Source organism: Bacillus hominis (genome assembly GCF_018332515.1).
GTDB classification, from domain to species: Bacteria; Bacillota; Bacilli; order Bacillales; family Bacillaceae_G; genus Bacillus_A; species Bacillus_A hominis.
Window position 1 is genome coordinate 1 of record NZ_BOQD01000034.1, and the last position, 53,916, is coordinate 53,916.

The following is a 53,916-nucleotide window of genomic DNA, read 5'->3' on the forward strand; positions in this document are numbered from 1 at the left end:
ATGTTAACGTTAATATTAACGTAATGTAATTTATACATTATCTTTATGTAGATTTAATAATAACAAAATAAAAACATATCATTTTGTTTTTGTCAATTTAACATGATGCTAATAAATTCTTTAATAACAAGCCTTTCCCTGCATGATTACATAAAAAAAGACAAACGCAATGCTTGTCGTCTGTCCTTGTATCTCTATTAATCTTGCGTTACAATAAATGTAGAAAACAATCGAATAAATGGACAAAGGGCCTATTCTCTCCCCGACCAAAGTTTGAGAATAAACCCTCCAATAAGTTACACAAGGTGTGTACCCTGTTGTTAATTAATTTATGTCTCTATGATATCAAATTTAAACAATAAGGTAAATACTTTTATACTCTTGTGTGACTTCCTTTTATTCTCTAAGGAGGTCTATTTGTGTTAGCTGTACGGCAATCACAGGAAACATTTATTGATGAGTGGCATGAATGCTATTTATCAGAGTATAAAAAAAGTGGATATATAGCCGTTTTAGATTTGAGCGGTAGCGAGAAAAAGCAATTATGGATAGGTACGAATGATGTTAAAACTCTTTCGAATATGTCTAATCCTTCAAATAAGGACTTTTATCTATCTCTGAATAGTTTCACATTCGGAAGTAGGAAAGCGACGGATTTAAAGCAAATAAGAAACATTGGCGTGGATTTAGATTTTTACAAGTTGGATATTTCAAAAGAGTACGTGATTCGAAATTTACAAGATTGTATCGCTGAAGGGTTGTTACCATGTCCAAACCTTGTAATGTACGGAAGAGGAATGCAGCTGATTTACACTGTACAAGGTGGAGCGGCTCCGCAAATGGCATTTTTATCACAGTACATAACAAATCATTTCATAAAGATGTTAATGCCGTTAGGAGCCGACGGATCATGCAGTGACCTTTCAAGGGTTTTACGCATGCCATATACGACTCATAGCAAAACAGGCAAGCAAATAGAACTAGAAATTTGGACAAGACGTGAGCATGATTTACAGGAATTATATGATTATGTACCGCCTTTAGAAAAGAAAAGACCAAGACGATCAAAACCAAGTAAAAAAGGTTCACTTTCAACATTACCTTCTCAAAAAGGTGTAATGAATCTTTATAGTTTAAATACAAAAAGGAAATCAGATTTAGAGAAGATTGTAATGCTCAGAAACGGCGAAATAGAGCACAGGCACGACATGACATACATTTATGCCTTCACTACAGCTTTAATCGTTAAAAACCAAGCAGCGACGCTTGAAATGACGTTTCAATTAAATGATAAGTTCAAAGAACCGCAAAAACGAAAAGAAATAGAACGGACAGCAAAAGATGCGTACAAAGACGCGATTGCATTTTTTGATGCGTTTGCATCTAACAACTTCAATAAACAAGGACTACCATACGGTTTAATAAAACCAATGAAAACAGAGACGATTTTTAAGAAGTTAGATATTAAATTGACGGAAAAAGAGCTTGAAATTATGGATACCTTGATTGATTCTGAAGAGATTAAGCGTAGAGATAAATTAAGAAAACGAAAAGCGCGTGGATCAGTAAGTCAAGATGAATATTCAAAGAAATTGTTTGATGATAAAAACACAAAGTTAGAAACTATAAAAAAAATAATAAGAAAAGATCCAACGGCATCTATCAGAAAGATAGCAGAAGCAACAGGGTTATCTAAATCAGTAGTTGCAAGATTAAAAAAAGAAATATAATGTCCCACTCCTGTCTCTTTAAAGCATAGTTATATGGGCTTGCTAGTAGGTGTCCCATCCCTGTCCTTTTAAAGCAATAGTTATTTGCATTGTTTAACTATTTAATTACGAACCTCCTATTTAGGGGGTTTTTATTATGTTAGGGGACTGTTAGAATATGTTCTATTTCTGAATTTGGTTTTATCAATTAGATATAGTACGTGAAATTTATTTAGATAAGTTTATTTTTACGTCAACAAAAACTGATATGAGGGTGTTATCCTATTATTAGATTAATTAATAGAAGAGGGGATTGAATATGTTATTGGATTTTGAAATTATGGATTTAGGTTTTACTGAAGAGGATATTGCAGAGATTTCTAATCACTTTGAATGTAATCTTACTATAGTGGATTGGGAAGATATAATGTTATTTGAAAACGATGAGGCTATTTTTAAACATCTCTTTATTGAAGATCAAACTAATGAAGCGATTATTGAGACCTTATTAGAGATGGGTGAAGTTTCGGCAGAAGATTTAGCTGATGGTCAAACTGTAATGGATTATATGATAGATAATGGTGATGAAATTATTTTTAAGTTGCCTAATGGTAGATGGGCTATATTCACTTATGAATTGTTACGCAAAGAGGCATTACAACAAATGGATTAATTATAGAATGGGAAAAGGGGCGCTTTATGCGTCTTTTTTATAAAGAAAAGACACCCTAAGGTGCCTTACTCCGACTTGAACCATCTTAAATAAGGCATATAATTTCAAAAAACTGTTTGTACTTTCCTTATCAAGATTCTATTCCTCATGTGTTTTTATACAATCGTTAAAAACGATTTCTTTTATCATCTAAAAACCCTTCAAGCAACCAAAAAATTCCTTTTAACACGAACAGACCAATAAAGAATAAGCTTACAAAAAAGTTTACATAAGGAATTATTACAAATGCCCACTCACGTTGCCTCATGCCTTTGTCGTAGGAGTCCTTCCCCCACATTACATCTTTATTATTTACTCCCCAGTAGACAATACATGCAGGTATAATATAACCCCAAAAAAAGTTTGAAGATACTAATCCATACAATACCCCTACCATTGCACCCATTGTGTTCTCCCCTTCTTAACGATGCGTTTAATAAATAGTATATTTTAATTAAACACATCCTATTTTATTTATGTCAGAGAGTGAAATAAAAGCACTCTTTCGAGTGCCTTTTTGCTATTCCACTTTTAATGTAATTTCTTTCCCTGCTAGACCACCGCGAGCCTTTAATGCCAATCCTTGTACATCTTTAGGTACATCAAATACTATTTTCCCTGTTTGTGATAGTCCAGGATTTAATTTTTCTAACAAGAATTTAGAGTTACCGCCATTCGCAACGTTTAACTTAATTTGAGCAGCAGAGCTAGTTGAAAACTCACGACCTTGATTATCGACTAATTTAAAGCTATTACTACTTAATGTAATTGCATCTTTTTGATTGTTTGTAAGTGTTAATTCAACAATTTTAAAGACCCCTTGAGCTTTTTCGTTTACATATTCTGTTCCAACTGACTCTAAAGTTTCAACAGATCCAACAGTAATTTTAACGTTTGAGGATTCCCCTTCTTTAGAAAGTTCTTTTGGTTCCTCTTTTTTAGCTTCTTTTTCTTTCTTTGGAGCATCTCTTTTCGTTTCTTGTTTTGATTCAGTAGATGCTTTCTCCTTTGGATCATTACTACCATCAACAACCGCAGCAATAAAGATGATAACGACAATCGCTATTACCCCTAAACACCCAAACTTAAAGAATTTACCCATTATGTATTTCCTCCTATGATCAAATGTAAGATTTCTCAACCAATCATAACAAATCCGGTTATAAATATATTGTCATATTATGTCGAATGAAAATAAAAAAAGAGAGCCGGGGCCCTCGCTGGTAAGAATGGTCAAATAATGTCAAATTTTACCTCTAGATATTGGAAAAACTTTCTTTTATGATGTAATCAACAGATATACAACACCAAATTACGACTCGAAATATAAGGCGCTGTAACGCTTCATATTTCACTTTTGACCGCTTTAAGTAGTTTAGTATAGTAAACACGATTGAAACTTATTATGTAGTGAACTGGAAGGTGTGATGAACTACATAAAATACTTCTTAATCAAATAAGTGTATTCAACTAACAGATTTAAAGCCTTCTTTTGTGGTTCGGTGTCTAAATTGGATATCTGATCCAAAATCACTTCAAATTGTGGTGGCATACGATATGTTCTACCTACCAGGTTATCCAAAGAAATATTATAAAGATCGCTAATTTTTATGAGCGTTGAAAGATCTGGTTCAGCACGATTGCCTTCCCAATTTGTATATGTTGAACGAGCAACATTCAAATAGACGGCTACGTCATTTTGAGACAAACCTTGTTTCTTTCGAAAATAAATTAATCGTTCTCCAAGCAATGTAATGCACCGCCCTGTCTAATATTGGACAATTATAATCGAATGCAGGCATTAAATGGTATATATTTGGATAAAACGATTAGTTTATAAACAAAAAACAAACAAAATGTTGGATTTCAAAACGTATAAAAAACGTATAGAACAAATGTTTGTTTAGTGGTAAAATATGCATATGGGTATTTTTATGTAAGATTTTTTTCATAAGGGAAACGTTGATATATAGCGTTTTCCTAACTTTCTCAATAAAAATCAGATAATCATAGGACTGAATATTGGGAAAGTTGTGTTATTATGGTAATAACTAAATCGGACGCAAAAAAGACTCATAACTGTGTAAGTGTTTTTGCGAGAACCCTTACACCGTCCTCCCTAAAGCAGGTAGGGAAAACACTTGTCATAAGTCTTATACATACATATTATAGCATACAACACAGATGCAATGACACGTTTTCCTTAAAATGTTAAAAACTACTAGGGGTAACGTGTCTTTTTTGTTCCACAAGGGGGACAAATACTGTGCAAAGTGTTTTGGCTAAAATTAATGATGATTTATATTCTCAAAAAATAAGTAACAGACAATTATCTGTAATACTTGATGTAAGTCATACTAAAACAAATGAAATGTTATCAAATAAAAGAGAATTTGATTTCGTTGATTTCGTAAGGGTTTTACAAATACTTTACCCTAATGATGTGAACTTAAGAAGGAGTTATATCCAGTTGTTTTCTCGGAATATGTCTCCAAAAAACATCAGGCTAGGTATGGAGTTTTTAAACTTATATGGAGAACTTACATTACAGAAAGGCTTAGTGGAGAGGGCGTTAACATCATCTAATCGAGTTAATAAACAGTTAGCAGAGGTATATGATTTACTACATCAACGAAGTGGAGAAGAGATTACTAAAAAAGATTTCCATAAACGAATTGAAGGAAAAAGAAAAGAAAAGAAAATCACAAGTAATGAACTTCGAATTGTTTCTGATTTCGCATTGATTTACTCATTTTTAGATTATAAAAATTACCAAATGGTTTTGGAGTACACTCAAGAGTTAACAGGGTGCATTGAAAATATAAAGAATAGTTCTTTAGCTCATTCTTTCTCGATACGAGCAAAAGAAATGAAAGCATCTAGTAACCATCGGACAAATAACTTAGAGTTAGCAAGATCACTGTGCAAAGAAATCATAAATGATAAAGATAACCTGTATATCGGAACGACAGCGAATGCATATTGTATCCTTGCTGAATCTTATTCGTTAACTGATTTCGAAACATCTAAATCGTTTTTGCAACGTGGGTTGTCGTTGCTTCGTAACCCTACAAATAAAAAGTTAGTTATCAGGAAGAGAGTCTTAGAAAATACATTAGATTTCCTTAGACTTCACTGGGGAAAAGAATTGGATCTAGTCCAGACTTATCATGATGCTGAATTAGCCTTTTTGTACATTAAAACAAATCGAAAGAGTGAAGCAATTGCGATTCTAGAAAAAATCGAACGTGAAAACGGATGTCTTTCGGCATTCCAAGAATATTATAAAGGTCTTGCTACTGGAGACAAAAAATACTTCGAAAAGTCCATAGAAAAATTTGAAAAAACAGGTGATTTTTTCTATATTTCTCTACCGAAACAATCCTTAAAATGATATAATCGAGGTATAAATAAAGGTGGTGAAATGATTGAAGTCAAAGATCATTAAATCGATTTTAGCAATGGTTGCTGTAGCGTGTTTTTCTTTCGCTATTGTACAAACAACAGATGCACAACAAGTCGAAGAAGCTAAAGCACCTGAAGTATATATGCGAGTTGATCCTGGTGGAGCCGGTGGTTAATTAAATAGATATAAAGAATGACACTATCATTGCGATAGTGTCATTCGTGCTTTTAGAGGGTGGAACGCTTTTTGACAAATTTGCAAAACCGTTCCGTATGTGAAAGATTCACAAACTAATATGAAGTTATTGGAGGATGTTGAGGATGGAGAAAGTACAAGTTGAAAGTGTAGAAATAGAAATCAATACGGCGTTAAGCGATATTGTGAGTGCAGCGCACACAGGGGACTCAATATCATATGAAATGTTATTAAAAATAAAAGAAGCGATTGGTAGCATCTAAAGCTATCAATCGCCCGATATTTTAACAAGGTTTCTTATTATTTCTAAAAGTTCTTTTTGTTTTTCGGGGTTTTTTGTTCTTATTTGAGACATAAGGTCTTCTAATTCATCTTTTGCTGTAATATTAGGGTCTTTCTCATCCGATTCACCTAATACATAAGATACAGAAACGTTTGATATTCTGGCAATTTCCAAGCTCATCTTTTTAGATGGGCATTTTTCACTTTCTTCATTTTCCCACATTGATACTGCTGATCTACTTTGCATACCTAATGCTTCAGCAAATTCTCTTTGGCTAAGTTTAAGTATATCTGTCCTTATTTCCTTAACTCGTCTACTAATTAGTTTATAATCCATTGTTTTTAATCACCTTAATATTTATTAGTAATTCTAATCTTACTAATGATATGAAATCTTCCCTTATTATTAAATTTAACAAAAATGTTCTCAAAATGACAACACTTTTTAGTGAAATAACAGAGATCATAAAAATTTTTATATTTTTTAAAATTAGGGGTTCTCAAAATGAGACTCCCTATGTTATACTCAAAACAACGAAACGAACAAAGGGTGATACCGAATGAAATTGAACACTGAAAAAATAAGAGAGCTTAGACTTTCTAAAGGTTTCACGCAGGTTGAAGTAGCTAAAACAATAGGTTATACGAGCAGGAATTCGTATTCACAAGTTGAAACGGGAAAACGTGAACCTAACTTACATAGATTATCTCTATTAGCGAATCTGTATGAAGTAACAATCGATGAGTTGATAAAATAGTATATTTTTTTGACTCATAGGTCTCAAAATGAGACGTCTCAAAAGAAAAACAAATAAGGAGGAACGGAAATGAATCAATTACAAGTTCTGCAACATCCAGTAAGTGAGTTTGTCTTTACAGAAGGGAACAAAGTAGTAACCGACAGTTTAACAATTTCTCAAATGTTTGGTAAGCGTCACGATCATGTGATGAGGGACATCGAAATTCAAATTGAAAAACTACTTGAAGCAGGCGAACAACAATGGGGTATCACCAACTTTGGGGAGACCCAATATCAACAGCCGCAAAATAAACAATGGTATGACAAATACAACTTAACAGAGGATGCATTCGCAATTGTCGCAATGAGCTACATAACACCTGAAGCGATGAAGATGAAAATTAAGTTTCTAAATGAATTCAAACGAATGAAAGAACACATCCAAAAAATACAGCAACAACCTATTTCAATAGAAGATGCAGTGATTCACAGTATGACGGAGTTAAAACAACTTAAAACGAGACAAGATCATACAGATGAGGAACTGAGCAAAGTGAAACATCTTGTAGATAATGAGGTTTGGCTAACAGAACAAAACAAAGAAGCTGTACAACGAAAAGTAAAACGTCGTGTATTTGAACTAAAAGAAGAAGGTTACGACAATGCATCATACCAAGCCGTGTACGGAGCATTGAAGAAACACTTTGGAGTTGCTAAATACGATAAGATCCCACGTAAATATTATCAGAACGCTATGAAATTTGTGTCTGGATGGTATCCGCCAGAAAGACCGATGGAAGGAGCGATGTAAATAATGTAAAGCTCACTATCCCTGATAATTGTCGCGTTAGCTATATGTTTATCAACATACTTAGTGCACCGAGTAGATGTTGCAGCAAAGAAAGCAGGATGGCTTGAAGATGACAAATAAAGAGCAGCGAGATGAATACGAACAAAAGAAACTCTCGTGGATCATAAAGGATTTAAGGGCTAGAGGAATACATAACAGCGCAGATAAGGTTGAGGAAGCACATAAGAAGTATATCACTCTAGCTAAATAGGACAAGCCTTCGCTTGTCGGAATATTCAGGAATCTAACGGTATTCCCCACCTAGCAAATGGGTTCCTGGATATTCCGATGCTCGAAAGCATCAAGAAAGGAGAATTAAGATGTCACCGTGTTTCGAACCAACATATTGCAATGATTTAGAAGGAAACAAGTACTTATGCAGATTTGAACATTATGAAGTGGAAAGTCGTTTTGAAGGTGAACCGCCTGAATGGAAGGTTGACATCATCGAATTTATGCCAATTATCCCTATCTATAAATGTTGGGGAAAAGGAATTAAAACAAAATAAAAAGAGCCGACTACGCCTAATAATCGACTCTTTTTGAAGAAATGACGCAATATATTGAAACTCTATTATAACACGGTCGTTTCTTCTAAGTAAATAAGGAGGAATGTGGAAATGATTGAAAATCCAATCACTTACGGAAATAGCCATGATTCATCAGCGAGAGACTTCATTGAACTTTGTTGCGGATGTGAGGGTGAGATCTACTACGGAGAAAGTTGCTTGGACTTCGGTGGTGATTACCTACACGCAGAAACAGAGTGCATTACTCAATATGTAAAATCTCATTCTACAGAGAAAGTAGCAGGTGAATAAGATGGAAGCGAATGTACTTATAACAACTGAAGATATGGTCCATGAACAATGGCTAGAAGCAAGAAAAGCAGGTATCGGTGGTTCTGATGCAGCAGCTATTGCAGGTTTAAATAAATGGAGTTCTCCAATTGGAGTTTATTACGACAAAACAAGTGAAATTGTTAAAGACCAATTACCAAGTGAAGCAGCATACTTCGGTAACGTTTTAGAAGAAATTGTAGCAGAAGAATTCAGTAAACGAACGGATTTGAAAGTTAGAACATGCAACGCAATCTTACAACATCCTGATTATCCTTGGATGCTTGCAAACGTGGACAGGCTTGTTGTTGGTGAAAAGATAGGACTTGAGTGTAAAACAGCATCTGAATACTTAAAGAAAGAATGGGAAGGCGAAGAAATTCCAGCATCTTATCTTCTACAGTGCCAACACTATATGGCTGTTACAGGCTATAAAGCGTGGTGGATTGCGGTACTAATTGGTGGTAACAAGTTCATCTATAAAAAGATTGATCGTGATGAGGACATCATCCAGTACTTAATCGATATAGAAAGAGACTTTTGGTTGAATCACGTTGAGAAAAGAATTCCTCCTATGTTTGATGGGTCCGATGCATCATCTACATTACTTAAAGAAATGTATCCAGATTCGGTTGAAGATAGCGAAATTGAGCTAGGTAATGAGGTTGAACTATTAATAGAAGCTCGTGACCAAGTGGATAAAGAAATTAAAGTATTAGAAGAACAAAAAACCGAGTATGAAAACAAAATTAAAGAAAAACTTGGTTCAAATGAAGTCGGGAAAACAGAGAACTACAAGGTTTCTTGGAAAACACAAATTGCTAACCGTATTGATAGTAAACGATTAAAAGAAGAACAACCGGAATTGTACAAGCAGTACTCAAAAGAATCTAAAAGTAGAAAGTTCACAGTTAAATAGGAGGAAATGAAAAATGGCAAACAATGAATCTATTAAAAATCAATTAGCAAACCGTACTGAAAATAAACCTGCAAGCCCTGAGCAAACAGTTGAAGCTTATATGAAGAAAATGGGCCCAAGAATGGCAGAAGTATTACCGAAACACATGGATATGGACCGTATGAGCCGTATAGCTCTTACAACGATACGAACTAACCCAACGCTATTAGAATGCACTGTACCTTCTCTTATGGGGGCTGTGATGCAAGCGGTGCAGCTTGGATTAGAACCAGGATTACTAGGGCATTGCTACTTACTCCCTTTCAATAAAAATGCAGGAACAAAGCAGAATCCTGAGTGGATAAAAGAAGTTCAATTCATTATTGGATACAAAGGAATGATTGACCTCGCAAGACGTTCAGGTCACATACAAAGCATTTACGCTCATGCAGTGTATGAACACGACGAGTTCGAATACGAATTAGGGTTACATCCTAAATTGACACATAAACCTTCATTTGGAGATCGTGGAGCATTCATCGGAGCTTACGCAGTCGCTCATTTTAAAGACGGTGGATACCAAATGGAGTTCATGCCAACGAGCGAGATTGAAAAGCGCCGTGGACGTTCTAAATCAAAAGATTTCGGGCCTTGGAAAAGCGATTATGAAGAAATGGCAAAGAAAACAGTCGTAAGAGCGATGTTTAAATACTTACCAATTAGCATCGAAGTTCAAACACAGGCACAACATGATGAAGTGGTTCGAAAGGATATTACAGCAGAACCGGAATTCATTGAAGTAGAAGAAACTAGTGAGGATTCAGCAAATAATGGACAATCAGAAATCGTGTTTGAACAATGATCAATACCCAAAGCAAGGTACTCCTTCCGGCTTGGTGCTGGAAGGATGCCAAATCAACAGACGAAGTGAAACAAAACGTACTGAAATATATAAATCCAAAACGCTACCCAGGTTATAGGGTCCTGAAAGTATCGAAAGGATTTGCTATCTGTGAAAGGGAGAATGCATGATGTTCCAAGTACCTGTGAGACGTGGATCAATGAAAGAAATGTTAATAGCAGTTCGTGATTTAGAAAAACGAGGTTATGACTATATAACACCAATCAAGAAAGTGTATAGAGCAGAAAAGACTTTCCATCATGAAGGTAAATTTAGAGGAAGAGACAAGGTTCGATTCACAGGAATGGAAGACTTAGTGAGTTATGAATGTTGGATGAAGAAGGTGAATTAAATGGCTAAATACAGACACGTACAGACTTCATTCTGGTCAGATGCAAGAGTTTCAGAAGAGATGACACCAGAGGATAAATACTTTTATCTCTATCTAATGACGAACGAGCACACAAATCAAATTGGAGTTTATCAGATAACTAGAAAACAAATGGCTTTTGAATTAGGTTACTCGATTGAAAGTGCAAAAGCTTTATTAGATCGCTTCATTAATCATCATGACTTGGTGGTTTATAACGAAGAAACAAGAGAACTTTGCATACTTAATTGGGGCAAATACAACCTTAACAAAGGTGGTAAGCCAATTGAGGATTGTATCAAAAAAGAGCTTAAAAGTATTAAAGATTTATCGTTAGTAAGACTGGTGTTAGAACGAACGGAAAACATCTCGTTAGTACAAAAAGTCAGTGTTTATGCGGGTCTTGACGATACGTCCCACGATACGTCCACGATACGGGGACAAAAAGAAAAAGAAAAAGAAAAAGAAAAAGAAAAAGAAAAAGAAAAAGAAAAAGAAAAAAAGACCTCCCGTCACAAGTTTGAAACTTGCGACACCAATGGGGCTAAGTATTTGTTTGAAAAAATTAAAGGTAACAATCCTAAGCAAAAAGAACCAAACTTCGATAATTGGGCAAATGAATTTAGATTAATGCGAGAACGTGATAACAGAGAACCACAAGAGATTAAAGATGTTATTGATTGGTGCCAAGCGGATCCATTTTGGCAAGGGAACATCTTATCTGCTAAAAAGCTACGTGAAAAGTTCGATCAGCTAACAATCCAAATGAATTCTAAAAAAGGAGCGAAAAGCAATGCAGAGAGCAGCGGCAGCAATACCAACCGATATAGCCAAAAAGGTGAATATGACTATGGATTCTGATGTTTGTGATACGCATGGCATGAATAAGATGAAGTTCGGTGGACAAGTTGTTTGCCCTCGTTGCTTCCTTGAAAACGAAAGTAAGAAGCTTCAGCAACAAGAACAAGCGAAATACGATGCGGATAAAGCGAACGAGAAGAAATTCATGTTCCACCAGCAAAGCATGATTGCCGATAGCAATATTAAGAAAGCAAATTTTGATAACTACCAACCTACTAGCGAGGAAGGAGCGAAGAACCTTGAACTTGCAAAGGCCATCGCAACGGATTATCTCAACGAAAAGGTGTTTAACACGATTATGGCCGGAAATTGCGGAGCAGGGAAAACACATCTTGCTTATGCTATCGCAGATCAACTTGCAGGAGCAGGAAAGTCAGTTGTATTCGTTACAGTCGGCGAATTACTACGGAAGATTAAAAGTACGTTCAGTAAAGATTCCTCCTTAACTGAGGATGCGATCATTCGAAGCTTAGTGAGAGCGGAAATATTAATAGTCGATGATTTAGGAGCAGAGTTAGGTGCGTTAGATGCCAATACAAAAGCGACAAACTTCATTAATAGGGTGTTATTCGATGTTTTCGATGGAAGGCAAGGTAAATCTACTATCTTCACAACAAACCTTACAGGAGAGCGTTTAGAGGGCGCATATGACGAACGGATTGTATCACGTATCTTCAATAACTTTAAAGCGCTGGTTTTCAAAGATACAAAGGATTATAGAAGAAAGGCATTGCCATTTTAAAAGGGGGAATTAAGAAATGAACAAGGACATTCAATTTTTAAAAGAATTGCAGCAGGAATTTAAAACGCAGGAAATCGACTGCCAAGCATCACCACGCTTTTGGGTTATTAAGGATTATCGAATTGTTCCAGGAAACGAGAAATATGACAGTGGGTATGAGGAGCGTTTCTTTAATGATGGCGATCACGTTGCGTTTCCTAAGTTTAGTAATTTTAAAGAATTCTTGGAGGATTATTACGAGGAAGAAATTGAGGAAGATGAAGAATTATTGGCACTTATCAATGATGAGAACGAGAGGTTCGATGAGTTATGGGAGTATGTAGAAAACAATTTAAATGATGACGGTTACTTTGATACAGCTTTTGTGAAAGAAGAAGAGTTCATTGTTCCTGACACGATGTTTTTAACAAAAGAAGAAGCTAAAAGCCACCTTAAAACAAATAATTATCATTACACTTCAAAAGCTCACACATACGCTATGACAGCATGGAGAGCGCCGAAAGTGAAACGATTACTAAATATATTAGAAACATTTGATTGGGATGCAATTAGTACAAAATAACCATTTTAAAAGGGGGAATAACAATGTGTGCATGTAACGGAACGGGAGTAATTCAGAACGACATTGGAACAGGGATGTATCAAATTGGGCCATGTATTTGCGAAGCGGCAAACATTACGCCAGAAGAAGTGGATAGAAAACGTCATGCCGTTATGGCGAGACTAAGAGCGATTCATCAATTACAACTGGAGGGGAAATGGGATGCCAAGACTTGGAACGGATTTGGAAAAGGAGAATTACACAATCGCAGCACAGCAAAGGAAATACATGAAGAATTCGCGTCGTAACATGTATATCGCTTTAGAAGAACTGGACCTGGTGTTTGATGAAAGCGAAGTGATTCGATTGCAAGAAATGTGGAAAGAGAACAAAAACATTATCGAAATTGCAAAAGAACTGGGAAGACACCAATTAGAAATCGCAGCATTAATAATGGATCAAGCGGATAAGAACGAAATTAAATCCCGTCCAATGGGGTTAGGAGCATGAAACAACTAACACTGGATGATGTTGTGGGGAGTTTCGATTATGCAGCAACAAGCACATCAGAGCGATTCTTAGCGAAGACACCCGTCATAACGACATACGCTGTGGAATTCTATGACAAGGAAGAAAAGCAACGTATTGATTGGTTCGATGTTAAGACGGAAAGCGAAGCGTGGAGCGCAGCAGTGAAAGAACATGGTAAAGGTATTCAGAAGATTGGGATAACTCGTTCTGACCGTACGAGAGATGAAATCATGGCATTGGATTAGGAGGAAAAAGAGAATGGCTTTAGATCGTTGGTTAACCGATGAGGAACGAGCAAGGGCAGCAGCTAACGGAATAGCTAAAAAAACATTATACTATCGGCTCTATAGAACGGATAAATGGGAACTGGAAGAAGCCTTAACAGCGCCACCTGGAACGGTTAGACATAATTATGAAGGAAAGAATCATAAGTGGCTTAAATTAGCCAGAGAGAACGGTATAAATACAAATACTTTTAATGACAGATTAAGACGTAAATGGGGACATTATAAAGCAGCTACAAAACCGGTGAGAAAAAAGAAGGTGTCAGGAAATGAAAAGCAATGAAAAACCAACCAATGAACAATACGAGATAGCAGAACGTAATGGTATCAGTAGGGTTAATGTAAATCAGCGAATTCGGTCAGGAAAGAAAACGATTAAAGAAGCAATCACTAAACCTATTCATGGTGAATTTAAAAGAAAATATCAAAAGTATATAGAGTTAGCTCAACTGAACGGAATTAGTTATTCAGCGTTCTATGCAAGGATAAAACTCAGTAAAAGGCATGTGTGGACGCCTTACGAAGCTGCAACTATCCCAACTAAAAAATATAGTGTTAGAGATAAAGACGGACAACCAAACCCAACTATAAAAGACTATGAAAAAGCTGAACAAATAGGAATTAGCAAGAAAAACGTAGATCAGAGGATAGATTGTGGATGGAGTGTTGAACGCGCAATAACAACTCCAGTCGGAACAAGTTGGGAAGGTCAGGAAAAGAATACAAAGTTACTGAAATTAGCAGAGAAAAATGGGATTAGCGAATCAACCTTCTATAGAAGGAAACGTAACGGCATGACGCCATACCACGCAGCTACCGCACCAAAAGGATTCGAAGAGTACATTCCTTTAGCGGAAGCAAACGGTATTAGTAATAAAGCATTTTATCAACGGGTTAAAAGGAAGATGGATCCGTATGAAGCAGCAACAAAACCACCGCGTAAATATAAGAAGAAGCAAATCAGCTAGGAGGAAAGATGGATAGGAAACAAATCTACATCGATGTGTTACTACATAAAGGGATTTATAAAGAAGAAAATACAGGACGTCAGCTTTATGAGATGTCGGAGCAGGAGTTATTCGAATTGATAAAAGGGGATGGAGAGAATGAGAGAGATAAAGTTTAGAGCATGGGACAACGTGAAGGATGAAATGTATTACGTCGGTGAAGAAGGAAATATAAGTTTTGGACTAGAGTCTAACGGTATTGTTGCATATGACTTAACAGAAGAGGAAGAAGAATTTAAGATTTTACATCATCTTAAATACATGCAATACACAGATTTAAAAGACAAAAACGGTAATGAGATTTATGAAGGTGATGTTGTTGATACGGTCTACGATGGAAAGTTATTTACTGGAGTAGTCATTTATGACGAATCTGAATTGGATTTTAAAGCAACAAATGGTGAAGAAAACTACGGTAGTAATTTTCAGTATCTTCCATGTTGCGATGAGGTAGAAGTAATCGGAAATATCTACGAAAACAAAGAATTATTAAAAGGAGATGAAAAATAATGAAATATACACAGCATGGCACGTTTGAAGTAACTCAATTATTAGCAGAAGCGAAGCAAAGAACATTTGTAATCCCTTATGATCATGGATGGATTATCACTTTCTCTGAAGTCAAAGGTAAATACGTTGGTGAGCATGAAGGAATAAAGCTTTTAGTTCATTTTGATAAATATTTATGTATGTATTGTGCTTCGGAATTAAGTTCAGGAATATGTGTTGCAAGGTCATTTAAAGAGAAATATGTGGTCCGGAAAGCCAAAAGAAGAATGGCCATTAAAAGAGGAGATTTCGAAAAGTATATCACTGCCCTTATAGAAGAATGTGGAGTTTTAAATGATGAAGAAGGAGCGAAACGATGAACGTAACAAGCTGTAATTACACGTATTGGGAAGAAGCAATTAAAGAGTTTTATAGAAAACAAGAAGTGGAAAGAGGTAAAAAGAATGGAAACTAAGATCATTATGTTTACGGGTAATACATGTTCAAAATGTATGAGAGCAAAGGCGATGCTTAATAATACGCCGCCAGGAATTGAATTTGAGTTAATTGAAAGAAATGTGGATGAAAATGAAAGTGATATGGAATTTCTTACGAAAAAATTGAAATCTAATTCATTACCTACTTTTCTTATCAACCCGGAAGAGGGTTCGACGGATTATAAACCATTGATTGGTTTTGATGAAAACATCGGCAAGATTATGAAAGCAATAGGACTATGAAGGGGTGTTTGGATGAAGGCTGAACATATCGAACTGTATGAACAAGCGCTGAATCACGAACAAGGACAAGCTAGTAAATGGTTTTGCGAGGTTAATAATTTAGAAGCGCAATTGCAAATAGCGAAGTCACATTACAAGCACCACACGGAAGAAAGAGATAGATTACAAAACTTAGTTGTGAGATGGAAGGGGCAAGGAAATGTTAAACATTCAGAAGATATTTGAAGCGCAAGATAAGTTAGATCGTAAAGTTGTTGAGGTTCACGGATTACAAGGGCAAAACCTAACTGGAGACGTGACACAGGCGTTATATACGGAGTTAGGTGAGTTAAGTAATGAGATTGGGTTCTTCAAGTATTGGAAAAAGAACAAAAAGGATGACAAGGCGCGTCAGTACGATGAATGGGCGGATTGCATGCACTTTATGGCGAGTTTGGGTAATAAGTACGGGCATGTAGAAATAATTTCAAGTGATTTTGCAAAAGAAGTATTGGTCGATGATGTAAAATACATGATTTCTGAAGATGTTAGTTATCATAATCTATTCAAAAAAATATACAAAGCGGAATTAAATAAAATATCAGATTATGGAATCTCGTTATCTTGCTTGTTAGTAATTGGAATGAAATTAGGAATGACCTATGAAGATATGGAAAAGTCGTATTTCGATAAGAATCAGGTTAACTATGATCGGTTAGCAAGCGGATATTAATATCAAATTTGAATTTTGTAGAAAAGGAGAATGAACATGGAAGGTCAATGTGAACATTGCGAATGCGAATTTGAAGTGAATTTTACTGATTATCTATTGAGTGATGAACCGTATTTAAGTTTTTGTCCTAATTGTGGTCAAAAGGTAGATTAAACATTTTATAACAAAAGCGTTATTTTGGAGGTATTTTAATGATTGGTCAATACGCTAAATATTGTCGCATGGAAGCCATCATTACAAAGGTCTTTGATGATTGTATGGAAATTTATTTCAAAAGACCGAATCCGTATTCACTATTCACGAGCGGAGAATGGGTTAGGGAGATTGTAGATGGTTCTGAATTTGAAAAATCACTTAAACCAATATTTGTAGACGGTAAACCTGTAATGGTGAAGAAAACAATATTCGGCAACATAAAATATTTAAATTTCCGTCATTAAACAAAAACGCTATTTTAGCAGAAAGCGAGGTGGTGATATGAGTCTTACTTTTATAGATTGGTTCGCTGGTGTTGGTATGACACGTATCGGGATGGAACAGGCAGGGCATAAATGTGTTGGCTATTGCGAATTTAATGGCCCAGCAAGAAAAACATATGCAACTATGCATAGCACGGAAGGGGAATGGGCAGAAAATGATATCAGATATGCAAAAGGAATTGATATTCCGAGAGCTGATATTTGGTGTGCAGGGTTCCCTTGTACCGATATATCAAAGAATGGAAAGCAAAAAGGACTTGCAGGAGAACGATCCGGATTATTTACAGAAGTTATCCGGCTCATCAAAGAAGTACCTGAACATAAGAAACCTGCCTACCTGCTCTTTGAAAACGTTGATAACACATTATCAGTCAATAAAGGATGGGACTTTGCCCGTATTCTCACTGAAATGGATGGAGTCGGGTATGATGCGGAATGGGATGTTATCACCTCAACAGAGGTTGGGATCCCTCAAAGGAGGAAAAGAATATTCATTGCAGGATATCTTAGAGGTTCAGGTGTCCGACGAATATTTAGTTGATACAGAAAAGAACAGCTGCATTTTAGAAGTAACGAAAGATTATGTAAAAGTAAGACAGGCCACTAAACAAGGATATGACATCGGTGTAGTCGGTGACGCTATTAATATAGCAGTACCAACATCTAAGACACGCAGAGGTCGCATAGGGCATGGTGTAGCGCAAACATTACTTAGATCCAGGGAACAAACTACTTTACGTGACGGGAAGTTATACTGGCTCACAGAAAGAGAATCGTGGCGATTACAAGGGATTCCTGACGAATACTTTGATCGTGCTAAAGAAGTAACATCGCCAAATCAATTGTATGCACAGGCTGGCAACGGATTGACGGTTAATATAGCGAAGTTTATTGGTTTAAGGATGGGATATGAAGAAGAATAAAAGAGCAGCTAGCAAAAGCTAACTGCTCAGGTTAAGAAATGGGTTGTCTACAGTATTGACGGAATATTGAGTTTTATTCAGGGGAGGAAGAAGAAAAATGGCTAAAATCAAAATAATAGAAGGTCAGGAAATATTCGTTACTAATTTAGGTGGTTGGTACTCAAAACCTAAGGCTAATTTAGAAAAGTGGATTGTTGTTAAAGCAAATGGCACAAGCTTTTATGCTAATCCAGAAGGTGTAGAAGATAGATCACCATATAAATTCAGTCAAAAAGATTTTCTTCATAGAAGCGGTTTTGCTGATGATTATAAAGCGTATCTTACAGAAAACGAATATTGGGAAATGATTGAACGTGGTAAAGAAAGAGTCCAATTAAGAAAAGAATTAAAAGACACGGTCGATAAGATGTCACTGATAGAACTACGTAAATTAAAAGAAGTACTATTTTCAACAAAATAATCCTTTGATAGAAAGTGAGGTTACTAGTTGATTAAGAAAAGAAAACAGCAGAAACGAAAGAAAGCAACGAAACCGAAGATTAGAAGTAAAGAAGTTATATATGATGATATAAAATTCGATAGCAAAACAGAATGCGACTATTATAAGTACCTAAAAACAAGGGGTGACGTCTTGCAAATAGATGTTCATCCCGAATACGAACTAATCCCAACATTCACGATTAAAAGCAGTATAACAAAGAGTGGGAAGTCGAAAAAGGCAGCTATGAGGTTTACACCAGACTTTAAAGTAACGTACTCAGATGGGCGTGTAGAGGTTGTAGATGTTAAAGGCCATAAGAAGGCAATCAATGAAGGGTTCCCGTTACGTAAGAAGTTATGGGAGTACTTAAATAAACAGGAGTTAATCGTTGTGATATGGGACAAGAAGTTAGGTGAATGGACAAGATCATAAAGGGAGCTGAGTAGATGATTCCAAGATACAAAGGTACAAGAGAATTCATGCTGTATATGAAAGAGCTGGGTTTTGGGAGTAATCAGTATGTTTGGATATTCGATGTATTTAAGTATCGTGAGTTAATACAACATTTAGAAGAAGGATGGGCTATTCATGATGAGGATAAGAGGATGTCAGCTTTACAGAGAACAACAGCTTAATGGATAACGGAACCATGCAGAGTAGATTGGTGGGGGCTACTTTACTAAGCATGTTTCCCTTATTCAGTAGACAATCATTAAAATTTCACGTACCTAATGTGATGTTAAAAAGACAAATTCAGAAATAGGGGGATTACAGATGGAGCAATTAGCATTCTTTCCAGAGCTAGATAAAAAGACAGAAAAGAAGGTACAAAAGGAAGTTGTAAAAATTTTAAAGGATTACAGAGCTTTAAAGGTTTGTCTTGAAAATAAAGCTGAACAAAAACGAGAAGGTGTTAGCCCATTCCCCGAAATTCGAGATACGAAGCATATTAATGAAATCAAGTTTAGACAGGTAGAGAGGGTGTTGGATTATGGTTTGGATGAAGATGAAGCTAATATCATTAAGCTGAAGTATTTAAGCAATAAGAAGTTGACAGACGATTATATTTACAATGAATTATTAATTAAAAAAGATCCTTACTACGTGAAGAAAAAGAATGCTGTTAGATTGATTGCTACGGCATTAGGGATGATTTAATTTTCAAGAGAAGGAGAGTAAGAGTATGAACTATATGTATGTTATTTATACACTAGATACCTTTGCAAGAAAAAGTAATATAGCTATCGCTAAAACAGAAGATGATGCAAATAAAGCAATTATGGGTTTGAGAGCAAACGGTATGAATGTTGGATATGACAAAGTAGAAATTTGGGAAACTATAACACTAATACAAAACTGAAAAACACCGAGAAAATCCCGACAAAATAGGGGATAAAAAGGGGGAATTTTGTTAATGAAATCAACGGTATTCTTAATGTACAAGCTCTTTGAAAACCGCATAACGAAGAGGATTAGTACACCTTAACGTATACTGCGGAAGGGCAGGCATGGGCGGTAAGAATCTCGCCGTAAGGGTGGTAAGATTCCCTTAAACTAGCTAAAACATATTCCAGTGTGGCGGGTGTGAGATAACTCGCATTCGTCATGCTGTTTTACTTCTTATTGAGTGTATAAGCGTTCCGCCTTTCGTTTGTAGGCTCATAGGTAGTAAAACCACACCTGTCATGTGGATTTCTTGTTTTCTTTGTTATAGGATCTTTTTACAAATTGGATGATGGTCAGTTAGATTGGATGAACTTCATGTCATAAAAGAAGTGACAATTGATTTATTAGGAGTTGCTCACGACAATAACTAATGTAAGTCAAGGTTCTTCTTCTAAACGATTAAACGAGCAGAGAGCTTCCGCTCTTTGTTTGAGCCAATACAGCTGAACATTCCCCTCAGTCTTGTGTGTTGGTTCAAACAAGGCGCCGGAAGAAAGATATGCGTCTTGGATATAATCACATTGTGTAAAAGAAATTGGTGAAAATGACATTAAGTAGCCGACTCCACGGAGTATAAACGAGAAGATTCTTAGTCTTCTCCCAGTCACCGAACACAGGGCGTGTAGCCATACTAGTTGATACGGTGGTTTGGAGAATGTTAAGAATAATCTTGACATCAATCTAAGAGATACTTATTGCCATTTGTTATCTCTCTTCCCCTTTAGGAGCTGTCACCTTGCGGTGATGGCTTTTTGTTTTGTAGGATTTTCTTCTTTTCTGTCGAATAGATAGATTGGGAAAGGAGGAGATAAAATGGAGCCAATTTATGTATTAAAAACTTTCATGTACCCGGTTAAGAGCAGTAATGGAATTGAATACTGGGAAATAAAACTTTCTGATGTTAATAGTATTTATTATGGCGGCGCACGTTGTATGAATGACGATGGACTATTTATTGAATTTAAAGAATTAGGTTCAAGAGATGAAGCGCAAGCAATAAATTATATGGTTAGCATGATTAAAGAAAACTTATAATTTAAAACCACAAGCATCCATAACGGGTGCTTTTTTCTTTGTTATATAGAAATTACACATTAAACATTTATGCGGTGGCGGAATAGGTAGACGAACACATGTAACGATGTGGAGTGCGGTGTTATCACTCTGACAATGAACCTTGTTAACGGGTTTAATAAACTGACACTATAATCATTGTCATGCAAGGCGCAAATCCTTGCCCGCATATTAAACAAAATGGACATTTGGTTAGGAGGATAAGGATGGAATTAACATTAGAAGGATTAGAACAATGTTTTAATGAAGCAGCAAGTGAAGAGGCTAACTATGTAGCTGTACAGATTGAAATGGATGGCTTCCCTAGTGATGAGGTAATTATTAATGATAAACATAATATCGTTTCTAAATTAGAGTATTACAAGAAAACTTACAATGAAGATTTAGAGCATAGATACGCTGCAGGTATTCGTATTGTAGGTTATGCATATGGATACTCGTTCTCTGGAGTTCAACGTGAATTAGGACTAGTGATTGAATAGTGATTAAACCAATAGCAATTAGGAGGATGAATGATGGAAGAGAGAACAATTAAGTTTGAAATTGTAATTGAAGGTGAGTGTACACCAGAAGAACAATCTAAAGTTAGAAAAATGTACGATTTCATTGAGCAATATGCTAAAGATCACGGATATAAAGCTACAAAAACGGCAGGAGTTAAGGAATTAATGGAAAACGATAAAAAGAATACTGTTGCTGTAAAAGTAGACGTTGATACAAAAGAAGCTAATGAAAATATTGCAGAGTTAACTGCTGCTGCTAATGAATGTGTGGCCGCATTGGAGAAGTTGGAGAGACTTACTAATAAGTTTTCTGGTTTCCCTCAAACTAAGATTTCAGTTCATGCTGATACAATTGCACAACGTATTAATAGTGCCGAATCAAATCTCAGGATTTAAATCATGACTAAAATAATAGCAATTATCGTAGGCGCTGCCGTGATCTGGTGGGCGTCTTGTTTGTTGTTAAGGAAAGATAAGGGGTAATAAGAACATGACTAGAGAAGAAATGATTCAATTCGTCATTGATGGTGGAAAAGAGTTTGGAGAAGATTACACTCTTAAAGGATTAGAGAATATGCCTGATGAGGAATTGAAGAAACAAGTTGAATGGGTGGACTATCTGTTGGGTAAGTAATTCTAACAAAACAAACGAACACAACGAACGAAAATAGAGGAGGGAAAACAAGTGAGATATACAACTGTTATCGAAGAAGGTTTAAGTTTTGGTGATGCGATAAATGCATTAAAGAAAGGCAAGAAAGTAACTCGTGCTATTTGGGGTGGTTATTGGTTTTTATCAAATAAACCATATCTTAATGAAACAAAGGACGAAGGATACAAGACATCATTTTATTTAGGTCCAACTATTTTTGCGGTTTTAAAAGATATGGGCGGTGTTGCTCCTGCTCAAGCGTACCAATCTGATATGTTAGCGGACGACTGGATGGTGGTTGAATAATGAATAATAGAGAACAACTTGAAAAAGTCTTTAAAGAAGCATTTGAGAATGAAGCAGAATATGTATTTGTTGAAATATTCATGGAAGGTTTTCCATCAACGGAATTAATTGTAAATCCCACTACAAATATTATTCCTAAGATGGAGTATTATTTAAAAACATACAATGAAAATCTTAATCATAAATTTTCAAAAGGTATCCGTATTTTAAACTTCGGCGCAACGAATGACTTAGGTCTATTGGAATATCATTATCACGTGAAAGGGGATAAATAAGATGGGGAAAGAGACGTTTATTAAATTATCAGAATTAGAATCAATTAAAGAGAAACTTGGTGTGCAGTTAATTAAACAACGAGATGAAGATGGAGAAATTGGTATTGAAGAAGCTGTCACAGCAGGACAGATTGCATTAGTAAACAATTTAATGGTTAAAGCGCAAAAGAAAGAACAAAAGGTAAAAAATACAATCGCTAAGGAAGAAATTGATAGTATTTTAGAACGAACACAGTTCACAGTAGAAGAGTTTCATGGTAAATGCACTGTGGTAGTTGCTAAATTACCGAATGGATTCATTTTAACGGAGTCTAGCGCGTGTGTTGATCCTGCCAATTATGACGTGAATATCGGTATCGAAATCTGCAAAGACCGAATTACGAATAAGATTTGGGAATTAGAGGGATATCTCTTGCAATGTGAAGTTTCATTCAAAAATAGAGGAGGGGAATCATGAGTCAACACGATGTTTTATTTAGTATTACTGAAGATGGTCGCGACGGCATCAATTTTCAAGTACATGGAAGTAAAGTTAAAAACATTCTAAATCAGAAGGAAGAAGTTCTTGATGTGATGGAACGACTAAGAAAAGCTTTAGTAAATGAAACGTATCCGTTTAACAGACCGAAAACCGAACGAAAATATAGATAGTTAACAAGGTGAAGTTTATGCAGGAAATAACGGTGATTAGGTGCTGAAAACCCGCTAAACTACGCTATGTATAAAATCATGCATAAAGAACTGGAATTATATGTTACGGGAAGTAAGTGGTATCAACGATTTCCCATAATATCGGTTTTTAAGAACTGCCTATAACAATAATTATGTAAACTAGAAAGAAAACATTGTGTATGAAATATTAATTTCCCTGTATAAATTAGTTTTCGGTATAAATTTTAAAAAATATGATTCATTTAGCGATTAGCGAAGAGGTGAGTGAGAGATGAAAGAAGCGTATTGGAAAATCAGTGGAGTGAAATACAAAGTAGTTAAAGTAAAAGGATTAGCAAAAGAACATGGCGTCATTGGACAAATATTATATGACGAGTTAATTATTAAAATTGATGCAGATTTACCAGTTGATCGCCAGGAAGAAACATTCATTCATGAAATGCTGCATGGTGTATTCTTTGAAGCAGGATATACAGAACAAGATGAAGATATGATTAATCGTGTTGGTAAAGTACTTTATCAAGTGCTGAAAGATAACGGGGTAGCGTTTGGGACTATTAGTTATGAATAACCAACAATTTCAAAATCAAATAGAAGTGGCCAAAAGAGACTTAGAAATGACGGATGAACAATTAGCACGTCATCTGAAAGTCTCTTTTTCTTATTACACGAAAATCGTGAAAGGTAAGGTGATTTTACCCGTGATAAAACGTAGAGCATTCCTTACGCGTATTGATGGGTTATATAAGAGGTGTGGGATGAAATAGCAATACGTACCTACACCAACTATTTAAGAGGGGGTGTGGTGGTGTGACGTGAGCAGAAGAAGCGTGGAGCGAGATAAAGCGTTTGAAATTTATAAGGAACATAATGGGAACATAACCAATCGTAAAATAGCTGAACTGCTTTCAACATCCGAAAAAACTGTATCTGAAAAAACAGTTGGTGGATGGAAAACGAAAGATAGTTGGGTGAAGCAGTTGGACGGAGTACTCCGAGGAAACGAGCGGAGTACTCCAGTAGAAAAAGCGGAGTACTCCAGTAAGAAGGGTAAGCGTGGCGCTCCAAGGGGTAATGCAAACGCAGCAGGTAATCGAGGGAATACGAACCCTAAATGGGGTAACAAGAACGCAGTTGGTCACGGTGCGCCGGAAAGAAATGATAATGCAGTAACTCATGGGTTTTTCCGCAAACATTTTCCAGAGGAAGTTATGGAACTTATGGAAGAGATTGCAGCAAAGGAACCATTAGATATGCTATGGGAAAATATATCAATCCAGTATGTTGCCATTATCAGGGCGCAAAGGGTAATGTTCGTTGAATCGAAAGAAGAAATGATTAAAGAACTTAAAAAGACCAGATCTGAAGTGTTTCAAGATGACAACAATGCTATTACAACAATACCGACTGAAGAGGAATATGAGTTTCAATTCGCATGGGACCGTCATGCTACATTTATGAATGCACAGTCCAGGGCAATGAGTACCTTATCTTCCTTAATCAAACAGTTTGACGATTTAGCAAATAAGGATGATAAACGTCGTTTAGAACTTGAACAGATGAGGTTGGATATTGATAAGAAGAAAGCAGAAATAACGGCTTTAACTGGTGATGAAGATGATGATAATGCAGAAGCAATTCAAGATTTCTTACAAGCGACTGCTCCTGATCCAGAAAAAATTAAAGCGGTGTTTGGTGATGTAGATGGCGAGGATTAAGAAACGAAAGACCAAATCCTTTAAGTTTCAACCTTTTTCAGATAAGCAATTACAGCTGTTATGGTGGTGGAGAGACCATTCTCCCTATAAGGACCATGATATTGTAATTGCTGATGGAGCGATACGATCCGGTAAAACAATATCCATGATATGTAGTTTCCTGCAATGGTCACAAGAAAAGTTTAAAGGTGAGTCGTTTATTATTGCTGGTAAATCAATCGGCTCATTAAAGCGTAACGTTATCAATCCGATGATTCAGATTCTTGCAGCATGGGGATGGCGATATGATTACAATCGTTCAGAAAACTATCTGCAAATCGGATGGAATACGTACTACTTATTCGGAGCTAATAAGGAGAACTCACAGGATACACTGCAAGGGTTAACCGCTGCTGGCTCATTAGCAGATGAAGCTGCTCTATTCCCCAAATCATTTATAGATCAAATGATTGGGCGTTGTTCTGTTGATGGAGCAAAGGTATTTATGAACTGTAACCCGGGTTCACCATATCACTTTGTGAAAACAGAACTTATCGATAAGAAAAAAGAGAAGTTAGTTTGTCACTTGAAATTCACAATGGATGATAACTTATCTCTTTCTGAGAAAGTAAAAGACCGCTTCAAGCGTATGTTTAGTGGCGTATTCTATCAGCGCTATATCTTGGGATTATGGGTAATGGCAGAGGGCTTAATATACAGCATGTTTAATAAAGATGAGCATGTTGTACCATCGCATCCAAGAAAATATGAGCAGTATTATATCGCCTGTGACTATGGTACACAGAACCCTATGGCATTTGGTTTATGGGGCTTATGCGGTGGTATCTGGTATAAGGTGAAGGAGTATCATCATGATGCACGTAAAAAGAATGTGCAGAAAACAGATGATCAATATTACGATGATTTAGTTGAATTTGCAAATGGTCTAACCAAACGTATTATCGTGGACCCTTCTGCAAGTTCATTTATTATTTTACTGAAGCAAAAAGGTTGGAAAGTGAAGAAAGCAAAGAACGATGTATTAGATGGAATACGAAATGTAGCAACTTCATTAACAACCGAATTGATTAAATTCTGTGACTGTTGTAAAGAGACATTGCGTGAATTCTCCTCTTATGTATGGGATGAGAAAGCGATGGAACGCGGTGAAGATAAACCAATTAAGCAAAATGACCACCAAATGGATAGCGACCGTTATTTTGTGAATACAATCCTATTCGGTAATGTAAAAGCGAAAGCAGTGCCATCTCTATATTAAAGTGAGGTGAAATGATGAAAAGGTCAACTATTAGAATGACAGTTAACAATCCGACCAGTGATGTGATTAAGGAAATAATTAAACTACATTCTGCTTCAAAAAATGCGACTTTAAGTCTATACAATCGTTATGACCAAGAGGGGTTGGAGATACAAAAGCGCTCTATGCCGGACCCGAAGAAACCAAATAATAAACTACCTCATGATTATCGAGGTTACATTATCAATCAATCAGTTGGTTATTTGTTTGGTAAACCAATTTCATATCAAATTGATAAGATGAAATACGATGAGCAAAAGCATGAGACTTTTAGTAGACATCTTGCTAACTTTAATACTCTTAATGTTATGGATGATTTAGACAGTGAGTTAGGGAAATTAACTAGTATTTGTGGTTATGCTGCAAGGCTGCTATATGTTGATAAAAGTGGAACTGAGCGGGTTATGAATCTGAACCCTTGGGAAGTTGTATTTATCCAAGATAAGAATGAAATTAGTCATGCTATCCGTTACTATAAGATTCCTATCATAGTCGGTAACGAACAAAAGGAACGCACGAAAGTAGAGTGGTATGACTCTAATGATATCTACTTTTTCGTTGAGAATGAGGATGGTAAATTTGTTCCAGATCAGGAAGATAATGAAGAGGTAAAATCTCACATGTTTAATTATGTTCCGGTTATCCTTTTTCAAAACAACAATGAAGAAAAAGGTGATTTCGAAAAAGTGGAAGCTTTAATTGATGCATATGATAAAAATCGTAGTGATTCAGTAAATGAAGTAGAGACATTTGCTAATGCATATATGAAATTTAAAGGTACAAGCGTTGATAAGGATGTAATTGATAATGCGAAGCAAACGGGTGCGTTTGAAGTCCCTGAAGATGGTGACGTAGATTTTATTACCAAAAATATCAATGATACCTTTGTGGAAAATACACGCAAAAACTTGAACGAGGATATACACAAGTTCTCTGCATCTGTTGATATGGCAGATGAGAAGTTTTCTGGATCTGCACAAACTGGAGAAAGTCGTAAATGGAAACTTATTGAACTTGAGAATAAAGCCGGAACAAAGGCGAGGAAGTTTGGTAAGGGTCTGCGTGAACAATTTAAAGTTCTTTGTAGTGCATGGACAAAGAAAGAGATCCATATCAATTATTTAGATGTTTTTTGGGAGTTTAAAAGAAATCTTCCGATTGACCTCTTATATGTTGCCGATTTCGCATCTAAATTAAAAGGTATTCATAGTGACAGAACAGTTTTGGAGCAAATACCTTACATTGATGATGTCGATTATGAGTTGCAACTGATGGAAGAAGAAAAAGAGGGGTTAATTGATTTAGATAATTTACCAAAAGAAGATGAAGACGAGGACATTGAGTAGGTGATTTGATATGAATCTGTTCGAAATCTTCAAGTTGATTAATCGGCGTATCGGTCAATTAATTAAAAAAGCAGAACGGGCAATTGCTCGTCAATATGCTAAAACATTAGTTGAGATTAGAAAACTGATGGCAGAGCAATATGAAAAGTATGAGCAAAACGGAGAATTAACACTTCAAGAAATGCTCAAATATGATCGGCTGAATAAGCTGAACAAACGGATTAACTGGATTATGGGAGTTAATCATAAAGAAGTCAGTAAACACATGACTAAAGTGTTAGGAGAAGTATATAAAGATGGATACCACCTAACAGCATGGGGTGTAGAAACAACTACACTTACCAAACTAGGATATGCATCCGTGAGACCAGAATCACTTACTGCAATGCTACAGAATCCAGTAGCAGGATTGACACTGAAAGCTCGTTTAGAAAAGAACCGGGCTGATATCATTCATAAGATCCAGCAGGAAGTCACACAAGGCTTACAGGAGAATGAGACATATGCTATTATGGCAAAACGCTTAAAAGATTCATTAGAGGGCGATGTTGTCAAAGCTACTCGTATTGTTCGAACAGAGGGACATCGCGCTGTCGAGAGTGCGAAATTTGATGCGGTAAAACAAGCGGATAAGCAGGGAATCATAATGATGAAACAATGGAACACTTTAGAGGATGAACGAGTCAGACCTGCTAAAGGCAGAAAAGGGATTGCGAATCATCGTATGCTGAATAATAAAAAAATTCCTGTTCATGAAATGTTCAATGACGGATTAAGTGAAGGTCCTGCGCCATCATTACTACCTGCTGCATCCAGTTCAATTAATTGCAGATGTTTCTTAACTTATTCAGTAGAACGTATTGAAAAACCACAACATGATGAACTAGAAAAAATAGCGTTTGATGATTGGAAAAGAGAGCGATTAAATTCCTGAATATGGTATAATTGAAGTGCAGGATAGATATAGATTAGCTACCTATATTGAAAGACGAAATCCCGATTTCGTTTCCTGTTTTATTCATCGGGAAAACCATTCGGGAGGTTTTTTCATGTTTAGAGTCTGTTTGGGGTGTAAGAAAGAATTACCAGCAACGAGAGAATATTATCATTACACAAACAAAACGAAGGATAACTGTGCTTCAAGATGCAAAGTGTGTTTAGGCAGTAAAAGTTATGGTGTAAAAGAACCTAATAAGGTTTTTCGAACAAAAGAGGGGTATAAAATTTGTACGCAGTGCAGAATGGAATTACCGTATTGCGATTTTTTTGTTTGCAATGATAATAAAGATGGTTATTACTCGAAATGCAAAGGATGTTACTCCGAATATAAAAAAGAAATACGAAGAAGACCTGAACAAAAAGAAAAAAGCCGTTTATACAATACAGAATACAGAAAAAGGTATTACGCTACTGAACATGGTAAACGGATAAATGCTATAAATTGTCAACGTAGAAAACATCGTAAAAAGCAAGCAATTGATAATTATGATATAAGGATTTGGGAAGAAACGCTTGAATATTTTAATCATAAGTGTTCTTATTGTGATTCTTCTGAAGAATTATATCAGGAACACGTAATACCGCTTAGTAAAGGTGGTAGTTACACAAAACAAAATATCATTCCTGCTTGTTTATTTTGTAATAGTAGTAAGCATAACAATGAGTTAGAAAAGTGGTATCCTAATCAAACGTTTTTTAATCAAAAACGACTTGAAAAAATTTATAAATGGATTGGATACAATTTTAAAAATAAAACGCAACAGTTAAGCATCCTATAACGGGTGCTTTTTATTTTGTCCTAAGTACGACTTTAAACTGCTAAAAACATTGAACTTCAATAGGGGCTAAATAAGCAACTATGAAGGGCAAGGAGGATACTACGATATGAAATTATCATTATATAGAAGAATGCATCAGCCAGTTTTAAGATTAGGGAACATGCAGTATTTCAGTGACCCTAATCCAGATCCAACCCCTACGCCTACGCCAACACCAGAACCGAATCCAGAACCATTGCAAATCACACTTGAAGCAGTTCAATCGTTTGTAAATGATGATGATAGTGGGAAGAAGTGGTTACAATCGCTCACTGATACACGAGTAACGGATGCTATTAAAACATATGAAAACAAAACGCTTCCGAAAAAGATTGAAGATGAAATTGCAAAACGATTTCCTGCTGAAACGGAAGACCAAAAGCAATTACGTAGTCTTAAACAACAATTTGAGCGACTGGAAGCAGAAAAACATAAAGAGACTCTTAAAAACAAAGCGTTATCTATCGCTACCGAAAAGGAGTTACCTACTAAGTTAGTTGACTACTTTATTGGGAGTGATGAAGAGACGACAATTCAAGGTCTTGGCGTATTAGAGGAAGTATTTTCGTTAGCGGTACAACAAGCAGTTGAAGAAAAATTCAAGCAAGGTGGACGTGACCCAAAACCACCAGCTGATCCAGGGAAAACCTTAACAAAAGAAATTATTGAAAAAATGACTCCTGATGAAATTAATGAAAATTGGGAGCAAGTTGAAAAATTCTTAAAAGGACAATAGGAGGCGGTAAGCTATGGCAATTAATAATTTTATCCCAACAATTTGGAGTGCTCGTTTACTTCAAAATTTACAAAAGACATTAGTATTTGGACAACCAGGAATTATTAACCGAGATTATGAAGGTGAGATTAAAGCTGCTGGAGATACAGTTAAAATCAATAACATCGGTAAAGTGACAGTTGGTAACTACACGAAGAATGGCAATATGAGTGATCCAGAAACATTAACGGATGCTACTCGTAATCTTGTTATCGATCAATCTAAATTTTTCAACTTCCAAATTGATGATGTTGATAAAATCCAGCAAAATCCTAAGTTAATGGATGAAGCAATGAAAGAAGCTGCTTATGCATTGCGAAATCAAGCAGATCAGTTTATTGCATCTCATTATGTAGAAGCGGCGCATGTGATTGGTAATGATGCGACACCTGTTGTTCCGACAAAAAACGATGCGTATGAATACCTTGTAGATCTATCAGTGAAATTAGATGAAGCAGATGTGCCAGAGCAAGGTCGATGGGTTGTTCTACCACCTTGGTATGAAGGTATGATGCTAAAGGATGACCGTTTTGTAAAAGCAGGGAACTTACCTTCTGATCAGCGTTTGTTAAATGGTGTAATCGGACAAGCTGCTGGTTTCCTTGTATTAAAATCTAACAATGCACCAAAAACAGGAACAGGCGCAACTGAAAATTCGAAAATTATTGCTGGTCATAATATTGCTTGGTCTTATGCGGAGCAAGCAACTCAAGTTGAAGGATACCGTCCAGAGAAACGATTTGCTGATGCGGTGAAAGGTCTCCATCTATACGGCGCGAAGGTAACACGTCCAGAAGCATTAGCAGTATTGAGTGCAAAACGCGCATAAAAAACAACCATAAGAGGGCTTATATAGCTCTCTTATTCTCTTTTATAGGAGTTGATATGATGTGGATTAAAAATAACAAGACTGGTCATGTTTGGTATGTATCAGAAGAACACGGAAGTCGATTGTTGAGATATGAAGACTTCGTATCTATTGATGAGCCACAAAAACAACAAATCGACTTAAATGAGCTTACTGTTACAGAATTGAAAGAATTAGCGAAAGAGAAAGGTCTCAAAGGGTATAGTAGCTTAAATCGTGAGGAGTTAATTGAACTTTTAAACGGTGAGTAATGAAAAGGGGGCGAGCTTGTGGCATTAACAGATGAACAATACAGAGCTGGAGCAATTGCTCATATAAACGGTTTTTGTTCGCCACAATTTACAGATGGATCTTTACCTCCTGATGTTGAAATTGCTGTAGATATGATTATGAAATCGATGAAAGAAAGCCAAAACGTTGCGAGCCAATCCTTAGGTGATATGAGTAAGAGCTTTTTCGAGGGTGCAACATATCGGTCTGCTCTGAACTTTTTAAAACCGTATCGGAAAGTAAGGTTCCGATAATGGGTGTCACTATTCGCAGTACGAGTAATACCAATCGTATTAAGAGGGCATTAGAAAAGCTAGGGCGTAAGAAAATTACAGTAGGTATTCACGGCGAAGATAACTATCAATATCCGAATGATGCCGACTTAGTTACTATTGCAGCGGTACATGAATTTGGTACCACTATATTACCGAAAAAGGGTGAATGGCTAACGATTCCGCTTATCCCTGAAGCAAAGAACAAACGTGCTTCTGACTTCCCGGGGCTAGTGGCACTTGGGATTCAAGATGGAAGTAATGGTGTTTTAGCGCTAGTCAATAATGGTGATATAAAGCCAGTGTTTGCTCTTATGAGGTCGGTAACGATTCCAGAACGTTCATTTATTCGTACAGGCTTTGACAGTAACGTTGATAAGATTGGCAATAAAATCGAATCGTTCTTAGATGACGTAATTAACCTACGTCTTGATCCGGATGTGTTTGTAGATATGATTGGCATGGAGTTTGCTGGTATGATACAGCGCCATGCTAGGACTGTAAAAAGTCCACCTAATGCTGCATCTACAAGAAATGTAAAAGGTTCTTCTAATCCTCTGCATGATACTGGTCGCATGATTGGGGCTATCCGACACGAGGTGGAGTAATGAGTGGAAAAGCATTTCAATTTGCTGATTTCGTTGAAGAATTCCAAGTATCGTTTATTGTCCATGTAGAAGCGACTGAGGGACATTATGACGATGAAGGAAAGTGGATACCAGGTGCAAAGGTGCAACCACAACACATGATAGGTATTATTCTTCCTCTTACAACGGATGAGTTACAAAAGGAAGCGAATGGTACCTATACGAGAAAAGACCGCAAGATTTATACGTTAGAACCGTTAAAAATAGGTCAGAAAATCGAATACAAAAAGCAAATGTATACGATAGATACAAATAAAGATTATGAAGATTATGCAGATGTATATATGTACTATGCAAAGGGGGTAGACGGATGAATGCAAAAGAATTAAGAGCCATCCTTATCCCTGCTATAAAAAAACATTGTGCTGCTCCTATCATTATGGCTGATCAAATGGGTGAAAGACCAAAAGTAGCACATGCAACATATAAATTTACAACTGCACATGGAAAAGCAGTAGGACAAGCGGAAGAAACTGGTGTTGTTATCAATGGCGAATATAAGTTACAGAGATTAAGTGATTACAAAGTTACTATCTCATTTACTTCTTATGCTATGGATGATGATGATTCTGTTGTATTAGCGCAGAAGATATATGACTGGTTCTCTTTTGCTGGATTAGATGTACTGCAAAGTATCGGTGTAGCAGTTGCAGATCAGACCGATATTATCAATCGTGATGCATTCGTAATTGAGGATTATGAGCGCAGAAACGGTTTTGATGTCATTTTAAGAGTACCTCATCAGCAACTAAAAGACATTGAGTGGATTGATAGTGCTGTGATAACAGAAGGAGGAATTTCTCATGGGTAATCGTTACGTTAGTGTAACTATCACGAGACAAACAAAAGCTGTGAGCCAAAAAGGATTTGGTTTACCGCTTATTTTATCTACAGACAAGAAGCTGGATTACAAAGAATATACGGATATTGATGGAATTGGCACTGATTATGGTACTAATTCTGAAACTTATAAAATGGCATCGGCTATTTTGGGACAAGCGCCACGTCCGGAAAAGCTAGCTGTGCTAGGTGTTACTTATACGGAAACAGGGAAGCCGACTGATTTAAGTGCAGCTCTAAATGAATTAGTTAAGAAATATAACGATTTCTTTTATCTACATTGTACGAATCAATCCGATCCAGTTGTTACGGAGCTTTCTAAATGGATTAATACACAAGAAAAGTTCTATTTTGCATCGACAGTAAACAAAGTACTGGCGAAAACATTAAACTCGCAAAATACTGTCATTCTTGTGCATCCTGCTCCAGAAAAATATCCAGCAGCAGCTTGGGTTGGTGTATGTGCGCCACAACAAGTAGGTTCGTACACATGGACATTTAAAACATTAAATGGAATTGCTCCTGCTGATTATGATGTAACAGCAATTGGAGAGATCGAAACGAACAATGCATCAACTTATATCACTGAGGGTGGCGTGAACATTACTTCAAAGGGTGTTACTACGTCTGGTGAATACATCGATATTCTGCAAGGTCAATATTTCTTAAAAGCTCGAATGACAGAAAACGTATTCGGGTTATTAGTGCGTACTCCAAAAATCCCTTATACGGACGCTGGTATTGCACTTGTTATTGCAGAGGTTGAGAAAACACTAAAAACAGGTGTGAATCAGGGAATTATCGCGACGGATAATGATGGGAATCCACTTTACAGTATTACTGCTCCTACTCGTGCAGAAGTAAGCACAAACGATAAAGCGCAGAGAATCCTTCCGGATGTGAAATGGGAAGCAACAATTGCTGGTGCAATTGAGAACGTAAAAATCAATGGTGTATTAAAACTTTAATCATTTTAAGGAGGTTCATACAATATGGTAGATTCTTATGATCCAAAGAAAGTAAGTGTCATCGTTGACGGTCAGTTTATGGTGGGTTTTATGGATGGTACTTTTGTAAACTGTGAAAAAAATGAAGATAACGTGATTCCTCATGTTGGGGCACATGGTGATGTGACATTTGCTGAAAGTGCTGATAATACAGCAACAATCACAATCACGCTAAAACACACATCTTCTTCATTGGCGCACTTACGTAAATTATCAAAAGAGAAACGTAACTTCCCAGTCCAAGTTATCGATGTAAACGATAGTAAATTTAAAGCTGGTGGTAATGAGTGCCGTATCCTCAAAACACCGACTCAAGAATTTGGAGCAGAAGTAAGTGGTGTTGAAGTAGCGGTTTATGTAGCTGATTATTCAGCAGTTTAATAGATAAATAAAAATAGAGAGGGGCCAATAACATGGCAGCAAAACAAAAGAAACACACTAGTAAAGTTGAGAAGAAAGAATATGTATTCCAAAAGGTAGCACCGTCTACCTGGTTAGATATTATGGATGAAGTTGATGAAAATAAAGGGAGTAAACGTAGATCTCTTTATGCAGCGGTATTAGAGAATATTGTTGTACAACCTAAAGTGACACTGGATGACTTTGATGATTCAGCTGAATTAGACGACGTGGTACTATCAGCTATGCGATTTCAACAAGGAAAATAAGGAATTACGAGCGCTTGGACGCATTGAAAGTGTTGATAAGCGCTTTATTCAAAGAGCAGCAAAATTTTGGTGGGCGCATGTAATTGCTGCCCACTATAACATTAGTCCTCAGGAAGTAAAAACATGGGATGCAGAGGATGTTATGGAATCTTTAGCTGCGATTGGCATAACGGAAAAGAATATGAAAAATAAAATGCCAAAAACCCCAAAATAAAGGGGGCGAATAGATGCCTGATTTACGGAATTTAACGGTTGGTATTGATTTTGATACTGTAAACACTTCTGTATTAGATCAAATTGAGCGAGATGTAGAAGATATAGAAGATGCCCTTCAGGAAATGGGTGGAGAAATCGATGAAGTAATGGCGGAATTCTCCTTGATGGCAACTACTGGTAGTGAAGCTTTCGATGAAATATCTTCAGAAGCGCACAGTGCAGCAAGTGCAATTGATGAAATAGGTGATGAAGCGCAAGGAGCTGCTTCTGGTTTAGCAGCAATGGCAGCAGTAGGAGATGGAATGCTTGATGGAGTTGAGAGTCAGGCAGACCAGGCCGCACAGGCATTAGATGAAGTCGGTGATCAAGCGGGGGAAGCTTCAACAGAGATGGTCGGAATGGGCGCGACGGGTAGTGTTGCGATGGAAGAATTAGAGAGAGCGGCCCGAGCTGCAGCAAGAGAAGTGGATAATGTTGGTGATGAAGCCCAAACGTCAGCTTTAAAAATAGGACTCATCGTAACTGCAATTGGAGCATTAACCGCAGTTGGTACGGCTGCGGCTGCTCCACTTGTAGCAGGAATAATGGGATTAGCTGCATCATTTGCAGCAGCAGGAATTGGAGCTGCTGCATATGGAGCAGTTGCGGTTAGTGTTTTAGGTCAAGTATTCGAGTCAGCGACGCAAGTTGATCAAATACAAGAAAAGATTGATAACGCCGATAGTGCAAAAGAGCGAATTGCAGCGCAAAAAGAATTAGCTGCACTGTATGACGGGATGAGTGAGTCACAAAAGGGCGCATTACAACAATTACAGGAATTTAAGTCATTTTGGGGCGACTTTACAAAGCAATTTGAAAATCCTATTTTCGATGCTTTTAACCAGGGCTTAAAGTTAGCGCAGTCCATGTTAACAGGTTTAGCGCCAACAATCGCAAATGTGAGCGCGGTTGTAACGCAACTACTGGAAGAAATGAATGGTTTTGTTTCCGGTGGTGGTCTGAATAGCTTTTTCGAATGGTTAAGCACAACAGCATCAAGCAGTCTTTATAACTGGGCGCACATCGCGGGTAATGTATTCCAAGGATTCTTTGGAATGCTACAGGCGTTTACACCACTAGGTAAAGAAATGGAGAATGGATTAGTTGGGATTACTGAAAAATTCGCGCAGTGGGGTCAATCGTTAAGTAGTAATGATTCGTTTAAAAGTTTTATAGAATATGTGAAAACGAACGGTCCTGTATTGTGGGATGTATTAGGGAATGTTGCAAGTGTCATAGGTGATATAATCACAGCAGCAGCGCCACTAGGTACAATTGTATTACAGGCTTTCAGTGATCTTACAGGGAAATTAAGCGAGATTACACCGGGACTTACTGACATCGTTACAGCTATGATTGATGCAGGAACATCTATTAAAGATAACTGGGAACCAATTTCAGCTATTTTAATAGGGGCAGCAGCAGCCGTCGGAGCGTTCAAAATCATGACAATGGGCCTTACTATTATTCAAGGTATTAACGCCTTAATGATAGCGTGGAGAGCCGGCACAGTAGCGCAGACGTTGGCAATGTGGGGATTAAATGGTGCCTTACTAGCAAACCCGTTAACATGGATAGCTATTGCTATTGGTGCAGTTATTGCGATAGGTATTCTTTTATACCAAAACTGGGACACTATTAAAGCAAAAGCTACTGAATTGTGGGGAACTATTACAGAAGCGTGGGGATCGTTGGTTGACTGGACAAAGCAAACGTGGAATGACATGGGTGCAGCGATTTCAGAGGCGTGGGACGCAGCGGTTGAATGGGTAATGACAGGCGTACAATCGATGGTTGAGGGCGTTACGCAATGGTGGAATCAATTAGTTACGGATGCGACAATGATCTGGACTATTTTAACTACCATTGTCCAAGCTTTATGGTCGAATTTTGTTTCATGGGTAGTCCAAACGGCGATGGATATTTGGACAGGTCTTGTGAATATTTGGAATATGTTAGTTACGACAGCGGTCGAATTTTGGAATCTGTACGTTACAACGATAACGACAATTTTCACAACACTGGTGTCTATTGCAGTTTCGATAGCTACATCTATTTGGACGGGCATAACTACCGTGTTCACGTTTTTATGGACAACAGCAGTCACAATTTGGACGGCGATAGTTACGGCCATCACTACGATTTTTTCCGCAATTTGGAATATTGTAGTCACGATTGCGATGAATATTTGGATGGCTATTTCGACAGCTTTTAACAATATTCTCACAACAGCTATCACGATTTGGACAGCAGTGTCCACGGCTATACAGACATTTTTTACAATGGCGTGGAATTTTGTCGTTCAAATAGCTACTCAAATTTGGAATACGATAGTTACTTACTTTAATCAAGTTCTATCCACAGCACAGCAAATTTGGAATGCCGTCACTTCAGCTATACAATCAGCCTTCCGATCAGCGGTTGACATTGTTGTACGAATAGCGACATCTATTTACGACACGATTTTAAATCAATTTAACCAGGTCAAATCAACCACGGAAAATATTTGGAATTCTGTAAAAACCGCTATCGGTGACGCGATGAATTCAGCCAAAACAGCCGTATCGGATTTCTTTAGTCCGTTATTCAACTTCATAGACCGAGCAAAGGGCGCATGGGATGGCTTTGTTGGTAAAATAACGAACTTTAAGATGCCAAAAATTGATTTCCCTTCGCTGCCTTCTTGGATGGGTGGCGGTGGAGCAGACGGAAGTCATGCTACAGGTCTTGCGCAAGTGCCGTTTGATGGATACAAAGCGATACTTCATAAAGATGAAGCGGTATTAACTGCACGTCAATCTAATGCATTACGAGATGCAGGGATTTTAGGAACAACTGGATCAAGGCCTACACTGAATCTTGAAAAAGAGGGACCATCACAAGGAAGTGGTGGCGGTGGTGGTGGAAGTTCATCCGGTACATTTGCACCGCAAGTCACAATTCATATTAACGGTGGCGCAGATAATGCAGATACAATTGCACAAAAAGCAGCGGCAGCAGCGAGAAAAGAAATAGAGAAGTTTTGGAGTGAGATGAATCTAGCAACATAGTAGGTAGGTGGTTTTATGCCCAAAGCAAAGCTAGGTGACATTATTTTGGATACCGTTTATGACGAGAATCCAAAGTATGGTGTAAAAGTAACGGAGCATCCGATTGAAGACGGGGAATCTATTGCAGATCATGTAGAAAGAGAAACCGATAAGATGGACATCAGTGGTATTTTAACTGGTCCAGATGCTTCTGCACGTCTTATGAAGTTAATCCGATATCAAAAACAAGGGAAGCTCCTTAATTATATATATCGTAATGCCTGGTATAACGTAGTAATAGAAAGTTTTAATACGTCTCATGGCGTTGAAGTAAAAGGCGGTTTAAAATTCAGCATGACCTTAGTGTCGGTGCGAATTGCTAAACCGTCTGTTTTAGCTGAAGCAATGCAAACAAAAACAGTATCTTCAGCAGGAAGAAAACAACCTACAGGGTAGGTGATATAGTGCATATTGAAATTGTAAAAGAAGAGATTCCATATCGTTTTGAGATGGAGTTAGTAAAAGAATTGTTTACATTCGAGGTTCATTACAATAAACGATTTGATTTCTTTACAATCGGAATTGAAAAAGATGGCCAAGTTATTGTAGCAGGAGAAAAAGTTGTTTTGGATTTACCTTTGTTTTATGCATTGAATGATAAGCGACTTCCGAAAGTAACAATCACTCCTAAAGATAATAGCGGTAGTGAAACACGAGTCACCTTTGAAAACTTAGGTAAGACGGTGCTATTGGAGTTAGGAGGATTAGTATGAGTATGTTATGGGGGCGCAAATATGAAGCGATTATTGGTAATACCGTCTTTAAAAATGAAGACTTTACTATAAATTTTGATGTGCCATTTGATGATGGATCTGATCCGAATATATCTGAAATTGAAATATATAATTTAAAAGACTCAACAATTAATAGCATACAAGATAGGCAACCCGTCATTATAAATGCGGGGTACCAATCGGATGTAGGGGCTGTTTTAGTTGGATTTGTAAGGAATCCGCGTACAGAATGGAGTGGCGTGGATAAGATTACAAAGGTAAATGTAATTGATGTAAATGATAAATGGATGGAGCAATGGGTGGATAAAGCCTATGCAGAAAACATAACAGGAAAACAAGTATTAGGTGACCTAATCGGCATGAGTGGTTTGCAGGTTGGGTCATTTGTTTTGCCCACAAACGTTGTATACAAGAGCGCTAAGACCGTTAAAACAATGCTAGGTCAGGCGATTGTTGAAGTAGCAAGGGATTGCGGAGCAAAGGTACATGTGAATCGTGGGAGCATCTTTATTCGAGATAAATTTGATGGAGATAGGATTGGATTTATCTTGGACAAAGAACACGGATTAATTGGTACACCTTCACCAGTGGAAAGTAATTATGAAGTCGGTATTGATGATAACAAAAAGAAGATTGTAATGAAGGGGTTTAAGGTAGTATCACTACTCCACCACCGAATTACAACGGATAGCATCCTACAAATTAAATCAAAAACGGCTAATGGTATTTTTCGAGTGGAAAAAGGTAGACATAAAGCGAATGGAAACACGTACTTCACTGAAATGGAAGTGTATCCAGTATGAAAGAAGCAAATGATTTTTTTCGAAGGTTTAAAGAGAAAACGGTCGGTGGCCTAAATACATGTGCCATTGGAGAAATAGTCAGTTATGATCCTATCAAATCAAAAGCCGATGTAAATCTGCTTCCTGGTGATACTCTTATTAAGTCAGTACCAGTTGGAATACAACAAACAGCAGATTTCTTTATTAGAATTCCGTATAAACGCGGAGATACTGTGCTAGTGGTCTTTGTGCAAAGAGAAATAGATAACATTATGTATCAATCTAATAACCCTGCAAGCCAACGTATGCTCGCGGTGGATGATGCAGTTGTAGTGTGTGGAATAAATCTTTTTACAAATAATTTACCTGCTGCTGATACAGATAAGTTGCTTATCGGTGAAAAGTTAGGTGGAGCAACTATTTCTATCGGCGGTGGAAAAATAAGCATGACAGGTATTGTAGAAGTAAATGGATCACAAATCGGATAAGGAGGGATGTATATGAAAAACCTATATATCAATCCTGCTACAAATGACATTGAGTTGGATGGACAGAATTCTTTCAAAATGGTTGAAGATGATGATGAACTAGTGCAAGCCGTATCTGTGACTTTTAAAACTGCAAAGGGCTCATGGTTCTTAAATCCTAAGGGTCATGGTTTTGATCGTACAACTGTTCAAGCAAAACAGTATGATGAAACACTTGTCACAAACGCGCTATTTGAAGCGGCTTTGCAAGATGAACGAGTAGAGAATATACAAGATATTACATTTGATTATGATAAAGCGGATCGTAAGCTTTCTGTCGATTTTAAATTCACGAAAAAAGGAACAGGAGAAACGTTAGAGGGGAGGGTGTAATGCATGTTAACAGCAGAGGGATTCAAACGGAAAAGATATGCTGATTTTATCAAAGATATGGAAGAACAAGCTCGTAACCTATGGGGAAATGATATTAATTTATCAGAACGAGGCCCATTAGGGATGTTCATTCAGGATATCGCCTTTGCTAGAGCTGAAGAAGTTGAATTAGCAGAATCAATTTATTATAGTTCATTTTACTTTACTGCTGAAGGAATCAGTTTAGATCACGTTGCGAAGAATCGCGGAATGATTCGCGAACGAGCAAAACCAGCGATTGGCGTTGCTCAATTTAAAGTTGAATCTGGCGCCACTGTAAAGGCAGGGACTATAGTTGCTACTAAAGATGGCATTGAATTCGTAACTATAGAAAATGGTCATGACGAAACCAAAAAAGGTGTTGTTGATGTCAATATTGTAGCTAGTGAATTAGGGACTAAAGGGAATGTACGACCTAATACAATCTCAGAAATTATTACCCCTAGCGTTGGGGTGAACAGCGTAATAAATCCAGAACAAACTCGATATGGACAAGAAGAAGAGACAGATATCGAATTGCGTAGAAGATACGCAAATACGTTCTCAACAAAGTCATCCACTCCGGATGGTATACGCGCTCGTTTGCTTCAAGATGTACCTGGCATTCGTACGGCAATCATTTTCAACAATACTGATAGTGTACCTGATTCTGATGGCAGACCCCCGCATAGTTTTGAAGCTGTTGTATACGGTGGAGAAGATGACGTTATTGTTAAAGTTATTTTAGAGGCGAAACCAGGTGGTATTCGGGCATATGGAGAGAAGCAATTTAATGTTACTGATGAAGGTGGAAATGAACATACAATCGGTTTTAGTCGGGCAACTGAGCAACCGATTTATGCTCGTATTACTGTATATCGTGACGGTGAATTCCCAGCCAACTCTATGGGAGAAAAGATGGTTAAAACAGAAGTAATTAAGTATATTGGTGGACTTGATGAAAACGGAGTAAATCATAGTGGATTAGGAATGGGAGATACAATAGTAGCCGGAAAAATCATTGCAAACATTTTTGCGAACGTACCTGGTGTAAAAGATTGTGCATTGGAGTTATCCAAAAATAACGGGGCGACATGGACCACTTCAAACATCAAAATTGAACGTTTCCAAGTACCTAATATTGATTTCAATAAGGTAGTGATCAATATTGTCTGATGTATATAAAAAGTTAATAAATAGAATAACAGATAACTATAACCGAAGTGAAAATAGCAATATTTCTAAAATGTTGAAATTAGCTGCTAATCATATTCAAGAAAATGAAGATCTACTTTATCAAGTTCGTGATTGGCGTGACATAGATAATGCAAAAGGAGTAACCCTTGATTATATGGGGCGAAACGTCGGACAAGATCGGATGGGATTTGACGATGAAGTTTTTCGAGTTTTATTAAAATCTCGTATCATCCGGAACAACTCTGATGGGTCTATCCCGACAATATTAAATTTCTTATCATTTATTCTTGGTATTGAAAAGAAGTTCATTAGCATTAAAGAAAAATGGCGAACCGGGGAACCAGTAGGCATGCATATTGAAGTTGATATCGATTATGTTATTTCGTTAGGGATTTCATTAGAACAGTTCGGATTAATTGTAAATGAATTAGCTGTCGGTGGTACTAATGTTGACTTATTTTACATTGGTTCATTTATGTTTTCGGAATATGAGGACCAGGTTCAAGATGATGCTGAACATGGGTTTAGTGAGTTGGTTTCTAATGAGTTTTATTATCCTGGAGACTTTAGATTTAGCGCAATAAATGAACCACCAGATGAACAACAAGGGTTTGCTAACTTTGAAGATGGACGCGGAGGGAAACTAGGCGGTTACTTTAAAATAAATGGATTTAAAGATGGAACAAAAGATGTATTGAAGTCATGGTAAAGGAGAAAATTATATGACAGAATTCACTGGAAAATTACCCGTATGGAACGCAGAAGGAATAGAACCTCCTATATCAAAAGTAGAAGGTGGATGGAAAATTGATGAACGCCCACCTGCTGAATATATGAATTATATGCAAAACACAACATATGAAGCAATTAAAGAATTGCAAGATAACGCATTTCATAAGCTTGATGTTGGAAATTTATCAGAATTACAAACAACAAAAAAAGATAATCTTGTCGAAGCGATTAACGAAGCAAAAAACTCAGGGATGACGCAACAACAAGCGCAAGATCTTGCGGATGCGAAAACAGATGCAACTACAGCAAAGCAAAAGGCGGAAGCAGCTACAAATCAAATTGAGGAACTTACTGGTAATGTACGTTCATTAACATTGAAGCCTTTGTTCTTAGAATTATTTGCTACGATGGGGAGATACGGTACTGGAACACCTAGTGGAGTATCAAACTATCCAGGTGGTAATTACGTTTGCGGAATCACTGGTCAGGCTGGTGACAGTTTTGTAACTGTAACTGGTGGGGACATATCTCATGGTGGTGGCTCATGGGTTGCTGTTATCCAAGATGACAATTTAAATATAAGTATGAATAGGGTAACTGGAATTAGTGGAAACACATTCATACTATTAGAACCCCTAAAAGGTAATATTACAAATGGAAAAATCGGTAATTTACACGATGCACCTTTAGGTATGCATTATACAGAGTTAGGGTATTATGCTTTTGCACAATACATCTATAAAGCGAGTCCTAAACACTCTGAGAGATTAAAGAATATCACTCAATTTCTAGGTAGCGATTTGTCAGGTTTTTGGAAGTTAACAACATCATTTAGTAAATACAACAACATCACCAATATAGATAACACTAATAAAACGCTACAATTACTTGGTGGAAATCATTTGGTATTAAACCTTGCTAGTGCTTCTCATGGAGCAGAGTTTGAACTTAAGCCAGTAGATAAAGGATACATTGAGATATTTATATCTTCCAAGAATCCAAGTACGTTAGACTATCTTAATAAGGGTAACGTTGTCAAGTCAGTCCCTATCAATGAAGTATTGCAAAGAGTCACTTTAGACTTTAACCCAGGAGATGACATAAAAGTAAAAGTGTATGATGTTAATGCATCCGGATCATCAGTAAACTCTTTAAGAATCGGTAACACGACTATGTATATAAACGAAACTAAAAAAGATAAACTAATCAATGCGAATGACAAATTGGTATACATTGGGGATAGTTGGGGAGTTTATCATAACAAAGCTACAACTCGTGAGATTACAAGGTTAATGAAAGCTGACGGAGGTAACCCGACTGTATTAGATTTTTCTAAAGGTGGTCACACTTCAACATATGCACTATCTTGGTTTCAAGAGTATGTTATCAATAACAAACCTGACACTGTTGTCATTGAGTACTTTACTAATGACTTTAATAGTATTGGTGGAACCAACGTAGGAACATTCACGGCTCCTGATGGAACTCAGAAAGATATGAACATCTCCAGTCTATCTCAGTATGCAAGCAATATTAATAAGATGATTGAATTAGCTATTACGAACGGAATTCAACCTATTATTGTTATGCCTACATCTACAGATAGCATCAGTCGTACTCAATCAGTTTCTAATCTTACTAAAGACTTATGGCTTGGTGTAAGTCAAGAAAAGAAGAAGATTTCAACTCTTGAAGTAGAAACTACAACAATAAGACAATCCGGGTCGTCGTCAGTTGGGAACAAATTGCAAATTATAGCTACAGAGGTGAACTCAGCGACACGAGAAGGATTTGTGATTGATTCAAGTGAAAACCTCACAAATGCATACATTTCAGTTTGGAAGAATAACGGGGTTAAAAAATCTGGAATGAGACATGATGGCACTATGGATATCAACCAAGTTAAACAAAGTCCATTCTATGGAACGCAGGCTGCAACAGGAGCTAACAGAGGACTCATTTATCATTTTGATGGACAAGGTGGAACAACAAAACAAGATGATGAGCTTAGGATTGTTATCCAAAAAGCTGATGGCACATTCGTGACTAAAAAAATACAACTAATTGATTAATTCTTAATAAAATACGGCATGTATAACAAAAGAGGGACATGACTGTCTCTCTTTTTATTTTGAAAGGAGGCACAATATGGCAAACTTCACAAAACAACTACCTGAATGGAAAAGCAAAGGGATTGAACCGCCACAGGGAATAAAAGATTCAGGATGGAAGGTAGCACAAAGACCTCCGGCTTCTTATTTTGACTGGTTTTTCAATAGAACGTATGAAGCGTTAAAAGAATTACAGGATGGTGTAGCGTCAAAAACTACACTTGGTGATTTACTGACTTTAAAAACAATTAGTAAAGATACGATTGTAGCAGCTATTAATGAAATTAAAACACAACTTGATACGGATTTATCTCCAAGTCGTGAGGGTGCAAACGTAACTTTAAAGGATGCAGGGGCTTACTTTACAAAAGACAATGTAGAAGATGCGTTACAAGAGGTTGGGTTAGGACTGAAAAACACAACTCAAACTTTAACGAATTTATCAAATAAACAAGTTGAAGATGTAACTACACTGGATCAAAAGATAACTACGAATAAAGATAACATTGCTGATAATACAAAAAAGGTAGACGGACTGTTAGAGCCATTGAGTATATATAAATCATCAAAAGATGAAAAAGGCATATACAAAACGGTCGAATGGAAAACGAAAGGCGGTACTCTTAGAAAAAAATCCGTTCTTTCTGATCCAGATGCGAATGGGAACTACCTAACACAAACGATTACTAAGTATGCGGATAATGGTACGACTGTAACCGAAACGCAGGTATTTAAACCTACCTATGATATTGATGGTGATGTTATGAGCGAGGTGCTTCAGTAATGCCATATTTAGAGCAACACTTTGGTCATAAGCAAATATCAAACAATTTATATCCTCATGGAGTTGGATCAAAAAGAGGGAAGATGTGGGATTTACAATTTATTTTTGGTGATTTCAATATTTATGATAAAAATGCACAGCGCGCAGATGTGAATGGAAACGAAATTCCCTCATATTTACGTATGTCTGCTGCGCCGTATGTCAATACAGCTGTATTTGAGAGATATGATGCAAGCGCTAAATTACTGGAGTTAGTTATTATTGATATGAAAACTTTCAAAAAGGTTGGGGAGATTACTGAAACAATCGATATTGAAAATAGCGTTCCAGTTTTATATGGTAAGACGGATTTCGCAACGTTTCTAAATGGAGACATTGTAGTTATGAATTATCCTAAAAAACGACTTACACTTTACGATAAAAAAGGAAAGTTCAAGAAATCCGTTTCTGGTATTTATGAAGATAGTGCAAGCCAAATGAACTGGATGATGGTCCATGCAAGGAAGGGAATCATTGCTTGTCGATATGGAAATGGATTTAAATTTTATAATAAAAATTTAGACTTTCTTTTTCAAGTTGTGTTCTCTGGTGTATCGTTAAGTTTTTTAAATGAAGACTTCTTACACAATGGCGATTTATTAATTAAAGAATCAAATCCACATAATGTTTATACACGTGTAGTGATGGACTATGAAAACAAAAAAGTAGTACGGACCTATTCTACCCCTTTAACAGATGATAATAGGGATGGAATAAGCTTAATCAGGATAACGAAAGAAAAAATATATTTCAAACGAGATGACAGAAGTATAGGGACATCTTCTATATTGGAATGTGATAATAACTTGAACGTTTTATCTGATACAAATCCACCCTACCTCATTCCAAATTTAGTTTTAGTGGATGACAGGTATTATCACACATTAGAAGATAATGGACGTGGTGGTTTATATAAGACCTATTCACTTGCTACAAATCAATTGGTACTTCAATATGATAAGTCCTCTACTAGTCCTAATACACTACGTTCATTAAGAGGGCAAGCAGCATCGTATTCTTGATGCAGCAATTCAAGCGCACAATAGTGGGCTTTTTTATTTTGGAAAGGAGTTAACATATGACGATTGAAATCGGTTTACTTATTGCAGCAGTTTCACTAGTTATCGGGTACCTTTCTTATTCATTAAATCGCTCGAAAGAAATTAAGTCAGATGGTAGACAGGGGGCAGAAACAAACGCGAAATTAGAGTATATCAGCAAGGGGGTTGATGATATTCGTATCGATTTAAAAGCCAATGAAAGACAAATGATTGTACTTGGCGAGCGTATTACAAGGGTAGAAGAAAGTTCGAAACAAGCGCACAAACGTTTAGATAATGTAGAAAAGGAGATGGGTTGATTATGAAAGAGAAATTAAAGAATCGTGGTTTGTGGGTTGCGTTATTCGCTTTGCTAGGGATGGTCCTTATGGATACCGTCCCTCATTTTAATTTAGGGCGATACCAGGAGTATGTGGATGTAATCTTATTTATCTTAATTGCTGCTGGTGTAATTTCAAATCCAGCTGCTGGTAAGTGGTTTGGGGATCAAGAAAAAAAGGGGGCTGATCAGTAATGGCAAAAGCTATTGTAGATATTTCAAAAGCTATTGTAGATATTTCAAAATGGAACGGTAATATTAACTGGCCAGTCGCAAAACAATATGTAGATTTTATTATTGCTCGTGTGCAGGATGGGACAAATACTGTGGACCATCTATATAAGGGATATGTACAAGCAATGAAGCAACATGGTATTCCGTTTGGTAACTACGCTTTCTGTCGCTTTATTTCAATTGCTGATGCAAAGAAAGAAGCACAAGACTTTTGGAACCGTGGTGATAAGAGCGCTACGATTTGGGTTGCAGATGTAGAAGTGAAAACAATGGATGATATGCGAGCAGGTACACAAGCCTTTATCGATGAATTACGCCGATTAGGTGCTAAGAAAGTAGGCTTATATGTTGGCCATCATATGTACGCTCCATTCGGTATGGCGAATGTGAAATGTGATTTTGTATGGATTCCACGTTATGGCGGTAATAAGCCAGCGTATCCATGCGATATTTGGCAATACACTGAAACAGGGAATGTACCTGGTATTGGTAAGTGTGATTTGAACTATCTTGTGGGAAGTAAATCCTTAGCTTGGTTTACAGAAAAGGATGAAGCAGTAGCGAATGTATCACCAGTCGATAATGGAGTTCGTGTGAAAACAGGTGAATTCTCAGATGTTGAAGCAGCTAAGAAATTATTGGAATATGCATTAGCTCGCGGATGGTGGGTTGAGTCATTCGTAAATAAAGGTGCATTTTACTACATTACTGGTGGACTGTATGAGCCAGAGCTTTCTGAATTTGAAAAATGGATGAAGGATAATGACTGGTGGTGTACGAGAGTGTAAAAACAAGAGCCGTCCTGTTGGGCGGCTTTTTTTATTTGGGAAAATACTTTTTATGTACAGGAAACAAAAGCATATCCACCGCATATAGCTAATAGCGTATAGCGCGCTTATAGCTAACCAACAAGTCCACTGCAAAAGTAGGGCTATTTTTTATGTCTATTTTGGTAATAGCGGTATTATCGTTTTACATAGTCCAGAAGTCAGTGACTTGCTTTCGTGGTTCATGTTTTCTGACTATCTTCATGACCTTCTGCATGGTATTTGGGGAAGGTACATAATCCTTATCGTTACATAACTGCCCCAATGTATTTCTGTTCACTTTACTAACCTTGGAAAACTCCTGTATTGAATAATCGTAGCTAGCTAAAAATTTAGCTAGCTTTGTTTTATGTCTCCCGATACCTCTACCCCACACATGAATCTCCTCCGTAATCTTTTTTAACCATCCTCGTCCAAAATGCAAAAAAATATACGCAAATGCAAAATAGATTAGGCATATTGTTCAAGCATCACGAAATACCTTATAACAAAGCGATATTACCGCTACTACCAAAAGGAGTGTTGCAGATGGCTAAATTCAGCAAACCCGTTGCTTTCAACGAGAAGAACGAGAAAGACAGATTAATGCTACAACATGTTAAACGTCGTAATTTTAGCGGATATGTGAAGAAACTAATTTGGGAAGCTATGAGTCTCGTGGAAGTAGAAAAAGAGCATACAAAGCAATCTGAACAGCCAAAAGTGGAAGGAATCGAAATTAAAACAGAAAAAGTAATAACTCCTGCTCCATCTTCAAAACCAAAACCGCAACCAACTGCATCCGAACGGATCCAACAACTTAAATCGCAAACAAAGAAGCAGCAGACTTCAATAAGCCCACTGCCATTTATGCCATCTAGCCCACAAAAATATTAACTAACGCACCAATAACTGCCCCTACTGCTACAGCGATAGCTACATGCATTCGTAATCCCTCCGTTTTTTAGGATTTACCGTTAGTATGTCCAGTTTTAAAAAAATAACATGTGAGAGGTGTACATCATGGCGAAAACAGAGGTAATACCGTTTCGTTCGTTTATGGATGGAAGCTACAAGAACAAGAAGAAAAGCGATGTTACCGTATTAAAAAGAGTTATTACCGGTACCACCGGTTCACTTATCATGATCCTACCTAAAGCAGCACTTGCAGCTGGTGTTAATAGCACTTTTGGAAATGTGCATGGCGCAATTATGAACGCCTTCGATGCAGGGGTAGTATTGGTAATAATATTTGCCGGCGCAAGTTGGGGGCTGGGTCACCGTACCAAAGCGCTAGAAATTTTGATTGGTGCATCTTGTGGATATGTGCTTGCTAGACATAGCGTTGATATTCGTGACTTCTTAAAAGGAATATAAGGGGGATAACATCATGAAATTCATCTTAGAAGGCGGTCAAATGATTTTAGCGAGTGCAGGTGGTTATATCGGTGAAAAAGCAAAAGAAGGCTCATTTATGGATGCTTTAAATAGTTTTAGCGATAGCATTGTTCATACGGAAGTTGAGTTCATTTTAAAGCCAATCGGTTATTTCTTTAAAGAATGTGGAGCGCTGTTATGGGATTGGTTTATTGTTAACCTTCCAGATTTGATGGGATATACCACGATTGCAGCAGGTGCTTTTATCATCATTTCATCCATGTTAGGGAAAGGGAGCTTGATGAAAACCGTAAGTTGGTATTCAGTTCTTTTAATCCTTGCTCTTACCATACTTGGAGGTGTGTGAAGTGGATGAGAAGAAAGAAGAGAATTTACCGGATCAGGAGCAGAAGTTTTACTATCCTGCGCTTTATCTTGGTGGTGTGCCGGCAGAAATACCAAAGAAGAAAAAGAAGTGGTGGAAGCGAACGGAAACTATAGCATGGTCTGATTTCTTCCAAGTAGAGCAAAATAAAATGGTTGTGTATCGTATTATCCCTCATAGCAATGTTACAAATAACACGCGTCGCTTATGGAAAGCCATTTATAAGATGTATGAAATGTATGAGTCGCCAGGGACCCGTTTAGAACGTGATGGACTACGCTTTATGTACCGTGAAAAGGATTTATTTTGGTTCGATGTGATATTTAAACAAGAGAACGGCCAGAAGAAAATTGAGTTTTATATTTCTACATCAGAGTACCAAGCAACTAAGTTAAAACGAAAATTGGAAAATAAGATGAGTGTCACAATTAAAGAAGCTTCCCTTGAGCAAATACAAGTCCCGGAAGAAAATACGATTGTCCAGGAGTTAAAATATCTTAAACACGATATATTTAGCTTGAACACAAATTCAAACGAGCAGAAGACCCCTATTGCTGCAGTCATGAACACAATAGACGAATTGCAATTTGATGGTGACTTTGCAAGGTTAAGTGTATGTAATGAAGCGGATAACCGTCAGAAGTGGATAAAGAATGCATCTTGGGCTTATGAGAAACTTTCTAAAGGAAAAATACCGCAAAGAGCGACAATAAACTCCAGGGTGGTGATAGGGGCTTCAAAACGAGCGCTTGGAGGTTTCGTGAATGAAGTGAATTTCCTAATAACGGATTTGTTTAATGCTTTAGCAAATACATTTTTCAAAAGCAACAAGTCATACGAGAAAGGTAAGGTAGTCGATAAGCCGTTCAGTTTGGAAGATGAAATTAATTCACGGCATATCAGTAATGCAAGTCGTGAAAAATTAAACAATCCTGTATTTAAAAGTCATATACGCATAGCAGCGCACTCACAAGACCGCCTAACGCGTGAAACGATAAGTGAAACCTTATCCCTTTCATTTAGTGAAATTGCCGATAACAACGAGCTACACGGCGTTAAAATTAATATAAAGAGTAGAAAGAAAGAAGTTATCCAAGAGTTAAATACATTACACCTCTCCAAACGCACAAAAATGAACGGTAACGTAAATTTAATCTCTACTGATGAAATGTCTAAGTTAGCAATACAAATGCCTACATCAGAGCTACAACGGCGTTATGAGGAAGCGTTAAATGTTAAGAAACGAACAGAAACGGATATTCCAAGTGTGCTATGTGATCCAAATGGAATTCATTTAGGGGATAGTGAGTTGAAAGATAAAAAGATACCAATCTATTTTCCTGTTAGAAATCCAGACGAATTGTACAGAGGGTATACATTTATTGGCGGGCAAGGAAATGGGAAGGACACCGCGATCAAAAATTGGGTGGTAGACGGATGTTTAAAACATGGTATTAGTGCTATTATTCCTGAAGTGATTTGTGAAGCAGGAGAGCGAGGTATGGCAGACGGTATAAGGGATGCGTTGCCAAGTGACAAAATTATAGATATTGATTTGAGCGATGAAAATTACATTGTCCCTATGGATCTGACCGAAGTTATTACGAAATTAGGTAGAAAAGGTGCAAGTAGGTTTGCCGATGAAGTTATAGATTTCTTTGGAGACATGGAGAAAATGGCCCGTTCTAAACGATACCTAAAAGCAGCAGCAAAGGCAGCAGGTGGATCTTTATTTAATATCAAGAGAATTATAGAGGATGAAGGATTTCGTATAAGCGTAATTGAACAGCTGCTCCAAGAAGGAAACAAGAGATTAGCAGAAGAGTTACTGTCCTGGGGAACTAATGAAGAGTTAGGAAGTAAAGCGGATGCAGTATTGAATCGTTTAGATGATTTCTTTGGTAACGATACCTTATTCGATATCTTTTCGCAGGAGCCAAAGCAAGAAGTGGATTTCGCTAAGTGGATGCAGGAAGGAAAAGTTGTTATTATCCGCATACCAAACCGTAAGTTAGGGGAATTAGCATCTAAAACACTTGTCCATTGGATTACACTTAAAACATTTATGACACGTATGCTTATGAGTAAGGAAGAACAGAGTAGGGGATGTTTCATTGTATTTAACGAGCCGGAGCAGTACGCAACAGAAGGGTTAACTAAACTAATGGGACGTATTGGAACAGAGGGGCGCAAGGAGCGATTTGGAGCGTTATATGCATTTCATCATTGGAATAAGTTACCGCACTCTTTACAAGAGAATTTGCAAGGCGGTGGAGTGCAGCAAATCCTTTTCTCGAATGATCATATTAAAACATTTGAGTTGTCCCAACATCGATTAGAACCAACAATCTCAATTGATGATGCATCGAGATTACCACGGTTTCATGCAATTATTTCTGTAAGAGCAGGTGGTGATCTGCAACATGCATTTATCTGCAAAATGAAACCACCAGTTGAACAAAAATATAGTAACTCTTCCTTAACTAAACAGCACACCCAGTTGTACGGTAGAAGCTGGGAAGAGTTACAAGGATAACAGGCATTATATATGTTATGTACTTGCATAAGGATATAGAATAAAAAGCCTATTATCAGGCTTTTTTCTTTGTTCACAAAACAACAATGTAACGTTATCAATTCGTAATATTAACATAATGTTAACGTTAATATTAATGTTATATAAACGAAAATAAACGAAAATAAACCCTACGAAATGTAGGGTTTATAGTAATCCTCTTTTTTCAAAGAAGTCGCGGAATATTCTATTTGCAAGTTCTGATTGTTTCCCACGTTGTGGTTTTTTACCAAGAAGTTTTTGGAACGCTTGTCTTACATCTTTATCTAAGTGGAATCCGACCACTTTCTTTTCTTGATCCTCTTTTAAGAAATCTAAGATATCATCTTGATTCACAATAGGAGTTGGCTCTTTAGGTGTTTCGGGATCATGGTCAGTATCTCCAGGTGTTGCTCCTGTAGGAACAGTAGGTGTCTCTGGAGTTACTTCTGATGGTGTAGTTTCCCCTTCACCCTCTAATGTTTTATTAACGTTAACATTAACGTTATCATTATGTTGTTGTAATGTTTCATTATCATTATTTTCATGTTGTTCTACTTTTTCATTTCCTTCTGTTGGTCTTACTGCACTATTACCAAATAAATCAGCTATATTGCGGTTGCTCATGTTCATTCAGCTCCTTAAATAAACTCTTGTAGTAAAATGCAAATTCAGTATCTTTTTTAGCTAAAGTAAGAGGTAGCTTGTTATAAGCGATGGAATTAGCAAACGAGATACTTCTAGGGATGTTAGCGTTAAAGAAATGAACGCCTTCTTTATTACAGAAACTTCTTGCTTGTTTTATCGCTTCGGTATGTAATTTGGTATTCTTCTGAACGAGTGTAGCAACCACACCAGCGATGTCTAAGTTCTGATTGTGTTTTTGTTTAAATTGACCAATAACATCAATGATCTTAATTAATGAACGTACACTATATTGTTCTGGTTGGAAAGGAATGATAATTCTGTCCGTGCAGCAAATTACATTACTTTGAATTAGTCCAGAACTTGGTGGACTATCAAATAAGATCACATCGTAATCTTCTTCAACAGACATTAATGCTACCTTCAGAAGTAAAAAAGGATTTATGTATTTATCTAAGTTTGGTAGTATGTCGAAATCTAAGAAACTCATCATTTCATTAGAAGGAAGAATATCGATATTTTTATACACATTTACAATAGCTTCTCTAGCAGGTGCAAAGTTAACTAAAACATCGTGTAAAGTTGTGCGATACTTGTCTGGATTTTTCCCAAAAGAAAGAAGGGAGTTACCTTGTTGGTCAGCATCTACGATTAAAACTCTTTTTCCTTGTTTTGCATAAAGACCTGCTAAGTTTACTGTCATTGATGACTTCAATACGCCGCCTTTATTCTGCACAAAAGCTAATTTATAAGCCATTAAGACACCTCCATGATTGTTAATGTTAATGTA

The 53,916-nt window shown here is 36.9% G+C and carries 82 protein-coding genes and 1 pseudogene; 77 read left to right on the forward strand and 6 right to left on the reverse strand.

Going from position 1 to position 53,916, the window contains the following annotated elements; all coding sequences use genetic code 11:
- The first annotated feature begins 419 nt into the window (after positions 1–419).
- Both KI356_RS04830 and KI356_RS04835 read left to right on the forward strand, forming a co-directional pair.
- Positions 420–1,730 carry an Lrp/AsnC family transcriptional regulator gene (locus KI356_RS04830; protein WP_212934899.1) on the forward strand — a complete coding sequence of 437 codons (1,311 nt, stop codon included), beginning with the start codon at positions 420–422 and terminating at the stop codon, positions 1,728–1,730.
- Between the two features lie 298 nt (positions 1,731–2,028).
- A complete protein-coding gene (locus KI356_RS04835; protein ID WP_212934900.1) occupies positions 2,029–2,382 on the forward strand; it encodes a hypothetical protein in 354 nt (117 codons plus the stop codon).
- A gap of 166 nt (positions 2,383–2,548) precedes the next feature.
- On the opposite strand, the gene KI356_RS04840 is transcribed toward KI356_RS04835, so the two are convergent.
- The 3 genes from KI356_RS04840 to KI356_RS04850 all read right to left on the reverse strand — a co-directional run bounded on the left by KI356_RS04840 (position 2,549) and on the right by KI356_RS04850 (position 4,171).
- Positions 2,549–2,827 (reverse strand): hypothetical protein, encoded by a 279-nt coding sequence (locus tag KI356_RS04840; protein ID WP_212934901.1) that lies wholly within the window; start codon positions 2,825–2,827, stop codon positions 2,549–2,551.
- A gap of 114 nt (positions 2,828–2,941) precedes the next feature.
- Entirely contained in the window at positions 2,942–3,523 is a 582-nt protein-coding gene (locus KI356_RS04845; RefSeq protein WP_212934902.1) for a DUF4352 domain-containing protein, read from the reverse strand.
- A 330-nt stretch (positions 3,524–3,853) separates the two neighbouring features.
- Entirely contained in the window at positions 3,854–4,171 is a 318-nt protein-coding gene (locus KI356_RS04850) for a helix-turn-helix domain-containing protein (RefSeq protein ID WP_212934903.1), read from the reverse strand.
- A 516-nt stretch (positions 4,172–4,687) separates the two neighbouring features.
- Here KI356_RS04850 and KI356_RS04855 point away from each other — a divergent pair.
- The 3 genes from KI356_RS04855 (at position 4,688) to KI356_RS04865 (ending at position 6,285) form a co-directional block, all read left to right on the forward strand.
- A complete protein-coding gene (locus KI356_RS04855; protein ID WP_212934904.1) occupies positions 4,688–5,815 on the forward strand; it encodes an AimR family lysis-lysogeny pheromone receptor in 1,128 nt (375 codons plus the stop codon).
- A gap of 34 nt (positions 5,816–5,849) precedes the next feature.
- Complete coding sequence (locus tag KI356_RS04860) at positions 5,850–6,002, forward strand: hypothetical protein (RefSeq protein ID WP_212934905.1); 153 nt, start codon at positions 5,850–5,852, stop codon at positions 6,000–6,002.
- A gap of 145 nt (positions 6,003–6,147) precedes the next feature.
- Positions 6,148–6,285: a hypothetical protein gene (locus KI356_RS04865; protein WP_212934906.1), complete on the forward strand. Its 138-nt coding sequence runs from the start codon at positions 6,148–6,150 to the stop codon at positions 6,283–6,285.
- 5 nt (positions 6,286–6,290) lie between these two features.
- Here KI356_RS04865 and KI356_RS04870 read toward each other — a convergent pair whose 3' ends face one another.
- Positions 6,291–6,641, reverse strand: a complete 351-nt coding sequence (locus KI356_RS04870) for a helix-turn-helix domain-containing protein (protein WP_212934907.1) — start codon at positions 6,639–6,641, stop codon at positions 6,291–6,293.
- A 223-nt stretch (positions 6,642–6,864) separates the two neighbouring features.
- Between KI356_RS04870 and KI356_RS04875 the strand changes: the two genes are divergently transcribed.
- The 72 genes and pseudogenes from KI356_RS04875 (at position 6,865) to KI356_RS05235 (ending at position 52,463) form a co-directional block, all read left to right on the forward strand.
- Positions 6,865–7,062, forward strand: coding sequence for a helix-turn-helix domain-containing protein (locus KI356_RS04875; RefSeq protein ID WP_212934908.1), 198 nt, complete (start codon positions 6,865–6,867; stop codon positions 7,060–7,062).
- 69 nt (positions 7,063–7,131) lie between these two features.
- Positions 7,132–7,854, forward strand: a complete 723-nt coding sequence (locus KI356_RS04880) for a Rha family transcriptional regulator (protein ID WP_212934909.1) — start codon at positions 7,132–7,134, stop codon at positions 7,852–7,854.
- Between the two features lie 109 nt (positions 7,855–7,963).
- Positions 7,964–8,104 carry a hypothetical protein gene (locus KI356_RS04885; RefSeq protein ID WP_212934910.1) on the forward strand — a complete coding sequence of 47 codons (141 nt, stop codon included), beginning with the start codon at positions 7,964–7,966 and terminating at the stop codon, positions 8,102–8,104.
- Positions 8,105–8,213: 109 nt separating this feature from the next.
- Entirely contained in the window at positions 8,214–8,402 is a 189-nt protein-coding gene (locus KI356_RS04890) for a hypothetical protein (RefSeq protein ID WP_212934911.1), read from the forward strand.
- Between the two features lie 111 nt (positions 8,403–8,513).
- On the forward strand, positions 8,514–8,714 hold the full coding sequence (locus KI356_RS04895) for a hypothetical protein (protein WP_212934912.1): 201 nt from the start codon (positions 8,514–8,516) through the stop codon (positions 8,712–8,714).
- A 1-nt stretch (position 8,715) separates the two neighbouring features.
- The gene (locus KI356_RS04900; RefSeq protein WP_212934913.1) at positions 8,716–9,651 is read left to right on the forward strand and encodes a YqaJ viral recombinase family nuclease; all 936 of its coding nucleotides are present in this window, start codon (positions 8,716–8,718) and stop codon (positions 9,649–9,651) included.
- A gap of 13 nt (positions 9,652–9,664) precedes the next feature.
- On the forward strand, positions 9,665–10,492 hold the full coding sequence (gene recT / locus KI356_RS04905) for a recombination protein RecT (RefSeq protein WP_212934914.1): 828 nt from the start codon (positions 9,665–9,667) through the stop codon (positions 10,490–10,492).
- Between the two features lie 169 nt (positions 10,493–10,661).
- The gene (locus KI356_RS04910) at positions 10,662–10,883 is read left to right on the forward strand and encodes a hypothetical protein (RefSeq protein WP_212934915.1); all 222 of its coding nucleotides are present in this window, start codon (positions 10,662–10,664) and stop codon (positions 10,881–10,883) included.
- Positions 10,884–11,762 carry a phage replication protein O gene (locus KI356_RS04915; protein ID WP_212934916.1) on the forward strand — a complete coding sequence of 293 codons (879 nt, stop codon included), beginning with the start codon at positions 10,884–10,886 and terminating at the stop codon, positions 11,760–11,762. It abuts the gene before it with no gap.
- Positions 11,746–12,504: an ATP-binding protein gene (locus tag KI356_RS04920; RefSeq protein WP_212934970.1), complete on the forward strand. Its 759-nt coding sequence runs from the start codon at positions 11,746–11,748 to the stop codon at positions 12,502–12,504. The genes KI356_RS04915 and KI356_RS04920 overlap by 17 nt, the downstream gene beginning before the upstream one ends.
- 16 nt (positions 12,505–12,520) lie before the next feature.
- On the forward strand, positions 12,521–13,066 hold the full coding sequence (locus KI356_RS04925; protein WP_212934917.1) for a hypothetical protein: 546 nt from the start codon (positions 12,521–12,523) through the stop codon (positions 13,064–13,066).
- Positions 13,067–13,089: 23 nt separating this feature from the next.
- Positions 13,090–13,353 carry a hypothetical protein gene (locus KI356_RS04930; protein WP_212934918.1) on the forward strand — a complete coding sequence of 88 codons (264 nt, stop codon included), beginning with the start codon at positions 13,090–13,092 and terminating at the stop codon, positions 13,351–13,353.
- Positions 13,268–13,555, forward strand: a complete 288-nt coding sequence (locus KI356_RS04935) for a helix-turn-helix domain containing protein (RefSeq protein ID WP_098810639.1) — start codon at positions 13,268–13,270, stop codon at positions 13,553–13,555. The genes KI356_RS04930 and KI356_RS04935 overlap by 86 nt, the downstream gene beginning before the upstream one ends.
- Positions 13,552–13,821: a hypothetical protein gene (locus KI356_RS04940; protein WP_212934919.1), complete on the forward strand. Its 270-nt coding sequence runs from the start codon at positions 13,552–13,554 to the stop codon at positions 13,819–13,821. The genes KI356_RS04935 and KI356_RS04940 overlap by 4 nt, the downstream gene beginning before the upstream one ends.
- 13 nt (positions 13,822–13,834) lie before the next feature.
- Positions 13,835–14,143 carry a hypothetical protein gene (locus KI356_RS04945; RefSeq protein WP_212934920.1) on the forward strand — a complete coding sequence of 103 codons (309 nt, stop codon included), beginning with the start codon at positions 13,835–13,837 and terminating at the stop codon, positions 14,141–14,143.
- Positions 14,144–14,393: 250 nt separating this feature from the next.
- Positions 14,394–14,828, forward strand: coding sequence for a hypothetical protein (locus KI356_RS28460; RefSeq protein WP_212934971.1), 435 nt, complete (start codon positions 14,394–14,396; stop codon positions 14,826–14,828).
- An 8-nt stretch (positions 14,829–14,836) separates the two neighbouring features.
- Positions 14,837–14,986: a Fur-regulated basic protein FbpA gene (locus KI356_RS04955; RefSeq protein WP_212934921.1), complete on the forward strand. Its 150-nt coding sequence runs from the start codon at positions 14,837–14,839 to the stop codon at positions 14,984–14,986.
- A complete protein-coding gene (locus KI356_RS04960) occupies positions 14,967–15,377 on the forward strand; it encodes a YopX family protein (protein ID WP_212934922.1) in 411 nt (136 codons plus the stop codon). The genes KI356_RS04955 and KI356_RS04960 overlap by 20 nt, the downstream gene beginning before the upstream one ends.
- A complete protein-coding gene (locus KI356_RS04965; protein WP_212934923.1) occupies positions 15,377–15,736 on the forward strand; it encodes a hypothetical protein in 360 nt (119 codons plus the stop codon). The genes KI356_RS04960 and KI356_RS04965 overlap by 1 nt, the downstream gene beginning before the upstream one ends.
- A gap of 84 nt (positions 15,737–15,820) precedes the next feature.
- A complete protein-coding gene (locus KI356_RS04970) occupies positions 15,821–16,096 on the forward strand; it encodes a glutaredoxin family protein (protein ID WP_212934924.1) in 276 nt (91 codons plus the stop codon).
- A 12-nt stretch (positions 16,097–16,108) separates the two neighbouring features.
- On the forward strand, positions 16,109–16,321 hold the full coding sequence (locus KI356_RS04975; RefSeq protein ID WP_212934925.1) for a hypothetical protein: 213 nt from the start codon (positions 16,109–16,111) through the stop codon (positions 16,319–16,321).
- A complete protein-coding gene (locus tag KI356_RS04980) occupies positions 16,296–16,808 on the forward strand; it encodes a dUTP diphosphatase (protein ID WP_212934926.1) in 513 nt (170 codons plus the stop codon). Before KI356_RS04975 ends, KI356_RS04980 begins: the two co-directional genes overlap by 26 nt.
- 191 nt (positions 16,809–16,999) lie before the next feature.
- On the forward strand, positions 17,000–17,248 hold the full coding sequence (locus KI356_RS04985) for a hypothetical protein (protein WP_212934927.1): 249 nt from the start codon (positions 17,000–17,002) through the stop codon (positions 17,246–17,248).
- Between the two features lie 91 nt (positions 17,249–17,339).
- Positions 17,340–18,210 (forward strand): annotated as a pseudogene (locus KI356_RS28120) (DNA cytosine methyltransferase).
- 97 nt (positions 18,211–18,307) lie between these two features.
- Complete coding sequence (locus tag KI356_RS05000; protein ID WP_212934930.1) at positions 18,308–18,670, forward strand: beta barrel domain-containing protein; 363 nt, start codon at positions 18,308–18,310, stop codon at positions 18,668–18,670.
- 27 nt (positions 18,671–18,697) lie between these two features.
- Positions 18,698–19,123 (forward strand): DUF1064 domain-containing protein, encoded by a 426-nt coding sequence (locus tag KI356_RS05005; RefSeq protein WP_212934931.1) that lies wholly within the window; start codon positions 18,698–18,700, stop codon positions 19,121–19,123.
- Between the two features lie 14 nt (positions 19,124–19,137).
- Positions 19,138–19,326, forward strand: coding sequence for a hypothetical protein (locus tag KI356_RS05010; RefSeq protein ID WP_212934932.1), 189 nt, complete (start codon positions 19,138–19,140; stop codon positions 19,324–19,326).
- Positions 19,327–19,465: 139 nt separating this feature from the next.
- Positions 19,466–19,849, forward strand: a complete 384-nt coding sequence (locus tag KI356_RS05015) for an ArpU family phage packaging/lysis transcriptional regulator (protein WP_212934933.1) — start codon at positions 19,466–19,468, stop codon at positions 19,847–19,849.
- Positions 19,850–19,874: 25 nt separating this feature from the next.
- Complete coding sequence (locus tag KI356_RS05020) at positions 19,875–20,051, forward strand: hypothetical protein (protein ID WP_212934934.1); 177 nt, start codon at positions 19,875–19,877, stop codon at positions 20,049–20,051.
- 899 nt (positions 20,052–20,950) lie between these two features.
- Positions 20,951–21,172: a hypothetical protein gene (locus KI356_RS05025; RefSeq protein WP_212934935.1), complete on the forward strand. Its 222-nt coding sequence runs from the start codon at positions 20,951–20,953 to the stop codon at positions 21,170–21,172.
- 245 nt (positions 21,173–21,417) lie between these two features.
- Positions 21,418–21,693 (forward strand): hypothetical protein, encoded by a 276-nt coding sequence (locus tag KI356_RS05030; protein WP_000424058.1) that lies wholly within the window; start codon positions 21,418–21,420, stop codon positions 21,691–21,693.
- A 33-nt stretch (positions 21,694–21,726) separates the two neighbouring features.
- Entirely contained in the window at positions 21,727–22,110 is a 384-nt protein-coding gene (locus tag KI356_RS05035) for a hypothetical protein (protein WP_000392742.1), read from the forward strand.
- 94 nt (positions 22,111–22,204) lie between these two features.
- Entirely contained in the window at positions 22,205–22,348 is a 144-nt protein-coding gene (locus KI356_RS05040; protein ID WP_193434168.1) for a hypothetical protein, read from the forward strand.
- Positions 22,349–22,399: 51 nt separating this feature from the next.
- A complete protein-coding gene (locus KI356_RS05045; RefSeq protein ID WP_100635114.1) occupies positions 22,400–22,672 on the forward strand; it encodes a Thoeris anti-defense Tad2 family protein in 273 nt (90 codons plus the stop codon).
- A complete protein-coding gene (locus KI356_RS05050; RefSeq protein WP_212934936.1) occupies positions 22,672–22,947 on the forward strand; it encodes a hypothetical protein in 276 nt (91 codons plus the stop codon). Before KI356_RS05045 ends, KI356_RS05050 begins: the two co-directional genes overlap by 1 nt.
- Positions 22,948–23,098: 151 nt before the next feature.
- Positions 23,099–23,404, forward strand: a complete 306-nt coding sequence (locus tag KI356_RS05055) for a Gp49 family protein (RefSeq protein ID WP_074585910.1) — start codon at positions 23,099–23,101, stop codon at positions 23,402–23,404.
- A complete protein-coding gene (locus KI356_RS05060) occupies positions 23,401–23,598 on the forward strand; it encodes a hypothetical protein (RefSeq protein ID WP_074585901.1) in 198 nt (65 codons plus the stop codon). Before KI356_RS05055 ends, KI356_RS05060 begins: the two co-directional genes overlap by 4 nt.
- Before the next feature lie 292 nt (positions 23,599–23,890).
- A complete protein-coding gene (locus KI356_RS05065; protein WP_212934937.1) occupies positions 23,891–24,190 on the forward strand; it encodes an ImmA/IrrE family metallo-endopeptidase in 300 nt (99 codons plus the stop codon).
- Positions 24,168–24,386: a helix-turn-helix domain-containing protein gene (locus KI356_RS05070; protein WP_212934938.1), complete on the forward strand. Its 219-nt coding sequence runs from the start codon at positions 24,168–24,170 to the stop codon at positions 24,384–24,386. Before KI356_RS05065 ends, KI356_RS05070 begins: the two co-directional genes overlap by 23 nt.
- Positions 24,387–24,434: 48 nt before the next feature.
- On the forward strand, positions 24,435–25,337 hold the full coding sequence (terS, locus tag KI356_RS05075; protein ID WP_212934939.1) for a phage terminase small subunit: 903 nt from the start codon (positions 24,435–24,437) through the stop codon (positions 25,335–25,337).
- Positions 25,324–26,595, forward strand: coding sequence for a PBSX family phage terminase large subunit (locus KI356_RS05080; RefSeq protein WP_212934940.1), 1,272 nt, complete (start codon positions 25,324–25,326; stop codon positions 26,593–26,595). The genes terS and KI356_RS05080 overlap by 14 nt, the downstream gene beginning before the upstream one ends.
- 14 nt (positions 26,596–26,609) lie before the next feature.
- The gene (locus KI356_RS05085; RefSeq protein ID WP_212934941.1) at positions 26,610–27,980 is read left to right on the forward strand and encodes a phage portal protein; all 1,371 of its coding nucleotides are present in this window, start codon (positions 26,610–26,612) and stop codon (positions 27,978–27,980) included.
- 34 nt (positions 27,981–28,014) lie between these two features.
- Positions 28,015–28,914 (forward strand): phage minor head protein, encoded by a 900-nt coding sequence (locus tag KI356_RS05090; protein ID WP_238486171.1) that lies wholly within the window; start codon positions 28,015–28,017, stop codon positions 28,912–28,914.
- Between the two features lie 115 nt (positions 28,915–29,029).
- Positions 29,030–29,758: an HNH endonuclease signature motif containing protein gene (locus KI356_RS05095; RefSeq protein ID WP_212934943.1), complete on the forward strand. Its 729-nt coding sequence runs from the start codon at positions 29,030–29,032 to the stop codon at positions 29,756–29,758.
- Between the two features lie 106 nt (positions 29,759–29,864).
- A complete protein-coding gene (locus KI356_RS05100; RefSeq protein WP_212934944.1) occupies positions 29,865–30,533 on the forward strand; it encodes a DUF4355 domain-containing protein in 669 nt (222 codons plus the stop codon).
- A 13-nt stretch (positions 30,534–30,546) separates the two neighbouring features.
- Positions 30,547–31,401: a phage major capsid protein gene (locus tag KI356_RS05105; protein WP_212934945.1), complete on the forward strand. Its 855-nt coding sequence runs from the start codon at positions 30,547–30,549 to the stop codon at positions 31,399–31,401.
- A 59-nt stretch (positions 31,402–31,460) separates the two neighbouring features.
- Complete coding sequence (locus tag KI356_RS05110; RefSeq protein WP_212934946.1) at positions 31,461–31,691, forward strand: Rho termination factor N-terminal domain-containing protein; 231 nt, start codon at positions 31,461–31,463, stop codon at positions 31,689–31,691.
- 18 nt (positions 31,692–31,709) lie between these two features.
- Positions 31,710–31,964: a head-tail connector protein gene (locus KI356_RS05115; protein WP_001218898.1), complete on the forward strand. Its 255-nt coding sequence runs from the start codon at positions 31,710–31,712 to the stop codon at positions 31,962–31,964.
- Positions 31,964–32,590, forward strand: coding sequence for a hypothetical protein (locus tag KI356_RS05120; protein WP_212934947.1), 627 nt, complete (start codon positions 31,964–31,966; stop codon positions 32,588–32,590). Before KI356_RS05115 ends, KI356_RS05120 begins: the two co-directional genes overlap by 1 nt.
- Positions 32,590–32,943, forward strand: a complete 354-nt coding sequence (locus KI356_RS05125) for a hypothetical protein (RefSeq protein WP_212934948.1) — start codon at positions 32,590–32,592, stop codon at positions 32,941–32,943. The genes KI356_RS05120 and KI356_RS05125 overlap by 1 nt, the downstream gene beginning before the upstream one ends.
- On the forward strand, positions 32,940–33,440 hold the full coding sequence (locus KI356_RS05130) for a phage neck terminator protein (protein WP_212934949.1): 501 nt from the start codon (positions 32,940–32,942) through the stop codon (positions 33,438–33,440). The genes KI356_RS05125 and KI356_RS05130 overlap by 4 nt, the downstream gene beginning before the upstream one ends.
- Positions 33,433–34,437 carry a DUF3383 family protein gene (locus KI356_RS05135; RefSeq protein ID WP_238486172.1) on the forward strand — a complete coding sequence of 335 codons (1,005 nt, stop codon included), beginning with the start codon at positions 33,433–33,435 and terminating at the stop codon, positions 34,435–34,437. Before KI356_RS05130 ends, KI356_RS05135 begins: the two co-directional genes overlap by 8 nt.
- 24 nt (positions 34,438–34,461) lie before the next feature.
- Entirely contained in the window at positions 34,462–34,857 is a 396-nt protein-coding gene (locus KI356_RS05140) for a phage structural protein (protein ID WP_212934950.1), read from the forward strand.
- 32 nt (positions 34,858–34,889) lie between these two features.
- Complete coding sequence (locus KI356_RS05145; RefSeq protein ID WP_212934951.1) at positions 34,890–35,144, forward strand: hypothetical protein; 255 nt, start codon at positions 34,890–34,892, stop codon at positions 35,142–35,144.
- A 227-nt stretch (positions 35,145–35,371) separates the two neighbouring features.
- Complete coding sequence (locus KI356_RS05150; RefSeq protein ID WP_212934952.1) at positions 35,372–38,449, forward strand: phage tail protein; 3,078 nt, start codon at positions 35,372–35,374, stop codon at positions 38,447–38,449.
- Between the two features lie 15 nt (positions 38,450–38,464).
- Positions 38,465–38,884: a phage baseplate protein gene (locus KI356_RS05155; RefSeq protein ID WP_212934953.1), complete on the forward strand. Its 420-nt coding sequence runs from the start codon at positions 38,465–38,467 to the stop codon at positions 38,882–38,884.
- Between the two features lie 8 nt (positions 38,885–38,892).
- Positions 38,893–39,201 carry a phage baseplate plug family protein gene (locus KI356_RS05160; RefSeq protein WP_212934954.1) on the forward strand — a complete coding sequence of 103 codons (309 nt, stop codon included), beginning with the start codon at positions 38,893–38,895 and terminating at the stop codon, positions 39,199–39,201.
- A complete protein-coding gene (locus KI356_RS05165) occupies positions 39,198–40,025 on the forward strand; it encodes a phage protein (protein ID WP_212934955.1) in 828 nt (275 codons plus the stop codon). Before KI356_RS05160 ends, KI356_RS05165 begins: the two co-directional genes overlap by 4 nt.
- A complete protein-coding gene (locus KI356_RS05170; RefSeq protein ID WP_212934956.1) occupies positions 40,022–40,492 on the forward strand; it encodes a Gp138 family membrane-puncturing spike protein in 471 nt (156 codons plus the stop codon). The genes KI356_RS05165 and KI356_RS05170 overlap by 4 nt, the downstream gene beginning before the upstream one ends.
- 12 nt (positions 40,493–40,504) lie before the next feature.
- Complete coding sequence (locus KI356_RS05175) at positions 40,505–40,864, forward strand: contractile injection system sheath initiator (protein WP_212934957.1); 360 nt, start codon at positions 40,505–40,507, stop codon at positions 40,862–40,864.
- Positions 40,865–40,867: 3 nt separating this feature from the next.
- Positions 40,868–42,058, forward strand: a complete 1,191-nt coding sequence (locus tag KI356_RS05180) for a baseplate J/gp47 family protein (protein WP_212934958.1) — start codon at positions 40,868–40,870, stop codon at positions 42,056–42,058.
- The gene (locus tag KI356_RS05185; RefSeq protein WP_212934959.1) at positions 42,051–42,788 is read left to right on the forward strand and encodes a baseplate wedge 1 family protein; all 738 of its coding nucleotides are present in this window, start codon (positions 42,051–42,053) and stop codon (positions 42,786–42,788) included. The genes KI356_RS05180 and KI356_RS05185 overlap by 8 nt, the downstream gene beginning before the upstream one ends.
- Positions 42,789–42,801: 13 nt before the next feature.
- Positions 42,802–44,883 (forward strand): SGNH/GDSL hydrolase family protein, encoded by a 2,082-nt coding sequence (locus KI356_RS05190; protein WP_212934960.1) that lies wholly within the window; start codon positions 42,802–42,804, stop codon positions 44,881–44,883.
- Positions 44,884–44,959: 76 nt separating this feature from the next.
- Positions 44,960–45,706, forward strand: coding sequence for a hypothetical protein (locus tag KI356_RS05195; protein WP_212934961.1), 747 nt, complete (start codon positions 44,960–44,962; stop codon positions 45,704–45,706).
- The gene (locus tag KI356_RS05200; RefSeq protein WP_212934962.1) at positions 45,706–46,767 is read left to right on the forward strand and encodes a hypothetical protein; all 1,062 of its coding nucleotides are present in this window, start codon (positions 45,706–45,708) and stop codon (positions 46,765–46,767) included. Before KI356_RS05195 ends, KI356_RS05200 begins: the two co-directional genes overlap by 1 nt.
- A 56-nt stretch (positions 46,768–46,823) precedes the next feature.
- Positions 46,824–47,105 carry a hypothetical protein gene (locus tag KI356_RS05205; protein WP_212934963.1) on the forward strand — a complete coding sequence of 94 codons (282 nt, stop codon included), beginning with the start codon at positions 46,824–46,826 and terminating at the stop codon, positions 47,103–47,105.
- Between the two features lie 2 nt (positions 47,106–47,107).
- Positions 47,108–47,320 carry a hypothetical protein gene (locus KI356_RS05210; protein WP_212934964.1) on the forward strand — a complete coding sequence of 71 codons (213 nt, stop codon included), beginning with the start codon at positions 47,108–47,110 and terminating at the stop codon, positions 47,318–47,320.
- Positions 47,320–48,147 carry a glycoside hydrolase family 25 protein gene (locus KI356_RS05215; protein ID WP_238486173.1) on the forward strand — a complete coding sequence of 276 codons (828 nt, stop codon included), beginning with the start codon at positions 47,320–47,322 and terminating at the stop codon, positions 48,145–48,147. Before KI356_RS05210 ends, KI356_RS05215 begins: the two co-directional genes overlap by 1 nt.
- Positions 48,148–48,714: 567 nt before the next feature.
- Positions 48,715–49,062, forward strand: coding sequence for a hypothetical protein (locus KI356_RS05220; protein WP_212934965.1), 348 nt, complete (start codon positions 48,715–48,717; stop codon positions 49,060–49,062).
- Between the two features lie 126 nt (positions 49,063–49,188).
- Positions 49,189–49,542 carry a glycosyltransferase gene (locus KI356_RS05225; RefSeq protein ID WP_212934966.1) on the forward strand — a complete coding sequence of 118 codons (354 nt, stop codon included), beginning with the start codon at positions 49,189–49,191 and terminating at the stop codon, positions 49,540–49,542.
- A 13-nt stretch (positions 49,543–49,555) separates the two neighbouring features.
- Entirely contained in the window at positions 49,556–49,909 is a 354-nt protein-coding gene (locus KI356_RS05230) for a hypothetical protein (RefSeq protein WP_212934967.1), read from the forward strand.
- A 1-nt stretch (position 49,910) separates the two neighbouring features.
- Positions 49,911–52,463, forward strand: a complete 2,553-nt coding sequence (locus KI356_RS05235; protein WP_212934968.1) for an ATP-binding protein — start codon at positions 49,911–49,913, stop codon at positions 52,461–52,463.
- A 186-nt stretch (positions 52,464–52,649) separates the two neighbouring features.
- Here the strand turns inward: KI356_RS05235 and KI356_RS05240 are convergent, their stop codons facing one another.
- Both KI356_RS05240 and KI356_RS05245 read right to left on the reverse strand, forming a co-directional pair.
- Complete coding sequence (locus KI356_RS05240) at positions 52,650–53,108, reverse strand: hypothetical protein (protein ID WP_212934969.1); 459 nt, start codon at positions 53,106–53,108, stop codon at positions 52,650–52,652.
- A partial coding sequence (locus tag KI356_RS05245) for a ParA family protein (protein WP_238486174.1) occupies positions 53,086–53,916 on the reverse strand: 831 nt, incomplete at its 5' end. The genes KI356_RS05240 and KI356_RS05245, both read right to left, overlap by 23 nt.

Bases quoted from the DNA above. Each gene is read 5' to 3' on its own strand.
- KI356_RS05020 (WP_212934934.1), top strand. From the start codon at position 19,875: ATGAACTATATGTATGTTATTTATACACTAGATACCTTTGCAAGAAAA.
- KI356_RS04965 (WP_212934923.1), top strand. From the start codon at position 15,377: ATGAAATATACACAGCATGGCACGTTTGAAGTAACTCAATTATTAGCA.
- KI356_RS04915 (WP_212934916.1), top strand. From the start codon at position 10,884: ATGGCTAAATACAGACACGTACAGACTTCATTCTGGTCAGATGCAAGA.
- KI356_RS05105 (WP_212934945.1), top strand. From the start codon at position 30,547: ATGGCAATTAATAATTTTATCCCAACAATTTGGAGTGCTCGTTTACTT.
- KI356_RS04885 (WP_212934910.1), top strand. From the start codon at position 7,964: ATGACAAATAAAGAGCAGCGAGATGAATACGAACAAAAGAAACTCTCG.
- KI356_RS04865 (WP_212934906.1), top strand. From the start codon at position 6,148: ATGGAGAAAGTACAAGTTGAAAGTGTAGAAATAGAAATCAATACGGCG.
- KI356_RS04870 (WP_212934907.1), bottom strand. From the start codon at position 6,641: ATGGATTATAAACTAATTAGTAGACGAGTTAAGGAAATAAGGACAGAT.
- KI356_RS04910 (WP_212934915.1), top strand. From the start codon at position 10,662: ATGTTCCAAGTACCTGTGAGACGTGGATCAATGAAAGAAATGTTAATA.
- KI356_RS04970 (WP_212934924.1), top strand. From the start codon at position 15,821: ATGGAAACTAAGATCATTATGTTTACGGGTAATACATGTTCAAAATGT.
- KI356_RS05110 (WP_212934946.1), top strand. From the start codon at position 31,461: ATGTGGATTAAAAATAACAAGACTGGTCATGTTTGGTATGTATCAGAA.
- KI356_RS04890 (WP_212934911.1), top strand. From the start codon at position 8,214: ATGTCACCGTGTTTCGAACCAACATATTGCAATGATTTAGAAGGAAAC.
- KI356_RS05175 (WP_212934957.1), top strand. From the start codon at position 40,505: ATGAAAAACCTATATATCAATCCTGCTACAAATGACATTGAGTTGGAT.
- KI356_RS04925 (WP_212934917.1), top strand. From the start codon at position 12,521: ATGAACAAGGACATTCAATTTTTAAAAGAATTGCAGCAGGAATTTAAA.
- KI356_RS05215 (WP_238486173.1), top strand. From the start codon at position 47,320: ATGGCAAAAGCTATTGTAGATATTTCAAAAGCTATTGTAGATATTTCA.
- KI356_RS05040 (WP_193434168.1), top strand. From the start codon at position 22,205: ATGACTAGAGAAGAAATGATTCAATTCGTCATTGATGGTGGAAAAGAG.
- KI356_RS05220 (WP_212934965.1), top strand. From the start codon at position 48,715: ATGGCTAAATTCAGCAAACCCGTTGCTTTCAACGAGAAGAACGAGAAA.
- KI356_RS05230 (WP_212934967.1), top strand. From the start codon at position 49,556: ATGAAATTCATCTTAGAAGGCGGTCAAATGATTTTAGCGAGTGCAGGT.
- KI356_RS04845 (WP_212934902.1), bottom strand. From the start codon at position 3,523: ATGGGTAAATTCTTTAAGTTTGGGTGTTTAGGGGTAATAGCGATTGTC.
- recT (WP_212934914.1), top strand. From the start codon at position 9,665: ATGGCAAACAATGAATCTATTAAAAATCAATTAGCAAACCGTACTGAA.
- KI356_RS04985 (WP_212934927.1), top strand. From the start codon at position 17,000: ATGATTGGTCAATACGCTAAATATTGTCGCATGGAAGCCATCATTACA.
- KI356_RS04875 (WP_212934908.1), top strand. From the start codon at position 6,865: ATGAAATTGAACACTGAAAAAATAAGAGAGCTTAGACTTTCTAAAGGT.
- KI356_RS05030 (WP_000424058.1), top strand. From the start codon at position 21,418: ATGGAATTAACATTAGAAGGATTAGAACAATGTTTTAATGAAGCAGCA.
- KI356_RS05065 (WP_212934937.1), top strand. From the start codon at position 23,891: ATGAAAGAAGCGTATTGGAAAATCAGTGGAGTGAAATACAAAGTAGTT.
- KI356_RS05205 (WP_212934963.1), top strand. From the start codon at position 46,824: ATGACGATTGAAATCGGTTTACTTATTGCAGCAGTTTCACTAGTTATC.
- KI356_RS05145 (WP_212934951.1), top strand. From the start codon at position 34,890: ATGGCAGCAAAACAAAAGAAACACACTAGTAAAGTTGAGAAGAAAGAA.
- KI356_RS05095 (WP_212934943.1), top strand. From the start codon at position 29,030: ATGTTTAGAGTCTGTTTGGGGTGTAAGAAAGAATTACCAGCAACGAGA.
- KI356_RS04900 (WP_212934913.1), top strand. From the start codon at position 8,716: ATGGAAGCGAATGTACTTATAACAACTGAAGATATGGTCCATGAACAA.
- KI356_RS04835 (WP_212934900.1), top strand. From the start codon at position 2,029: ATGTTATTGGATTTTGAAATTATGGATTTAGGTTTTACTGAAGAGGAT.
- KI356_RS04975 (WP_212934925.1), top strand. From the start codon at position 16,109: ATGAAGGCTGAACATATCGAACTGTATGAACAAGCGCTGAATCACGAA.
- KI356_RS05085 (WP_212934941.1), top strand. From the start codon at position 26,610: ATGAAAAGGTCAACTATTAGAATGACAGTTAACAATCCGACCAGTGAT.
- KI356_RS04930 (WP_212934918.1), top strand. From the start codon at position 13,090: ATGTGTGCATGTAACGGAACGGGAGTAATTCAGAACGACATTGGAACA.
- KI356_RS05180 (WP_212934958.1), top strand. From the start codon at position 40,868: ATGTTAACAGCAGAGGGATTCAAACGGAAAAGATATGCTGATTTTATC.
- KI356_RS05140 (WP_212934950.1), top strand. From the start codon at position 34,462: ATGGTAGATTCTTATGATCCAAAGAAAGTAAGTGTCATCGTTGACGGT.
- KI356_RS04940 (WP_212934919.1), top strand. From the start codon at position 13,552: ATGAAACAACTAACACTGGATGATGTTGTGGGGAGTTTCGATTATGCA.
- KI356_RS05165 (WP_212934955.1), top strand. From the start codon at position 39,198: ATGAGTATGTTATGGGGGCGCAAATATGAAGCGATTATTGGTAATACC.
- KI356_RS04840 (WP_212934901.1), bottom strand. From the start codon at position 2,827: ATGGGTGCAATGGTAGGGGTATTGTATGGATTAGTATCTTCAAACTTT.
- KI356_RS05060 (WP_074585901.1), top strand. From the start codon at position 23,401: ATGAGTCAACACGATGTTTTATTTAGTATTACTGAAGATGGTCGCGAC.
- KI356_RS04945 (WP_212934920.1), top strand. From the start codon at position 13,835: ATGGCTTTAGATCGTTGGTTAACCGATGAGGAACGAGCAAGGGCAGCA.
- KI356_RS04960 (WP_212934922.1), top strand. From the start codon at position 14,967: ATGAGAGAGATAAAGTTTAGAGCATGGGACAACGTGAAGGATGAAATG.
- KI356_RS05190 (WP_212934960.1), top strand. From the start codon at position 42,802: ATGACAGAATTCACTGGAAAATTACCCGTATGGAACGCAGAAGGAATA.
- KI356_RS05240 (WP_212934969.1), bottom strand. From the start codon at position 53,108: ATGAGCAACCGCAATATAGCTGATTTATTTGGTAATAGTGCAGTAAGA.
- KI356_RS05015 (WP_212934933.1), top strand. From the start codon at position 19,466: ATGGAGCAATTAGCATTCTTTCCAGAGCTAGATAAAAAGACAGAAAAG.
- KI356_RS05150 (WP_212934952.1), top strand. From the start codon at position 35,372: ATGCCTGATTTACGGAATTTAACGGTTGGTATTGATTTTGATACTGTA.
- KI356_RS05195 (WP_212934961.1), top strand. From the start codon at position 44,960: ATGGCAAACTTCACAAAACAACTACCTGAATGGAAAAGCAAAGGGATT.
- KI356_RS04895 (WP_212934912.1), top strand. From the start codon at position 8,514: ATGATTGAAAATCCAATCACTTACGGAAATAGCCATGATTCATCAGCG.
- KI356_RS05200 (WP_212934962.1), top strand. From the start codon at position 45,706: ATGCCATATTTAGAGCAACACTTTGGTCATAAGCAAATATCAAACAAT.
- KI356_RS05120 (WP_212934947.1), top strand. From the start codon at position 31,964: ATGGGTGTCACTATTCGCAGTACGAGTAATACCAATCGTATTAAGAGG.
- KI356_RS05025 (WP_212934935.1), top strand. From the start codon at position 20,951: ATGGAGCCAATTTATGTATTAAAAACTTTCATGTACCCGGTTAAGAGC.
- KI356_RS04955 (WP_212934921.1), top strand. From the start codon at position 14,837: ATGGATAGGAAACAAATCTACATCGATGTGTTACTACATAAAGGGATT.
- KI356_RS05135 (WP_238486172.1), top strand. From the start codon at position 33,433: ATGGGTAATCGTTACGTTAGTGTAACTATCACGAGACAAACAAAAGCT.
- KI356_RS05125 (WP_212934948.1), top strand. From the start codon at position 32,590: ATGAGTGGAAAAGCATTTCAATTTGCTGATTTCGTTGAAGAATTCCAA.
- KI356_RS05050 (WP_212934936.1), top strand. From the start codon at position 22,672: ATGAATAATAGAGAACAACTTGAAAAAGTCTTTAAAGAAGCATTTGAG.
- KI356_RS05035 (WP_000392742.1), top strand. From the start codon at position 21,727: ATGGAAGAGAGAACAATTAAGTTTGAAATTGTAATTGAAGGTGAGTGT.
- KI356_RS04980 (WP_212934926.1), top strand. From the start codon at position 16,296: ATGTTAAACATTCAGAAGATATTTGAAGCGCAAGATAAGTTAGATCGT.
- KI356_RS05100 (WP_212934944.1), top strand. From the start codon at position 29,865: ATGAAATTATCATTATATAGAAGAATGCATCAGCCAGTTTTAAGATTA.
- KI356_RS05170 (WP_212934956.1), top strand. From the start codon at position 40,022: ATGAAAGAAGCAAATGATTTTTTTCGAAGGTTTAAAGAGAAAACGGTC.
- KI356_RS04880 (WP_212934909.1), top strand. From the start codon at position 7,132: ATGAATCAATTACAAGTTCTGCAACATCCAGTAAGTGAGTTTGTCTTT.
- KI356_RS05130 (WP_212934949.1), top strand. From the start codon at position 32,940: ATGAATGCAAAAGAATTAAGAGCCATCCTTATCCCTGCTATAAAAAAA.
- KI356_RS05055 (WP_074585910.1), top strand. From the start codon at position 23,099: ATGGTTAAAGCGCAAAAGAAAGAACAAAAGGTAAAAAATACAATCGCT.
- KI356_RS05010 (WP_212934932.1), top strand. From the start codon at position 19,138: ATGATTCCAAGATACAAAGGTACAAGAGAATTCATGCTGTATATGAAA.
- KI356_RS05000 (WP_212934930.1), top strand. From the start codon at position 18,308: ATGGCTAAAATCAAAATAATAGAAGGTCAGGAAATATTCGTTACTAAT.
- KI356_RS04935 (WP_098810639.1), top strand. From the start codon at position 13,268: ATGCCAAGACTTGGAACGGATTTGGAAAAGGAGAATTACACAATCGCA.
- KI356_RS05225 (WP_212934966.1), top strand. From the start codon at position 49,189: ATGGCGAAAACAGAGGTAATACCGTTTCGTTCGTTTATGGATGGAAGC.
- KI356_RS05155 (WP_212934953.1), top strand. From the start codon at position 38,465: ATGCCCAAAGCAAAGCTAGGTGACATTATTTTGGATACCGTTTATGAC.
- KI356_RS05080 (WP_212934940.1), top strand. From the start codon at position 25,324: ATGGCGAGGATTAAGAAACGAAAGACCAAATCCTTTAAGTTTCAACCT.
- KI356_RS05210 (WP_212934964.1), top strand. From the start codon at position 47,108: ATGAAAGAGAAATTAAAGAATCGTGGTTTGTGGGTTGCGTTATTCGCT.
- KI356_RS04920 (WP_212934970.1), top strand. From the start codon at position 11,746: ATGACTATGGATTCTGATGTTTGTGATACGCATGGCATGAATAAGATG.